Raw genomic sequence first — 57,671 nt, 5'->3', positions numbered from 1 at the left:
ATCTCAGGCAGTCCGTCAAAAAATAGTAAGCCTGGCTGAAGATAAATTTCTGTTTAAAGTAAATGAATGTCAGAGCCCGGTTGATCTTATTGTTGAGAATGGAAAATTGACCGGACTAAAAATGCAGAAGAATAAAATAGTTGATAATCGAGCTATGCCAATCGAAGGAGAAATATCGGAGGTTGAAACACACCTTGCAATATCCTCAATTGGCAGCATCCCGGAATTGATACCCGGGATAAATTCTGATGGTGAAAAATTTGAGCTGGAGGATGCATCAACAGGAAAGTTAAAAGGATTTGAAAATGTGTTTGCTTTGGGGAATGCGATAACCGGGAAAGGAAATATTAAAGAATCTCAAAAACACGGACGTAATGTTTCGGAATCAATAATCCGTGATTATCTTGGAGTTACAGGAGGGGATGACCACCGCTCGGAATATGAATTCAAAACGGGTATTTTGGATCAATTAAAGCCTGTATCTTCTTATATTGACCAATCCAACCCCTTAAGTGACGAGGAGTTATCCGAAATAAAGAATCGCGTTTCTGAACTGCAACAGAAAGTCAGCTATAATAATTTCGAAGATTGGATAAAAAGAAATCTGCCTGCACGGTTGGAAAACATGGGTGAGTAGTATGAAAAATAGAAAAAACAGTCAGCTAGTATTTTCTACTCACGAAGATGTCAAAAACACTCAAGAAGAAGGATCGGTTCAAAACAATACAGGAAATACGGCATACATTGAACGTGATCGAAAAAAAAGAAGAGGCAAGGTTGTAACTGTAATTTCCCGTTTACAAGGTAACTTAAAAGAATTACAAAAAGAGCTGCAAAAAGATTGTGGCGCTGGTGGCAGCGTTAAAAATGGCAATATTGAAATCCAGGGAGACCACAGGGATAAGATTGCTGCCATTCTTAAGCAAAAAGGTTTTAAAATAAAATTTGTTGGCGGATAGAGCTAAGATCCGAAAGTATCGAGTCCTGAAAATTTTTCATTGTAGTCTTCACAACTTTTTTTAATAACCAGGTATGCTTCTTTTCTGTCGTATATATGGGATATTTCACAAACATGTTTCTTTTCGCCGGGAATATCTTTATAGGTTAGAAAATAATGCTTTAAACGCTCGATTAGCATTTCGGGTACGTCATTAATATCCTGCCATTCACTATAAACGAGATCATTTTTTAAATAAGCAATGATTTTGTCATCGGCTTCATTATTGTCAATCATTCTAAAACCACCTATAACAACAGCCGGAACAATAATATTACTTTGTGTGATCGGTCGTTCGGTTAATACACAAATATCCAATGGATCCTTATCTCCAACTATATCGGTTCGATTTGTTTTTTCGTTGCAGAATTTGGCAATTCTTTTACCACAATATGTTCTTGGTAAAAGCCCGTAAAGCATTGGAGGCATTGAAGAAAACTTTTGTGGGCGATCTACTTTAAGCAATCCGGATGCTTTGTCTAATTCATATTTTACGGTATCTGTTGGAACCATTTCGATATATGAATTTACTACTTCCGGGGAATCCTGACCAATTTCAATTCCATGCCAAGGATGGGCGTTATAGAGTAGTGTCATTAGGTTAAAAATTTGGTCGCTTAGGGATTTCATCTTTACTCCTGAAACTGATTTAAGTGCAATTTATCTTTTAGATAAGTGTCTAATTTAATTATATAAAGATTGTTTTTTTAAAAAAACATTATTAAAGGAATAATTTGCAAACATTTTTTATTATACTATATTATAGCAAACGCTTAATCAAATAGATTTATTATTCTATGCTTTAAAGATAGTATCTTTATTTCTGAAGAAAACTTTAATTAATACTACCATTAATTCACAATGAGGGGGAACTCAAGTGAGCAATGCGAAGAAATATCCGGGTATTAGCCGGATCGACTCAAAACATACCCATGGATGGTATGTACGTGTCTACGCGAATGGAGGCGTATTCACGTCCAAGTTATTTAGTGACAGGTTGTATGGCGGGAAACAAATTGCACTTAACAATGCAATAAAATTCCGGGACCACAACAAAATGGTAGCAGAGCTACATAAGCGTGAGGGCCGTAATCCTAATCGGCGCCCATTTTATAACAAAGCACCAAAGAATAACCAAAGTGGGGTTGTTGGCGTTAACGAAGTAAAAACAACAATTCGGGGAAGAGAAGTTCATTATTTTCAGGCAACCTGGAGTTCTGAAGGGAAAGCAAATTCACGTAAGTTTTATGTTTCAAAAAAGCGAGGCCGTGAAGAAGCTGAAAAGCAGGCAATCGCATTGAGGCATGAAAAAGTAAAAATGCTTCAGAAACAATGGAAAGTAATGCTTAAAGATGATTTGAAATGGCAAAAAGAGCTAAAAAAGAAATTAGCCAAAGAAAAAAAGTCGTAACAAATCTAATCAAAATACCCCGATTTTATCGGGGTATTTTGTTTAAAGTAAATTATTATTAAATTGATCCTATTATTAGTATTTTGCTAATGTCTTAAATTCGAAAGCATCCTCCTTTTTTTTCGAGTTTTTACCACATCACACATATTTGTTTAAAGGAAAAATATGAAACACGGTTTAGAAAAGGCTGTGAAAACGGCTTTTCTTGATTGTCTGAATCTTCAAAAGAATGAATCAGTTTTAGTTGTAACCGATGATAAAACTTTTGAGGTAGGGCATGCATTTTATGAAACTGGCCAAAAACTTTGTTCATCAATTAACCTTATCTTAATGCCAGTAGCTAAGGTGAATGGAGAAGAACCCCCACTCCCAGTTGCACAAATGATGCAAAAATTTGATATTGTTGTTTGCCCCACTGCCAAATCCTTAACGCATACAGATGCAAAAAGAAATGCCTGTGAAAAAGGAGCTCGTGTTGCAACTTTGCCGGGAATAACCACAGATGTTTTTATACGAACATTACAGGCAGATTATACTAAAATTGCCAAAAGAACTGAGCAAATCAGTGCACTGTTGAGCAAAACTAAAAATGTGAGGATTACTACAGACCTGGGTACAGATCTGTTTTTACCAATTGAGGGAATGCCGCCAATTTCATCGACAGGACTTGTACGTGAAAAGGGAAAAGGCGGAAATATTCCTAGCGGAGAATCATTTTTAGCACCGGTTGAAGGTAAAAGTAACGGGACGCTGGTAATTGATGCTTCAATAGCCGGTATCGGAAAAGTTGAAGGCCCCCCTGTAACCATTAAAATTGAAGATGGCTTTGCAAATTCATTTAGTGGTGGTGAGCAAGCTCGTCAGTTTGAGAAAAATTTGAGGGCATTCGATAAACCTGGGCTAAATGTTGCCGAATTGGGTATTGGGACCAATGACTCGGCAATAATTACCGGAAAAATTTTAGAAGACGAAAAAGTGTTTGGAACAATTCATATAGCCTTTGGAAATAATATAACAATGGGCGGAACGTGTGATGTAGGTATTCATGTTGACTGCGTTGTTACAAAACCGGATGTTTGGTTTGATGATAAAAAAATTATGGAAAAAGGAAATTTACTTATTGAGGATGCTGGTGCATGATTGCGGTTGAAGGTTATTTAGAGAAGTTTCAAAAAGGGTTTGGATTTTTAAGGCAAATTGAAAATAATTTTGATGCGCTGACTGGTGATACTTACGTCTCTCCTCAGTTGTTGAAAAAACACCGCATTGAAGAAGGTTCCTTTTTAAAAGGACAGGCAGAACCCGCAGAAGGAAAAAATAAAAATCCGGTTTTAAACAAACTTGAAAGTGTCAATAATTTTCCCATCGATAAATTGCATAAAATAGTCTCATTTAAAGACTCGGTAACAATAAATCCCGAAGATCAGTTTGACCTTAGCCTGAAAGACACCGATGTTATTGGCAGGTGTTTAAATTTACTATCACCGGTTGGAAGGGGACAAAGAGGATTAATTGTATCACCACCCAAAGCAGGCAAAACAACAATCTTACAACATTATGCACAAGCGATTACTAAAAACCACTCAGGAACCGATATCTACGTTTTATTGGTTGATGAACGTCCTGAAGAAGTAACAGATTTTAAAAGATCTGTTCCATCGGCATTTGTTTTATCTTCCTCATCCGATGAGAGCGTTGAAAGTCATTTGAGAATAACCAGGTTGGTTATGAATTCTGCTATAAAAAGCATGGAAGCAGGAAATGATGTTGTTGTTTTAATTGATTCATTAACCCGGATGGGACGTGCCTATAATAAAAAAACAAATTCCAACGGGCGAACTTTGAGTGGTGGATTATCTGCAAATGCTTTGGAATTACCACGGCGGTTTTTTGGTGCAGCACGAAATCTTGAAAACAGCGGATCTTTAACAATTTTAGCTACAATACTTGTAGATACAGGCAGCCGAATGGATGAAATTATTTTCCAGGAATTTAAAGGCACTGGCAATATGGATTTGATTTTGTCTCGAAAATGCGCGGAACAGCGCGTCTGGCCAGCCATTAATATTAATGAATCAGGTACACGAAAAGAACATCTGTTAATGACCAAAAGTGAACTTCAAAAATCGATGAAAATACGGCAGGTTATTGGCAGTATGAATGAAGTTGAAGCAATGCGTTATTTTATGCAGATGATTCGCGCAAAAAAAATATAAACTAGTGGATTGGATCCTTCTTCTTGCAATTGTTTTTATTTTAGCAGCCTATTTTGTAAAAGGTTTTTCAGGTTTTGGCCCTGCTTTAATTATTGTCCCTTCTTTTACCATCTTATACGATCCTTTAACAGCAATTTCCTTATCAAGCCTATTTGATGCCATTGGCGGAACCCTTCTTTTACTTACGGTTTTAAAAAATGTTAACTGGCGTTTTGTTTTCCCCACCGCTTTTTTCCTGGCTATTGGATCTTACTTGGGTGTTTCTATTTTAGGTTTTGTTCCGGTTAATCTTTTAAAAATATTAATTGCTGCAGTCGTTTGTATTTTTATCTATGTCTTAATCTCAAACAGGAAATTTGAGTTTACATTTATCAGGAAAAGTGGTAATCCATTTTTGTTTGCTTTGGCTACTTTAACGGGTATGTTGGCAGGCCTAACAGGTACCGGTGGACCAATTCTAATTATTTTTCTAAAACTAAAAAACAGAAAAAAAGAGTTCAGAAGCCAGGCAATTGCTATTTTTACAATTGGGGCGATTTGGCGGTTGTTTTTATATGAATACAATAATTTTTTACCTGAATTGAATTTGACAATATTTGTTATGATTTTGTTTATGGTAATCGGGCTTGCATTTGGTCATTTTTTGCAAAGAAATGTAAATGAACAGCTTTTTAACAGATATGTTGCCCTAATCCTGATTATCCCGGTAATGACATTATTTTTTGAGGCATTTATCAAATGATTTCCAGATTTTTGAAATTATTAACTCTTGTGATTGTAATTAGTTGTGCGGATGATGTTGATTTAAAACCTGTTGATAATTTAATCCGACAAAAGAATTTTTCTGAAGCTCTTGAACTTATTAATTCGTTCGAAGGCTTCTCAATAGATGATAGCTTGACGCAAAAGAGAATTAATCACAGAAAAGTATTAGCGGAAAAGGGGCAATTGTTTTTAGAATTAGATTCCGTTTTTCTTGAAGGTGATACAGTAAAGCTGAAAATAAATTTAATTAGAATTAAGAATATTATAAAATCGAAAGATACATTAGCAGCAAGATGGTATTATTTTGACTTCTTTAAAAGTAAAGCCAGGTATAAATTATTAAAATCTGATACATCGGGATGGTTATTTAATATTGATAAAGCTGTCAGTTTTCCATCATCTGAAGTAAATGCAAAAAGTGATTTATTTATTGATGTGGCTTTTTATTATGCACAGAAAAATAAATTTGTAGAAGCACGAGCCTGGTTGGATAATGCCATTAGAAGTTTCCATATCAACGAGAAAGACACTATATTTCGAGATATATTTTCACATTACATGAATGGTAAGTTTAATAAGGCTGATTCAATATTAACTGAAGTTGTAGATTTTACTGAAGAACCACAGTGGCAAAAGGTTCAAAGTTTTTTAAATCTATACTCAGATTCCTTAACTATGGAAAACAGATTCAGATTATGGTAAAGTGACAGGAAAAGGCTTGATTTAAGCTATTTTGTTTTGAAAATTATATCCAATTCAAAAATAATAAATCATTTACAAATCGGGATAATATGCAATCAGGAAAAGTTAAATCTTGGGATGCCCAAAGAGGGTTTGGTTTTATTGTGAGTGATGATGATGATGATTTGTTTGTTAATGTTAGTGATATTCATCCTTCAGTTAAGCCAAAAATTTTACGCGAAGGTCAAAACGTAAAATTTGACGTAAAATCAGATATGAAGGGCGATCGAGCTGTCAATGTTCGCGTTGCAAAATAATTATGTTTTTTAATTGACATCAGATTATATCGACTGTAAATTAAAAACTCTTTTTTAATGCGCCCGTAGCTCAATTGGATAGAGCGTCTGACTACGGATCAGAAGGTTAGGAGTTCGACTCTTCTCGGGCGTACATCACAAAGCCCTGTTAAATGGGCTTTTTTGTTTTCACAAGACATAGATGAACAGCACATGCCCATTTCGCTAACAAATAAAAATGATGATCAGGTTTTTATGCAGGAAGCGATTAAAGAGGCAAGAAAAGCATTTGATAGCGGAGATGTTCCTGTTGGTGCGGTTGTTGTTCTCGATAACAGAATTATTGGCCGTGGGCATAACCAGGTTGAGTTATTAAGTGACCCTACAGCTCATGCAGAAATGATTGCAATTACAGCAGCTACGGCGACTATCCAGGAAAAATTTTTAAGGGAGGCTCAGCTGTTTGTTACTGTGGAGCCTTGCTCAATGTGTGCTGGTGCTTCTGTTTTGGCAAGGATAAAAAAACTGGTTTATGGTGTTCAGGATATAAAAACCGGTGCTCATTCAAGCCTTTTCAATTTGCTGAATGACCCAAGGCTGAATCACCAAATTGAAGTTATACCGGGAGTACTTAAAAAAGAATGCTCACAATTAATGGGTGAGTTCTTTTTGCAGTTACGCGAAAAAAAGACAAAAAAAATATAGATTTATTTCAAAGAGTTTTTCGGAGAGGTGGCAGAGTGGTCGAATGCGCACGCTTGGAAAGCGTGTGTACCGCAAGGTACCGTGGGTTCGAATCCCACCCTCTCCGCAATGTTTTTGTCTTCTTACTTCCCCATACTTATCGAACCCAAACTACTATTCAAGTTTCTGAACGGCATTTCCACTTCTCATTTTGATCAAAATCTGCTGCATAAACATTTGAGTGAAAACCAACTTCAATCTGACGCACTTGTAATGCCTACCTATTGGAATTATTTAATGTAACAGTTGTTTTTTTCCGGTTTAGTTGTTCATCAACTTTGGCTGAGTACAACTGAAAAAACTGAATCGCTTGTTCATAATCGCCTTTTTCAATCCAGTTAAAACGCTCGGGGTGTTTTAAATAATTGCTGGCTATAAATGCCTTAAGCCTGATTGTCTTTTTAGGGCTTTCCAGTGAAAGACTATCCAACTTTTTTGTTATTTGGCTAAAATCTTTCTCAGGATGATATGTTTTCAATATCATTGTATTAATAATAGCGCTTTCAACAACACCGTTGTTTGAATGTTTTAATCCTATTAAATAATTTCTTTCTGCATTTTGTAATGCACTGCCATTATGTTGAGCAACCGCTAATCCTGCAAGTAATGTTAAAAGTGTAAAAGCTGATGTAAATTTTCTCATGATTTTCTCCTTAGTGACTGGTTTGATCTTTTTGTTTGATTGGATTATACGCCGATCAAAAGTCATTGATGTCATAAGCAATTAATCAGATGTCATTAAATGTCATGAAGGTTGAATGGTGTGCTTTAAATAAGGATATTTGTCTCGAATTAAATATGAAAATCACATGCTTCAGGAAACAAAATGAACAAGGCCAACAACCGTTTAAGAAATATCACCCTGGTAATAATAATTATTGTGTTATTTCCTGCTTTGTTTTTTACGGCTTATGAAATTAATTCACTCAATGAAAATGAAGAGATTGTAGAAGGGATTTACAAACAGCAAATGGAAACATTGTTATTTGCGATCAATCAATATGTCTTTAGTTATTTTGAAAGCTCAATCCAAAAAATCGATGAAATATTAATCCGTACAAAAAAAGAAAACCTGGTTAATGAGTTTGAAAAATATTTTTCCAAAAGTAATCCCGTAACAATGATTTCAATTTATAATCTTGACATGCAAAAACAGTTGTCTTTTTCAGAGAGTGATATAAATGCCAAGCCTATCTTGTTTAATAATAAGCTGCCTGAACATCTGTTGCAGGATAAAGCAAAAATCCAAAACATGATAAAACTAAAAAGGCAAGGGTATCGCAAGATTGAAAACTTCCCTGAGTCACTTTTTCCGGAAATAGAAAACGATTTTTTTGTTTTACTCTATGTTTATATAAATGGAGATGATCAGTTTTTGATTGCTTTACTTGTAAATAATGCGCGCACCTTCGAAAATGTTATTGAACCGAAAATGAAAGAAATTGCCACTGATAAGTTTGATATTGGTATTTTTTCCAAAAGTGGAAAATATGCCCGCTTTTCTTCAGGGGAAATTCCAACAGGTGTTTTGGGTGTAAATAAAAAGGTATGGATTTTCCCTGAGTATGTGTTTGGAATACGTTTTAAAGGGGAAAGTATTTCACAAATTACAGAGAGTAGATTTAATCAAAGCCTGATGTTGATTCTTTTTCTCGATCTGTTCTTACTTGCCGGTGGCTGGTTTATCTTTTATAACATGCGCAAAGAGATGCACCTGGCGCAGCTAAAATCAGATTTTGTATCCAATGTATCGCATGAGCTAAGAACGCCTTTATCACTTATAAGAATGTATGCCGAAACACTGGAAATGGACCGCGTAAAAGATGAAAAAAAACGCCACGATTATTATAAAAACATAAGCCAGGAAAGCGAAAGGCTTACGCATCTTATCAATAATATTTTAAACTTCTCACGAATGGAGTCAGGTAAAAAGGAATACCAATTCGAAAAAATTGAATTAAATGAATTGGTAAAAGAAGTGACCGATATCTACAAAGATCATGCGTTAGAAAATGGTTTTGATTTTTCTACAGAATATTTTGAGGAAAATTTAAATATTACAGCAGATAAAACTGCTTTGAGTGAAGCATTGATAAATTTGATTGATAATGCCATAAAATATAGTCCTGAAGAAAAGAAAATCTCTATAAAAAGTGGCCAGCAAAATGGATTTGCTTTTATTGAAATACGGGATAATGGATCCGGTATTGAACCGGCGAATCATGAAAAAGTATTTGATAAGTTTTTCCGTGAAACAACAGGGCATGTGCATAATACAAAAGGCAGTGGTCTTGGTTTAAGCCTTGTTAAACACATTGTTGATGCGCATGAGGGAAAAATAAATCTAAAAAGCATACCAGGGAAAGGCAGCACATTTATACTAAATTTCCCAATTAACGAGAGCTAAAATGGCACATTTGTTAGTAGTTGATGATGAAGAAAAAATGACTTCTATCCTGAAGGATAACCTGGAGTTTGAAGGTTATCAGGTTTCGACAGCAAAGGATGGAAGAGAAGGTTTGCAAAAAATACGTGAAGGATCTTATGACATGATTTTACTGGACGTAATGATGCCTCATATCTCAGGGTTCGATGTTTGTAAACAAATCCGGGCAGATGGAATTGCAACACCTGTTATTATATTAACCGCCAAAGGTGAAGAAATTGATAAAGTATTGGGATTGGAGCTGGGGGCAGATGATTATATTACAAAGCCTTTTAGTTTGCGTGAACTGCTTGCCAGGATTAAAGCAATTTTAAGAAGGACTCAGGATTTAATATCCGGAACTGATGAGCATAAAGTAGGGAAATTAACAGTACACTTTTCATCTTACGATGCATTTGAAAATGGAACACAAATAGCAATGACACACCGAGAGTTTGATGTGTTAAAATATCTCTGGCAGCATAAAAACAGGACTGTAAGCCGTGATGATTTGCTGTCTTCCATTTGGCAAATGGATGATGGGATTACTGCACGTACCGTGGATAATTTTATTCTGCATTTAAGACAGAAAGTAGAATTCAACCCATCACATCCACGACACATTTTAACTGTTCATGGCATTGGCTACAAATTTATAGATTAGTTTGAATGCACTTAGAATGCATTTTTACAAGGAGCTTCAATTATGATAAATAGGATGTTTTCAATTTTCCTGGTAACACTGTTCTGTTCAACACTTTTTGCTGCAGAAATTAAAGAAGAGTGGCAAAAAATAGTTGATTTAAGAGGTTCCTGGAAATTTTCAATTGGTGATAATTATGAATGGGCAAATCCAGGTTTTAATGATTCTGAATGGGATAATATTTTTGCACCGGCACAGTGGGAAGAAGAAGGATATCCCGGTTATGATGGTTATGCCTGGTATCGAAAATCGTTTACAGTTAAAGAGGTACAGGATGACTTATACCTGCATCTTGGGCATATTGATGATGTTGACGAGGTCTTCGTAAATGGAAAAATGATTGGGCTTTCTGGTAGTTTTCCACCTGACTATAACACTGCATACAATGTTGATCGGCGATACCACATTCCGGCCACATACTTAAATAAGGATAAAGAAAATATCATTGCTGTCCGTGTGTTTGATGCAGAACTTAGCGGTGGCCTGGTTTATGGCAAGCTTGGCGTGTATCAAAATAACAGCAGCCCAAGCTATATAAAATCTTTAGAGGGAGTTTGGAAATTTACTACAGGTGATTCTAAAAAATGGATAAGCCCTGATTTTGATGAAAGCCACTGGGAAAACATTTTGGTGCCAATGACATGGGAAGTTCAGGGATACAAACATTATAATGGTTATGCCTGGTACCGAATTCGGTTTAAAATGGATCCAAGATACCAAAATGAACGTCTGGTTTTAATGTTGGGTAGAATTGATGATTTTGATGAAGTATATCTCAATGGTAAATATGTTGGGGGCACAGGTGATATTGAGGGCGATCCCTGGATAAATGAATATACCGATGAATGGCTGGTATACCGTGATTATGAATTGGAAGATAACCTGCTCAATTTTGCAGGAGAGAATGTTTTAGCTGTTAGAGTGTATGATGGACTTGAGTATGGCGGGATTTATGAGGGACCGATTGGAATCATAAGTTACGATGAATATCTTGATTGGAGAAGGGGAAATAAAATTAGGAAAAAAATAAATATATTTGACTTTTTTAAATGGTTCAATAATGATAATTGATAATGATACATGAAAAAGCTAGACAATTTGAACAGAGTTGATTTCCTCAAGTTTTGTAAAAAAATGATCAAAAACTACAGGCTTGTTTAAAAGTCCATCGGCCATATTTACAATACTTTTTACATCATCTGTTATCTCATAACCGGTAAGAAAAATAAAAGTAGAAGTGTTGCCCATTGCTTTTACTTTTTCAAAAAATTCTGGTCCTGACATACCGGGCATATTCACATCAGAAATAATCATATCAAAATCATGTTTTTTAACAAGTTCTAAAGCCTCTTCACCATTTGAAACACCGCTGCATTCAAAACCTCGTATCTCAAACATTTCTAATAATGTGTCAAGAATGATCTGTTCATCATCAAGGATTAAAACTCTATTTGGATGATCAAGTTTGTTTTCTTTTTTTAGATTGTTAATATCAAGTATCTGCGTATCAACATATTCCTTTTTCGATAACTGGGTAATGTTTCTTAAATTTTCAGTTAGCTCGGCAATCCTGCCAACCATATCTTCAGATTTTGTAATATACTTTTCAGTATCTGTTCCATTTCTTAGCAGGGAAACATAATTACTAAGGGCTTGTAAAGGTTGGGCAAACTCATGGGCCACGGCTCCTGCGAGCTCTCGAACACTTTTAAGGTTTTCCATCTCTATCAGCTTCTTTTGGTTATCTTTTATTTCCATGATAGCCATAGTTAGCTCATCCTGGACTTCTAAAAGTTGACCCTCATATTTTTTACGCTCGATTGCATGTCGGATGGTGCGTTCTAATGTTACACCATCGATTCGATTTTTTGAAATATAATCTGAAGCCCCGGCTTTCATGGCCTCAACATCAAGATTCCTGTCACCTTGTCCTGTTAAAAAGATTATTGGTGTTGGTTGTAAAAATGCATTAACTGTATTTAAAAAATCGAGTCCGGTACTGTTTCCCAAACGATAATCTAATAAACACACATCATGTTCATTTTTAGCAAGCCTTGCCATTCCCTTCTCACATGTCTGAGCCTGCTCAATTTCAAAATCAAGCCCATCAATGTCATTCAGGCTTTCTTTGATTATGAAAAAATCCTCAATATCATCTTCTATATATAGAATTTTTAATTTCTTCTCTTCCATATTTACTAATTTCCCACCGTATTTTTATTTAGGTAATTTTACAATTTGAAACCAATACTTGCCTAAAGCTTTAACAACTTCTACCAGCCCATCAAACGAAACCGGTTTAGTGATAAATGAATTGACTCCTAAATCGTAGGTTTTTATGATATCCTCCTCCGCCTCAGAAGTTGTTAACACTACGACAGGAATCTTTCTAAGCTCCTGGTTTTCCTTTATCTCTTTTAATGCCTCTTTACCGTTTTTGCGTGGCATATTTAAATCTAACAATATTAAATCAGGCTTTGGATGTTTTGCTTTATCTTCATAATTACCACGATTAAGAAGATAATCCATTAATTCTTCACCATCATTTACGTATTGCAAGTCATTTGAAATCCGGCTTTCTTCAAAAGCTTCTTTAATTAGAAAGCAATCATCCTCATCATCATCGGCCAGTAAAATAATTATTGGCTCTAAATTGCTCATTTCCTACCATCCTTTTTTCTTTGTTTTACCGGAAGACATACGATGAAAACGGAACCTTTTCCCGGTGTGCTTTTAGCTGTTAAAAAACCTCTGTGTCTGGTAACAATTTTGCTGCAAATGGCCAGTCCCATTCCTGTGCCTTCATATTCATGCCGGCCATGTAATCTTTGGAAAGGGGCGAACACCTTATCAATGTACTTTTCATCAAATCCAATACCATTGTCTTCCACATAAATGTGGCAATATGGTTCAAATACCTGGTCACCATTGTTCTGTCCATTACGATCTGCAATTTTACAATGAACTTTTATTTCAGGATTTATGTCAGGTTTTCGGTATTTTAATGAATTACTTATGATATTTTGAAATAATCTGTATACTTGAGATTGATCCGCCTCAATATCATGGAGTTTTTCTACATTAATTATTGCGTTTTCTTTTTCAATTTTTACTTCAAGATTGGTTATAACATCTTTCACAGTTTGGCTAAGATCCAGTTGCTCAAATTCTTTTGCTTTGGATGTAACCCTGGAGAAATTCAGCAAATCATTAATCAAAACCCGCATTCGTGATGCGGCGTCATTCATCCTGTTTAAATAGTCTCTCGCATTTTGTGGAAGTTCATCCGAATATTTTTCTTTTAACCGGTCACCAAATGTTGTTACTTTACGCAAAGGTTCCTGCAAATCATGAGAAGCGATATAGGCAAATTCTTCCAGTTCTTTGTTGCTTTTTTCAAGGTCATGGGCGTATTCTCTAAGGCTTTGCTCTGCTTTTTTACGCTCAGTTATATCCTCAAAATTTCCCAACACACCAAATATATTTCCATCCTGATCCAGCAATGGCTGTTTACTTGTACGTATCCATTGTTGAATACCATCTTCACTAAAAACGGGTTCTTCAAAATTGATTTTTATTTCACCGCCTTCAAGAATTGTCTTATCATCTTCTCTATGTTTATGGGCAATTTCCTTCCACGGCATTTCAAAATCATCGCGCCCGATTAATTCTCCACCGGATGAAAATCCCGCATCAGATGCAAAAAGTTTATTAGCACCCAGGTATTTATACTCTTTGTCTTTCCAAAAAATTCGTTGTGGAATCTGATCCAGGATCATTCTTATCAGGTTCTCAGAGTGCCATAGTTTATCTTGCAGTTCTTTTTGTCGTGATATATCTGTTTTAATGGCCACAAAATGGGTTGTAGCTCCATCAACGTTTTTTAACGGGCTGACAATGGCCGCTTCCCAATACATCTCTCCACTTTTTCTTTTATTATAAAACTCACCCTCCCAGGTTTTATTGGCATTTAAAGTTTCCCAGAGGTTTTTTATATCTGTTTTATTTTTTCCTGAATTCAAAATTCTCGGATTTTCGCCTAATACCTCATCTGCTGTGTATCCTGTTGCTTTGGTGAAGGCGGGGTTCACATATTCTATTTTACCCATCGTGTCTGTAATTACAATAATTGTGGGGCTTTGCTCAACAACCTGGGACAACCTGTGTAACTGTGCTTCAGAACGGCGAATTTTGGTTACATCCTGAAACACAATCATTGAGCCAATAATTTTTTCACCCTGTTTTAACGGTGAAACAGAATATTGTACAAAAACGGGTAATCCATTTTTATGCCAGAAAACCGCATTATCTTCAGAGAAAGCTATTTTTTCTTTCATGGAAATATGGATTGGACATTCACTAACCGGAAAATTAGTTTTATTTTCTTTACTATGGTGCCACATGGAATGACTGTCATTGCCAATCATTTCATCTTCAGAATACCCTAATATTTGTTGAGCAGCCGGGTTTACAAATGTGTGCCGACCTTCGATATCCAAACCTATAATCCCTTCAATGGCACTATAAAGTATTAATTCGTTTCTTTTCCTGTATTTGGCCATATTTTTTTCAGCCAGTTCACGTTCTTTTATTTCAGTAAGGATTTGAATCTTCTGTTTTTCAGAATTGCGGAATAAATAATAAAAACTAGTCAATAGGCCAATATGTACAAAGAGATAACTAACTTTTTTTATTATATGGGCTGCGTCAAACTGTATATCAAACATAGCGGAGGAAAATGGCATAAACAGAGCCTGGCCTAAAAACCCGATGATTAGTGATAATACAATCCAGAATTCAAAGGAAGATGTTTTCCATTCTCCTTTTTTGTAGTAACCATGAAGTGCTAATAAAAAGAAAAATGCCGAAACATATTCTTCCGGGCGTCCAAAAACAAATTCCTTGTAATATGCGCGCGGTAGTGGAAAAAATAAAATTAGCAGAAAACTGAAAACTATAAACAAAAAGCAATAAACTAAAACACTATATTGTTTTGCCCTCCAATTAATGTTATAACGGTTCTCAACTTTCCATACGAGGTAACTCCCATACATAGTTATCGACAAGAATACCCTTGATACGTTCCAACTCCATGGTATTAACCGATCCAAAGATGTAGAGCGCATTTGTTCAAAATAATTAGAGGTTATCAGTGCGTGAAAACCATCTAAAAAGGCCGTCCCAATAAAAGCCGCCCCTATCAAAAGATATGCATTACTTTTTTTTGTGTAAAAACGCACTAATGCTAAAAGACCAGCACCAAATGCCAAAATAGTTGCAATAATTTCTAATGTGGTGTGAAACTCTTTGTTGCCTTGCCACCGAACATCTTTTACCAGGTAATAAATTGCAATTAGAATTAGAAATGTTACAATAAAAAATAATCGATTGTTTTTGAGTGTTTTGTTTTCAGAGTAATTGGTCATAATACTTGCTTTTTTTTAAGGCATTGAGAATACCTCGAATTTGTGAGTATTCGGTATCTAATATTTAAACTTTATCAAATGGCTGTATTGGTATTAAAACCATACATTATGCAAAAATTAAATAAATGTTAACATCTTGTAGATTGGATCAGGCAGGGGATAGAATTATGACTTATAAGTTGTGAGAAACTTTGCTTCCGATTCAACTGTGCCAATGAGAATAATATCCGATTCGCTTAAAAGTTCTAAAGATGACGGGGGATTAACTTCCATTTGGCCGTTACTGGAAACACCGATTATGCTGCAACCACATTCCTGCCGAATAGTAGTTTCTGATATTTTTTTACCACTAAGCAATCTTGGTAATTTTACTTTAAATACATCCACACCTTCGGTTACCATTAAGATATTTCCACTTTGTAAATAGTTAAAAATGCTTGTAGCTCCAATAGATGCGTACGACATCACAAAATCACATTCCGCTTTATGTAAAAGCTGGATTGTGCGCTCTTTGGTAGCCCTGGCAATTATTTGAATATCCGGATTTAGATGGCGGCACAATGTTGTTAAATATAGATTTGTATGATCATCGTGTGTTGTTATTGCAACGGCTGGGGCTTCTTTAATTCCCGCGGATACAAGGACATCTGTATTCATAGCATTGCCATGGATATAATTCTCTTTACGGGGGATTCTGACCAGTGACTTTTCAATTATTTTAAAATCAACATCACGCTTTGCGAGAGCTTTGCCCATTGTAACCCCAACATTACCACCACCAAGTATGAGTACCGGTTTTGAAACTGCATTATAAATACAAAACATTTCATTGTATAGTTCAATTTGTTCTTTTGATCCTGCTATTACCAATGCGGTGTGTTGGGTAATTACTGTAGTCGGGCGTGCATTTTCAAAATGTCCTTTCTGCCATACGCCTACAACCGTAGCGCCAACCATATCCGGCAAACGGATTTCACTTAGTGCTTTTCCAATTATTGGTGTTCCCATTGCGGTTGCTTCTGCAATAAAAATATTATCAATCTGGCCAATAATATGTGCCATTGCATCACCACCGATAACGCGCCTAGCAAGGGAGTTCCCCAAAATATCGTCAAGTGCCAAAACCTGGTTGCAACCGGCTATTTTTAATATATTTGCCGCACCTTTGTTTTGTGCTGTCGATATTATCGGAACACTATCCGAAATGGATCGGGCTGCATAAGTGATGCTTGTATTTATGGCATCGGACGATGTTGCTGCGATAAGAGCCGCGTGACCGGCATTCACTTTTTTAAAGGTGGCAGGATCATCAAGTTCGCCTAAAACAACTTTGTAGCCATGATCAAGATAGTCCAATGCTTTTGTTAAATCTGGTTCAATGAGCACATATGGAAGATTATAATTTTGTAGTTTGCGGAGCAAAATTGAAGTGATTGTGCCCATATGTGTTATAATAATATGGTCTTTTGTACCTTTAGCCAGTTCTTTTGGAGCACGTGCAGATGATTGGAAAAGCTGCACAAAAGAAAAGGGAAGCATAACCAGCAAAAAAGTAATACCCGTAAATAATACTATAAGGCTAAATATTTTTCCAAGATCGCTTGCAAATACAATATCACCAAAACCAAGTAATGTCATTGTGGAAAGGGTCCAGTATAGTCCTGAAATATAACTGTATTCCTGTCCTTCCCATACCATTACAAATTGGAAAAGTGCAGTAAAGACAACAACAATAAAGGTCATTCCCAATAACAGGCTTAAAAGAAGTTGCGCATTGCGCCGGCTCGTCCTTCTTTGTAATAATTGTACAGGCCGTTCCGGCAAGAAAGAAAATGGTTTAAGGTGAAGTTTCATATTTATAAAATTGGTTTATCCTAGTATAACTGAAATATTTTTTATGAATTTTTAATAAATCATTGAAGTAAATATAGGTTTTTAATTTTAGAAATCGTGTTTAAGTATTATTGATAAGATGTTATTTGAATCTTTAGCTGCAAGTAATTCATTAATCAGGTTTTCATCAGAAGCCAGTTTTGCAATATCTGCCAAAAGTGTGAGATGTAAACCGGGGTTTTCTGCCGGATTAAGCAATATAAAAAATAACCTTGCCGGCTCCTGTGTTTCAGAGTTTAAAATCAAAGGATCGATCAATCTTACAATTAGGCAAACTTCTTTTTTCAGGTTTTTAAAAAAGGCATGAGGGACTGCCACGCTATTCCCAAGAACAAAAACCGGGTTTGCAGCTGAATTATTAAAATGATCTACAACAATTTCTGCATTTAATACAGGATGGTCTTTAAGTGCGGAAGGCAAAACCTGTTGCAATAACCCATCTAAAGTATTTGCATTTATATCAACAAATATATGCGCCGGTTGTATTGCTGCCTGTAAATGATATGTTATTGGTTTATAAAAAAGAACTTCACCTTTAATCTCATCGTTTTCGTGGTTTAAATTAAATTCCTCATTGTTGAAACTAATCAGTGGAAACATTCCTTCAGAAATTACTTTTGGTTTTTTAAGCGACAATAAAATTTCTTTACTATGTAAATCATAAGCCACTTGTGAAGGCTTGTTTAGTTTAGTCCAAATTGCTTTTCCGCTTTGTCTTTTAGAACCACCTGATTCAGAATGTTGAGGTGACCAGCGAAAGAGGTTTCCGGACTTTACAAATCCAGACCATTTTTCACAAACCAGCTGGTTTAAATCTCGATTATCAGTTAAAGCAAGCACATTACCAATGCGATTTGTAATTTCATCAGGAACAGATTCCGGTGTTGTGGCATTTTTTAATAGAACCGTAAAGCCATTTTTCTGAGCATTTTCTACCGCATCCTTGTTTAAATCCAGTAGAACAATTATATCCGATGTGTATTTTTCAATAAAACGGGCAATACGTTGAGCAAAAGAGTGACAGCCTACAATCAGCCAACCTTTTTTTGGTGGTGCTTTAACATTCAGTATTCGAGCCACAGGGCTGGATAAAGATCCTTGAACTAAAATGCTGGCACCAATTATACTAAATGTAAAGGCCTCGAGAAAGAAGGCATCTTTATTACCATTTGTTGCTAATTCCAATGTAAATAGAGACGCCATAGAACCGGCAACAACACCTCGCGGCGATAGCCAGGATAAAAAGCCCCGCTCTCTCCAGTTTAAATTACTTCCATATGCACTGAAAAAGATTCCTGCCGGACGAATAATAAAAAGTACAATTAAAATAAGGATTGCACCTTTACCGCCTAAACTCACAAATGAGTCTAACTTTAAATTTGCCGCAAGTAGAATAAATAATACTCCAATGGCAAGTTCGGTTAATTCTGACTTAAATTGTTTAATATTTTTAAGCGCTTCCGGTTTTTTCCATCCCAAAACAAGGCCGGAAATTACAACAGTTAAAATGCCGGCTTCGTGAGCCAAAGAATCTGAAACAACATAAAGAAACAGTGCAGAAGCAAAAACGAAAATGTTTACCTGGTCTTCTTCGATCCAATTTCGTTTTAAGAACGCAAAAATTGCAAATCCACCAAGCGTACCAATCCCCAAACCAATTAATAATCGAAAACTAAATTGTACTATGTGGGTTGTCATGGTTCCTTCAATGCTAATCCACTCAAAACACAAAATGGCTATAAAGACACCAATCGGATCTATTAAAACGCCTTCCCAGTGCAATATTTTATGTAAATTTTCCTTTACTTTTATTCGTTGTAACAATGGTCCGATAACGGTGGGACCTGTAACAATAATAAGGCTGCCGGCTAAAATTGAAAATGGTATGGAAAAATCGAATATAAAATAAATTGCTGTTGCAGAGCCAAGCCATGTTATTAAAACTCCAACGGACAAAAGGCGGGTAACTACGCTACCAACTTTTTTAAAATCGCTTGGATTTAAAGTTAAGCCTCCTTCAAAAAGGATTGTTGCAATGCTGAGGGAAATAATTATACGTAAGCCCTGACCCAGTGAGGCACTATCGACCAGTCCACTTACTTCCGGTCCGAGAATAATACCACCTATCAATAAAGGTGCTATAGCCGGAAAGTGCATCCGTCTGGCAATAACCGATAACGTTACACCAAAAAACACAGCAAAAACAATTGTTGATAAGCGAGTGAAAAGAATATCCATTAACGGTCCGGGCTAAAATTGAAAATTTCAATATGGGAAAAAACAAAAAGGGTTACAAAATATACGGCTTAATCTTTGAATTATTTATTTTTTAGAAGACCATTTTCAGTCCATTGCGAAAATATGATTAACTTTGGTGTTAGTTATTTTCTTCCATCCAGGTCAGTGCTTCAAAAACTTTGGCATGATTACCGCAAAATATCAGAGTATCATAGTTTTCAATAACCAAATCTTTTAATGAATCTGTTAGAATTTTTGTATTGCGAATAATGCCAATTATTTCAACATCTTCATAATTTGATGGTTCAAGATCAATGATCTTCTTAGAAATATGTTTTGAGTGCGGGCTAATAAAAAACATTTCGTTGTCTTGCTCAATATAATCGAGCATAGCCACTTTCCAGGATTCCTGCGATTCCTGTTTAAAGAAAAAGCGGTAATGTTCCTTTCTTAAAAGATTGGTCTGAATGCGGGCCACATGATCGGGCATATTATAAAATTTTAAGATGTGATTGATAAAAATTAAAGAGGTTTCCATATCCTGCGACAGAACAAGGTCTGCGCCAAGATTATATAAAAGCTCCACTTGTGGCAAATAATTTACCCGGACAATTATCTTGAGTGAGGGGTTTATTTTACGGGCCATAGCTACTGTGCGCATGGCAGCGTCCATATCATTAATGGCAATTACCAGCAGGGACGCCTGCGAAATCCCAATCAATTTCATATTTTCCCGGCGGTCTATATTGGCAAAATATATTGGTTCACCAAGAGATTTATATTTTTTTACTGTTGCTGGATTCATTTCAACGATAAGATAGGGAATATCCAATAACTTTAAAATGCGCGAAATATTTTGGCCGTTAACTCCAAATCCTGCAATGATTGTATGTTTAGAATAATTAACATTTTTATCCGGAACTGGCATATTTGTTTTGAATTTTTCATACCCGGATATTTTTTTACCCACCTGTAAAGCAAGCGGAATTGAAAACATACTTACTATTGCAGACGACAAAAGTATTTGATGAATTTCCGGACCAAGCAAAGTAAAATCCTTAGCAATGTTAAGAAGGATAAAAGAGAACTCCCCAACGTGCGCCAATCCAAAAGCAGTCATAAATCCAATGTTGATGGGGTTTTTAGCGATTGTAAATAATAATAGAATTATTAGAATTTTTACTGTAACAATTACTAATGTAAACAGAAAAATCTCACTAATATGAATCTGAACAAATGAAAAATCTACAAACATACCAATGGAGATAAAGAAGATTGAATTAAAAATATGGCGCGATGGCAGAATTTCTGTGTTTATTTGATGTGCAAAATCTGATCCTGAAATTGCCATTCCAACAACAAAGGCACTCATAGCCAGCGATACTCCTAATTGATGTCCTAATAAGGCCACACCAAAAAGGAAAACAAATACGGCGATCATCAATAAATCGGTAACACCAATTTTTAAAATAAAACTAAATAATTTGGGCAAAATCAATTTGCTGATGAAGTAAATTACTACAACACTTCCAAAAGCGATTATAATTTTTAAAGCCAAAGTTAAAGGCGGCACTTCTGACAGCTGGTTTATAAAAGGAATAAAAATCATAGCAGGGATAAGAATCGCATCCTGAAATAACAAGATACTTGTCATTTTTAAACCGGCCGGGGAGTTTAAGTCATCTTTATCCTGCAAAAGTTTTAAAACGATTGCTGTACTGCTAAGCGAAATTATAAATCCGGCAAGTAACGCTGCTTGCAATACAAGTCCATACAAATAAAATAAATATGAAAACACGGCCCAACTAAATAAAACCTGAAGACCGCCAAAGAAAGAAAAATCTTTGAACATGCGTTTGATTTTGTCCAGTGAAAATTCTAAGCCGATAGTAAACATTAAAAGAATAATGCCAATTTCAGCGAGTATTTCAATTTCCGAAATGGACTCTACCAGGCGTAAAGCGGTGGGACCAATAATAACGCCGGTAATTAAAAAACCTATTACAGGCGGGATACGCAATTTTGAGAGCAGCAAAATAATGACTATTGCAAAAAAGAGAATTAGAATTATGTCTTTTAGAAGTATCATGGCCCAACTTAAAAAAAGCTGGGATTTTTTAAAAAAAATATTATGTTTTAGATATTAATTAAAACTTCCAGAAGCTATTGATATTAAAAATGTGTGTTTGTCTGACACTATAAAAATCAGGTCTTATAGAAATTAAAACGGTTAATAATGGCAATCTTAAGTAAAAAACACCAACTTAAAAAAAGTCTTTCTCTTTTTAATATCTTTACCATTGCAACCGGTGCAACCATTGCTTCCGGCTTTTTTTTACTTCCCGGGTTGGCCTTTGCAGAGGCTGGGCCGGCAATGGTTTTAAGTTATATTATTGCAGCCATCCCTGTTATTCCCGCTTTATATAGTAAATCGGAACTTGCTACAGCAATGCCGCGTGCCGGTGGTGTTTACTTTTTTCTTGATAGAAGTATGGGGCCTATGTTGGGTACAATTGGCGGAATTGGCACCTGGATCGCACTTATTTTAAAAACATCATTTGCTTTGGTTGGGATTGGAGCTTACTTAAGTTTGTTTTTTCCTGATATTACAATGCTTCCCATTTCCATTGCTTTCGCTATTATTTTTGGAATTATAAATCTATTAGGAGCAAAAAAATCAGGTTCTTTTCAAAGCATTTTAGTTGTTGGTTTACTTCTACTCTTGGGCTGGTTCTCTGTAACAGGGTCCTTTCACTTAAATGTAAATAACTTTTCGGGTTTTTGGGATGGTAATTTTAGTTCTATCTTTTCTACAGCAGGTTTAGTTTATGTAAGTTATGTGGGCTTATCTAAAATTGCCAGCCTTTCCGAGGAAGTTAAAAATCCGGAAAAGAACATTCCTAAGGCGATGTTCCTGGCATTTGCAACAGCACTTGTTATTTATGTGGTGGGCACAATTATCCTTATAGGTGTTCTTTCAGCTAATGAATTACAGAATAATCTTTCTCCAATCGCCTCAGCAGCAGAAATAATGGCTGGTAAAAGCGGAGCAGTATTAATGACAATCGCTGCAGTTTTCGCTTTTTTCTCTGTAGCAAATGCAGGAATTCTAAGTTCTTCACGGTATCCGCTTGCAATGAGCCGTGATCATATTTTCCCTGCATTTTTCCGTTCTTTTACAAAAGGTAAAGTTCCGATAAATGCTATTTTGTTTACAGTTGTTTTAGTCATTTCTGTTTTATTACTATTCAATCCGATAAAAATTGCCAAGCTTGCAGGAGCCTTTCAACTATTACTTTTTGCTCTAATTTCGCTTGCAGTAATTGTTATGCGCGAAAGCAAAATAGAATCTTATGATCCAGGATTTAAATCACCGCTTTATCCATGGATGCAAATTTTTGGAATTATAACACCATTCTGGTTGATTATTGAAATGGGCTGGCTTCCAACGCTTTTTACGATTGGATTGATCGTTGTCAGTATTGGTTGGTATTTCTACTATGCCCGGGACAAAGTTTTAAGAAATGGAGCAATTTATCACCTTTTTGCAAGATTAGGTTCACGGCGTTTTGAAGGACTTGATAGCGATCTGAGACGTTTTCTCAAAGCAAAAGGCGTGCGTGATGAAGACTATTTTAATCATTTGGTTGCAGAAGCAAGGTTTATTGATCTGCACCAAAAAACATCATTTGAGGAAATTACAAATCGAGTTTCTAAGGAATTTTCAGATATTACAAAATATGACAGCGAAATATTAGAAAAATTGTTTTTGGATGGAACACTGATTGGCGCCACGCCTGTTTCAAATGGCGCTGCTCTTCCGCACGTGAGATTAGGAGATATTGATCGATCTTATTTGATTGTAATACGTTCTGGCACTGGTGTAAAGTTTGAAGTAGATCATTTTTTAGGCAACAGGTATGTGACGCAAGAACCCATTTTTGCCTTTTTTTTCCTTTTAAGCCCGGAAGGTAATCCGGGGAAACACCTTCGTATTTTGGCTCAGATAGCCAGCCATGTTGATAGTGAAATGTTTTTACAAAAATGGAAAAAGGCTAAGAATGAACAGGAAATCAAAGAGCTTCTTTTAAGGGATGACCGTTACCTGGCATTGGAGCTTAAAAAAGATAAAAAAACAGAAGGCCTTATTAACTGCGAAATAAAAAGTATAGATTTACCGGAAAGCACTCTCATTGCCATTATTCACCGTGATAACGAATTGGTAGTGCCACGAGGACGCACTGTCCTTGAAGAAAATGACAGGATAACCATAATAAGCAATCCAAGAGGAATTGAAGAACTTTACCAAAGATATATAGAGGATTTTTAGTAAGGTTATTTGTGCAATTAATACCAACTTGCTCTGGAGAATGATACAAATTGAAAAAGACCTAAGTTTAATCTTAAAAATTGAACCCAGGTCTTTTTTTGTTTCTAAAATTTAGTAAAACTAAAAAAATAACTAGTTTTTAGGTAAATAACTTCTGTATGTCTCACGGTGTTTACTGTCATAATCTGCAAGCGCTTCAAGCTCCTCAAATTTTCCGGAAAAGAGCATAGCAAGCTGCTTATAATGTGCTTCAAAAAATATGCGCAGGTACCTGTTGTTTGGCTGTGTTGTGTATACCTTTTTGATTGCAGTAAATACATTCTGGGCATATTTATAAGCCTGATTGTATTTGCCTTCTTCGTACAGATAAAGGGCTTCAAAAAAATCAGGTTTGGCTTCTCGCAATGGTCTTGTCCTGATATGTGTAATCTTTTGCAATTCATCATTACGGTTGCTCCAGCCACGAGAGTAGTCGCTTAATACACCCTGACTGGCAATATCCAAAGCTTTATCGTAAAGTGGAGAGCCGAGCAGTAAACCATAAGTATCAAGTTCACCGGCAAGGATCATATAAGCATAAAAATCAAGGAAGTGTGTAACGGGGTCGAACAAACCTTTACTATGGCTAAATGGAAAACTGTCTTCGTAGGGGAATTCCCATATCTTATCATAAAAATTTTCACCTGATTCGCTCGAAATAAGAAATTGGGTTTTATAGATTTTTTCAAAAGTTTTCTTCTGAACCGTTTCTACCAAGACTTTTATGTTGCAGACAACATCAGTCTCATATTCATCGTCTACCCAATCATAGCTATTATAATATTGCTCTATTTTTTCAGCAAGGTTTGTAAGCATTTCCTGTTCATCGTCCGGAAGGTGATCGTACTCAACAGAAACTGTAACGCTTAGCACTTGAGAAAATAAATATCCTGAGCTAAGAAATATCATTAAAAGAGTTTTCATAAATTCTCCGTTTACTTTCATGGGTTTTTCATGTTTAAATGAATCCTTGCAACCCGGCTTGAAGGCCAGCAGGTTACCTCGTACGGTATTGTATTTAGTTGTTTAGAAATATCTGAAATTGAAATGTGATTGTTGCCCTGTTTTCCAAAAAGAACAGCTTCGTCACCAATCTTTACTTTTGATGCATGCCCTAAATGTACTAAAATTTGATCCATACAAACAGTACCAATTACAGGATACTTTTCTCCATTGATTATAACCTTGCCAATGTTGGTCAGTTTTCGGTTGTATCCATCAGCATAACCAACCGGTATAACCGCCACTTTTGTTTTTTCCGGTGTATAGAAACGCCGGTTATAACTTACAGGTTCATTTTTTTCAACATCTTTGATTAAAGCTACTTCTGAACGAAATCGCATCACTTCCTGTAAATCCCAATCTGTTTTAAAACCTGGGGATGGCGGATTGCCATAAAGCATTACTCCCGGGCGAACCATATCAAAATGTGCGCTGGGAAAATTCATAATAGCGGCAGAGTTTGCCAGGTGAAATAAAATCTTAGTTGAATATTTTTCCTGAATATAGTTTTTTATTTCAGTAAAACGGTCAATCTGCATTTCGGTGTATGCTGGATCGCTTTCGTCAGCGCTTGATAAATGTGAATACACACCAACAATGACAATCCACTTTGAGTTAGCAGCCTTTTCAAAAGCCTGTTTAAAACTATCAGGATAAAACCCGACGCGGTTCATACCTGTATCAATTTTTAAATGTATTTTTGCCTTTTTCTTTTTGGCCTGGCATATTTTTTCTAATGCTGATAACTGCTCAATCTGGGTAATGGTAAGATCAAGATTATAGTCCAAAAATTGATCAAAATATTTTATTAGCTGAGCCCCAAAAACCAAAATGGGAGTTTCAATTCCCGCCTGGCGCAGAGAAATCGCTTCTTCATGAAACGCGACGCCAAGGTAGTCCACATTATTTTGCACCAGTGTTTGGGATATTTCTATGTTGCCATGACCATAAGCATTGGCCTTTACTACAGCCATAACCATTGCCGGCTTAACAGCATCGCGGATTAAGCTATAATTATGCAGTAAGTGTGAGTGATTTATTTGAACAAATGTCGGGCCCATTTTTACCAGTTATAATTATTTGCAATATCATTTACAGTAGTGCCTTTAAATATACATTGCACTTTATCACCGTCAACCAGGTATTCCGGAATTGTAGGACGAAGGTTGTAATTAGATGAAAGTACCTGTCCGTAAGCCCCGGTACTAGCCACGGCAATCATTTCGCCGGATGGAATATCTTCAATATAAATTTCTTTGGCAAGAAAATCTCCACTTTCGCAAACCGGGCCAACAATATCAGCAACAATTGTTTCATAATTTTCTTTTTTTAACGGTGCGATCTGATGACTGGCTTCATACAAACTGGGCCGCATTAAGTTGTTCATGGCCGCATCCACAATAATAAAGTTCTTTAATGGGGTTTTTTTACGAATTAAAACTTTACTTACCAGGATTCCGGCACTGCCGATAATGGAACGCCCTAATTCTACAAACAGTTTTAATTTAAATCCTTTAAAGGCTGAAAGGTATTTTGGCAGGATTTCATTTATGTATGTTCGCGGTTCGCCGGGTTCACTCAATGTGTTTTCATAATTGATGCCAATTCCACCTCCAAGATCGATATATTTAATTGAAATGTTTTTAGAGGCTAATTTGCTTATAAAGGATTTTAGTTTTTCAGCAGTAGCTTTGTAGGGACCGTCTTTATCTATTTGGGAGCCGATATGAACATGAATACCTTCAGCATTCAGGCTTTTATATTTTTGGGCTTCCTGATACATAGAAAGGGCTTGTTCGGTAGAGACTCCAAATTTGTTTGTATGTAATCCAGTTGAAATATAAGCATGTGTTTTGGCATCAATGTCCGGGTTTATGCGGATGGCAATTCTCTGAATTTTTTTTTCTTCTGTGGCCAGCCTGGCAACCAGGTGTAATTCTTCTTCTGATTCAATATTTATTGAATGAACGTTTTTTTGTAATGCTTCACGTATTTCTGTTTCAGTTTTGCCAACTCCCGCAAAAACTGTTTTTTCGATGGGAAAACCAGCTTTTTGTGCAAAATAAAGTTCACCCCCGGAAACAATATCTGCTCCAAAACCATTGGCCTGAACCAGTTTTAATATTGCCGGATTATAGTTTGCTTTTAACGCATAACAGGGCAGCAGGTCAATTCCTTCAACAATATTTGCAGCATCCCAAACGGATTGGCAATTATATCCGATTTCACTTTTGCTGTAAAGATAAAAAGGTGTTGGCACAGTTTGAGCAAATGTTTCTATATCTAAATTTTCGCAAAACAGACGATTGGTTTTATAATAAAAAGGAGGTTTCATAGATAGTTTTTCATATTTATTAATTTGAGAATTTGAACAAATGGGTTTGTTATGTTTCCGAACGAATTTAAACAGGAAGGGGATTTATATCAATTGTTAGAAAGGTGAAATATTTGAGGTTGGGGACTTAAACCTCAATTTCATAAACGCGCATTTTTTCGCGTAAGGTGGTGCGGGATATATCCAAAATTTCCGCAGCTTTGGATTTGTTGCCATTTGTACGAACTAAAACGTGGTGGATATGGATTCGTTCTAATTCTTTTAATGAACAATTTCCTAAAAACTCACTGTTGTGGCGGTTGTTGGAATCATTTTGCAAGTTGGCAGGTAAATCCTCTGCAATAATCTGATTTGATGTGCTGATAATTACAGCCCGTTCAATAATATTTTTTACTTCTTTAATATTCCCCGGCCAGTTATACTCATTCATCATTTGCATGGCAACAGGAGAAATTTCACCAAGTTCTTTGGCCAGCTGATTATTATAATACTGCAGATAGTAGTTAGATAAATGCTCAATATCTTCACGGCGATCACGTAAAGGAGGTAAAAATATTTCAAAGGCTTTTAATCTGTAGAACAATCCGGAGTTAAAATTTTGATGACGAACAAACCATTCCAGATTGTGTTGAGTAGTACCAATAATCCGTACATTACTTTCAACAATTCGGGTTGCACCCAGTACATTAAAAACCCGCCCTTCAAGAAAAAGCAGCATTTTGTTTTGAACATCGATTGGCAGTTTTTCAATATTTTTTAGAACTACAGTTCCGTCCACATATTTTTCAAATAAGCCGATACGCTTTGGACCATAAATGTCCGTTTCACCTTCAACGCCAAATAAATCACCTAATAGCTCATTGGTGGTTGTTCCTTCACAATTTTTAATAATAAATTGCTTTAATGGCAGCTCGTTTTTTTGATGTATAAGCTGGGCACATAAACTTTTTCCTGTCCCCAGTTCACCACGGATAAGGCAGGATGCAGATTTAGTTTTGCTTACAATTTCTATAAACTTATTTATGCCTTTAATACTGCTGTGTGTCCCAACCAGGTTAGACAATCCGTTACTGGTTTGTTGTCCTTGCTTTAAATGTGTGAAGCGGTGGTTGGCGGAGTATACCTGAAATTCTTGAACAAGATCGGTAATATTTTCTTTTGCCGTGGCCCTGTCTATTACTTTAAAAACACGTACATTCAGCACATCATCCATTTCTTTGGAAAGAGGGCCATCGCTTATAAAAATAAACTGGAAAAAATAATGATGCTGAACCTGTTCAAAAACCCAGTGCGGGATAGCCAGCCAATCTTGCTTTAAATCAATAACAAATAAATCGTAATAGTTTTGAAAAACGTGCCGCCGGTTTGCTTCGGCATGACCCATCATATCAATATTATAACCGATTCCATCTGTCTTTAAAAATTTGCTGAACTCATTAAGATGATCAGAAATAAAAATTATTTTTGTTTGCATATATTTTGTAAGACGCTTGGCGTTTGGGAAAGGCCTGCGCTATTTTAATAAATCCTTCAACCTTTATTGTTGTTTTCGGCCTTGGTTAAAAAACATTAACCATTTGTGGCATGAATTTTAAATGCACTTGTCATATTTCGGCTTCATTAACAAGCACTCAAGTGTTGAATAGTCTTTTTTTCTATTCAGGATTTATTTTCAACAGCTGAAATTTTTATTTGATTAATTTGGTGGATCATTGTCATTTATGATTCTTTTTTCAACTCAATGGTACTTTATAGCATTTTTCTTCGTTAAAAACTAAAGTTTCAAAAATTTTACATACATAATTATCCCCATCAGTAAATTTTATAGCCATTTATTGCCATCTTGTTGGCCAGTTTTATTTTCTTTTAAATAAATATTTCATTTCGCTATTTCTCCTGTCCGATTTAAAAAATAAACCTACAGGAGGTCTAAAATGAGAAAACTGATACTTGTTTGTTCGCTTGTATTACTTGGTTCCACTTCAGTTTTGGCAACCACATATTTAAAGCTATGGGTAAATGGGAATGCTGCAGATTCATTGCAACAAGGTGATTTTTTTGCCTGGGAATATGACATTTCTCAACAAGGTGGTGAGTCCACTTTTCAGATATATCTGGATTTAAACTCAAACCAGGAGTTGGATGAGAGTGATGTTCTGGTTGAACAATTTACGCAACAGGATGGTGATGTGGGGTCAGAAGGGCCAGGCGATTCCAGTGCGGTTTTAGATGGATTAGTTTATACAGACTTAGGACCCTTTGGTTTGGCACCAGGAGATTATATTTTAAAGGTAATAGATATTGCTAATGAATCTGATGCTTATGCCGCAATGCATATCAGCGCAATGCTAAATCCTTCTGCAAAAATTACAGGCAACTTATTTATTGAAGGAATTACTGCACCTGATGAGAGATTAGCAGGAATTCAAATTGGCGCAGAGGCAATCCAAAGTTTTCAGGGTTTTTGGTCTGGAAGTACAGATCAAAATGGTTACTATGAAATTAATTTGCCTGATAGTGCTATTGGTTCCGAATGGGAAGTTTCTTTTTTCTTTGAGTTACAAACTTCAGCTTACATAGAATCTGAAGATATTTTTCTCGTGGTTGATGCAGGTATTAATCCGGATGTTGATTTTTATCTAAGTTTACCAACAGCTTTTGTTTATGGCTATGTTGTTGATGATTCGGGACAAGCATTGGATATTAATGGCTATGGTTCCCTGGTGCGTTTTAATGAATGGGACGGGAATGACTTTAATATAATTAATGGCCATTTTTCGGCTTCGGCATTTATACCACAAGAGATTGATGGAGATTGGTTTTATCTTGCAATAAGTGAAGAAGGTTTGAATCCTGATTATTTACGTCCTTCAAATGATAATGAAAACCCAGATACAGTTTATGTTGCCCATGGTGACAGCATAAAAAAAGATATAATGGTTTATAAGGCCGATAGTTCTATCGTTATTTTAATTACTAAAGAAAATAAATCACCCGGTGAAAGTTTCATGTTTCATGCTTATAGTGACTCATTTGGATCGAACCAGACAATGAGTGATACCTCCGGATTTGCAAAAATAAAAGTGAAATCCGGTGCAGGATACAGCATAGGTTTGCTTGATAATCCGGAATATGGAACACCTTTGCCCGATGGTTATATTATTGAAGATTCTCCATGGCAATGGGTGAATGCAGGGGATACAGCATATTTTAATTTAATACCTGCCGGAGCAGTTTTAGCCGGGAAATTAAGTTTTGATCCCGATGATCCATTAATGCCGTATAACAGTCATGATTTCCAAGTTGAAATTTATGATAGCAACTGGACCCAATTTTACCAGGCATCAGTTAATGAAGGTCTGGAGTATTGGCAGCCGGTAAAAGATGGGGTTTTTGAAGTTCGTTTTGATGATTGGTCAAATGACTTCTTAGCAAAACCGGCCTGGTATGCACATGTTTATGTTGATAGTGACACAACTGACACATTGGATTTTGAATTAAATTATCGAAATGCAGAAATATATGTCCGTTTAAAACATGCTCCGGACGAAGCTTTTTGGGAAGGGTTTTATATTCATACATTGGGCGAGTTCCCAAACGTGTATCAGGTGGAAGGCTGGCCAGAAGACGATTCTACCTTTGTATTTAATGTTTGTGATGGGGATTGGTACATAGAGGCTCCAAATTTTTCTAAAGATGAATTGGATACGGTTCTAACAGTTTCAAACTTGGACTCCACACATTTTATTGAATTTGACTATGATCCTGTTTTAGCTATTGAGGATGACAACGCAAAGATTCCGAAAGAATTTTTTGTAAAGCAGAATTATCCCAATCCATTTAATCCGCAAACAACCATAGAATTTGGGTTGCCTTTTAGAAATCACGTTAAAGTTGAAATTTTTGATATTACCGGTAAACTGGTAGAATCCCTGTTTAATGGAGAATTAAATGCCGGCGTTCATTATTATACCTGGAATGCAGAGAACTTTGCCTCCGGTTTATACTTTTACAGAATCAATACAGGCAAGCAAGAGATAATGAATAAACTTATTTTATTGAAATAATCCTCTTATTCCTTCCGGGTTATTTTTTACCCGGAAGGTTTATTCCAACCATTTTAAACTTAATTGAATATAAGCGAACTGCTTTTTAATTTGTCCCAATCTTTTTAAGTAAAACTAATTAATTCAAGATTCCATGACCAGCAGCTATGATAATCAACTTTGGACCGATGGGGTGCAATATTTAACCGGAATAGATGAAGTTGGACGTGGACCTTTAGCAGGGCCTGTGGTTGCCGCCGCTGTTATTTTGGATCCCCAAAAAAAAATATATAAAATCGATGACTCGAAGAAATTAACTGAAAAGAAGCGTTTATTACTTGAACCCAGAATAAAAGAAAAAGCCCTGGCCTGGGCAGTTGCTGAAGCATCTGTTGAGGAAATTAATTCCCTGAATATTATAAATGCCACTTTTTTGGCAATGAAGCGCGCGATAGATCTTTTGGAAATAAAACCACAATTTGTACTTGTGGATGGCAGAGATTTCCCAACCTTTTTATACAGGGAGCAGGGAACAATTTTGCAGGGAAGACCGCTTGTAAAAGGGGATAGTATTTCTGTTTCAGTCGCAAGTGCTTCAATCCTGGCTAAAGTATACCGCGATAATTTGATGATTGAAATGTCTGAAAAATACCCGGCATACGGTTTTGAAAAACACAAAGGGTACGCAGCAAAAGAACATATGGACGCAATTAGAAAATCCGGTCCATGCGAACTGCACCGCAAAAAATTTATCCGCAATATAATGCACCAAAAATCAGAACAACTGAGTTTAGTTTAATGAATAAAAATCTCGTTTTTTTAAATGGCTTTATGGGAGCCGGTAAAAGTAAAATAGGTCCAATTGTCGCGGATAAATTAAACTGTCCTTTTTTTGATTCGGACAAAATAATTGAGGAAGCAACCGGAAAAACAATTAGCGACATTTTTACCGATCAGGGTGAAGAAACTTTTAGAAAAATGGAACAAGCTATTCTTTTCCAGCTTATAGGAAACAATAATAAAGCGGTTATTGCCCTTGGTGGCGGTGCTTTAATGAACCCTGATAACAAAAAAATGGCCGATAAAAAAGGAACGGTTGTTTATATAAAAAGTAGTCCAGAGGAAATTTTTAAACGGGTTAAGAAAACATCTAAAAGACCGCTTTTAAATATACCCCGTGATGAAAATTTTGAAACAAACCTTCTTATAAGAATTGAAGAGCTATTAAAAGATCGTAAAGATGTTTATGAGTCTGCCGCGGTAATAATCGAGCGTGATGGTTTTGATCCGCCACAAGTGGCAGAGATGATTTTGACGGAGTTGGAACAGTTTGGAAAGAAAACGTAATACTTAACATGTTCATGATTCCAAAAGAAGTGTTTTATTAATGATTAAGAATTTGACTAGTTTGATATGAGTGATATGAAGAAAATAAATGTAAATATAACGGATAACAGTTATCCAATTTATGTAGGGCAAAATATTCTGGATGACTTCGCAGAAGTTTTTAACGGACATATAAAGTCCAAACAAATTGCAATTATCTCCAGTGCAAATATTTTTGCCTTGTACGGAAAAGAGTTAAAACAAAGATTACCGTCGCAGTGTCAGATTATTGAACATATTGTACCGGACGGGGAACAGACAAAATCAATTCAGTTTTTGCAAGAGTTATGGACCGCACTCCTTGAAAATCATTTTGAGCGCAGCGGTACAATTATTGCTCTGGGTGGCGGAGTTATTGGAGATTTGGCCGGTTTTGTTGCAGCAACTTATTTACGTGGAATAAATTTTGTACAGGTTCCGACAACGCTATTAGCACAGGTAGATAGCAGCATTGGTGGAAAAACAGGCATAAACCATCCTTTAGGAAAAAACCTGATTGGCGCTTTTAAACAACCTGTATTCGTTTTTTCTGATGTGGCTTTTTTAAGAAGTTTGCCGGAAGAAGAAATTCGTTGCGGTATGGGCGAGGTAATTAAGTACGCTTTTTTTGGCGACAAGGATTTGTTTTCATATTTGGAAAACAATATTGAGAAAGCATTATCTGGCGATATTGACGTTTTATTGCACCTTGTAGATGTTTCTGCAAGACAAAAAGCAGATGTTGTGGCACAGGATGAAAAAGAGGCTGGTTTGCGAATGATCCTAAATTTTGGCCATACATTTGGCCACGCCCTGGAAGCTGAATTTGGCTATAGCAATTTAAAACATGGCGAAGCAGTAATCCTCGGAATGAAGTGTGCGTTGGAATATTCGAAAAACACCGGGCTAATGGATATTGAAGAGTATACCCGTGGAATAAATTTGTTGGAACGGGTTCCAGTAAAATATGATAAAAATAACATCAAAATTGATGCCCTTGTTGAACGAATGTTTTTAGACAAAAAAGTAGTCGATAAAAATATCCGTTTAATTTTGGTTGATCAGATAGGTTCATATGTAATTAAAGATGAATCTGAATTAAACCAAATAAGAACGGCGTTTGAGGTATTAATCTAAAAGGACAGGTATAAAATGAAAATACTTATTATAAACGGACCAAATTTAAATCTGCTTGGAAAACGGAACCCAACTGTTTATGGCCAGAATTCATTAAACGAAGTAAATGATTTTGTCAAAGGTTATTTCAAAAAAGTTGAGATTGATTTTTATCAAAGTAATCATGAAGGTGAGATTATCGACAAAATTCAAAAAGCCGATGGGCATTATGCAGGTGTTGTCTTAAATGCCGGAGCATTTACACATTATTCCTACGCTATCCGCGATGCGATTGAGTCAGTTTCTGTCCCGGTTGTGGAAGTACATATCAGCAATATTGCCGGACGTGAAGAGTTCCGCCATAAATCCGTTATCTCCGATGTTGTTAGCGGATCTATTGTCGGTCTTGGAATCTATGGTTATGTCCTGGGCGTTCAGGCACTTGCACACCAACACAAAAGAAAATAGGTTTTTGTGTCAATCAAATCGCATTTAAAAAATCTTACACGTCATTCATTAGTTTATACAATCAGCACCTTTATCCAACGAACATTGGGTTTAGTGATGATGCCAATCTATACAAGTGAAAAGTTTTTGGCATCTAAAGCTGACTATGGCGATTTATCTCTATTTTATGCATTTACTGCTTTTATGGTTGTTCTGTACCTGTATGGAATGGATAGTGCATTTATGCGCTATTACTTTTTGGGCAAACATAAACGACATGATATTTATAAAACAGCTTTTCTTGGTGTAAGTGCCAATGCATTGGTTCTATCTGCGATTATCTTTTTTTCTGCACCTTATTTTGCAGAAATTATCTTTAGTTCGGCCGATTATAGCTTCCCGATTCAAATATCTGCAGCTATTTTGTTTTTGGATACTTTTAGTAACCTGCCATATTTAATTCTTCGTGTCGAAGAAAAATCAACTCATTTTTCAGTTATAAAGATTGTCCGTTTTTTAATTGAACTTGGTTTAAATATTCTCTTTGTGGTTTATTACAAAATGGGCTTTATTGGAGTTTTGTATGCAAATATTATAGCAGCATTTATTAATGTGATTATTTTACTGCCATACCAGGTTTCATATCTAAAAGGCAGTTGGAACAGTGGCGCATTTAAACAGCTTGCTTATTTTGGCATTCCATTAATCCCCAATGGCATTGCTTACTTAATTGTTGAAGTAAGTGATAAGCTGCTTATGAACCATCTTCTGGGAAAAGAATTGCTTGGGCTTTATTCTGCAAATTATAAGTTCGGGACAATACTTGTTATGTTGGTTATGGCTTTTAGGACAGCCTGGCAGCCATTCTTTTTAAAGATTGCAGAGAAGAAAGAAGCCAAAGAAGTTTATTCCAGAGTACTGACTTATTTCACACTGGTTGGTGTCATTATTGTAATTCTTGTTTCATATCTAATTGAATACCTGGTGCAAATTCCCTTACCGGGCGGGATAACGCTTTTAGGCAAAGAATATTGGCCGGGCACATCTATTATTCCAATAATTCTTACATCATACTTGTTTTACGGGCTTTATGTAAATTTTACGGTGGGTATTTATATCAAGAAAAAATCTCATTTAATGATTATTTTTACCGGGTTGGCAGCACTGGTTAATGTTGGCAGCAATTTATATCTTATGCCCGCGTATGGAATTATGGGTGCAGCTTTTGCAACATTTTTAAGTTATTTTGTAATGGCCGTAACAATTTTTATCGCCAATAACAAAATCTATCCCATAAAATATGACTATTCCCGTATTCTATTTCTTTTGGGCTTTCTGGCAGTAATGTTGGTGATCTTCTATTATTTTCAGCCTCAAATCTGGAGCCGGATTATTTTACTTGGTTCAACTCCTATTATATTTTGGGCAACAGGGTTTTTCAAGCGCTCTGAAATTGATACAGTTAAATCACTAATAAAAATGCGATGACAATTTAGCATGATAGTTCTGAGATTAATTCTATTTCCAATTTCCCTTATTTATGGTTTGATTATCCAGATAAGAAACCTGCTTTACGATATAGGTATATTTAAAACACACCATTTTGACAAACCCATAATTTCAATCGGCAATATTACAGCGGGTGGAACGGGCAAGACCCCATTTACAATTTATCTTGCTGAAAAGTTTGTTGATAAAAATAAGAAGGTTGCAATTGTTAGTCGGGGTTATGGGCGCAAATCAAAAGGATTTCATTTTATTAGCAATGGCAAAACACGGTTTGCAAAAGTAATTATCCATGGTGATGAACCGGTGCTTATATCAAAAAAACTTCCAGGGCAAATAATTGCTGTTTGTGAAAAAAGAAAAATTGCCATCGATTATATATTAAAAAACTATGATGTTGATGTAATATTGTTAGATGATGGTTTTCAGCATCGTTCTGTTGCAAGGGATTTGGATATTGTCCTGGTTAAGGATGAAAAAAGAATTAAAAACAAATTGGTTTTGCCAGGTGGCCTACTCCGGGAATTTAAATTCAATTTAAAACGTGCTAATATGATTGTCTCTGCTGATGATCCTGCTGCCATAGATGATAAAAACAGATATTTCAGCATTTCACAAATAGATGATGTCCTGGATATTGACTTTAAAACCAAAGGCTCAATAAAAGAATTGGCAGGAAACACGTGTGTGGCTTTTGCAGGAATTGCTCATCCTGAAAATTTTCATAATAGCTTGAAAGAAGAAAGCATCGTTGTTTCTCAATTTATGCCTTTTAAGGATCATCATTCTTTTACTGAAAGTGATTTGGAATTTTTAGCAGGACTTTGTAATAAAAATAAATGCAATTTATTGCTTTGCACAGAAAAAGACATGGTCAAAATTTCTGACCTTTCCACCGCAAAAAAAATACTCAATGATGCAGATATTTCTTTATTAACACCTCGTCTTAATGTCAAAGTAAAAAATGAAAAAGATTTTCTTAATAATATTAAATACTTAGCTTGACAGCTTTGTAAAAAGGTGGTATATTAAAAACTCTGATCGCGGGGTGGAGCAGTTTGGTAGCTCGTTGGGCTCATAACCCAAAGGTCGCAGGTTCAAATCCTGCCCCCGCTACAAATAGGTAGTCAATTTTGGCTGCCTTGTTTTTTATTAAAGCTTTTGGCGGCGTAGCTCAGCTGGTTAGAGCATCGGAATCATAATCCGAGTGTCCGGGGTTCGAATCCCTGCGCCGCTACACTTTTCATACTGCGTTCGTTTATGGTGCTTACAAAAAAAGTAACCGCATTTATTCAGTCAAATCATTTAATTTCTCCCAAAAATCATATTATTATTGCCCTTTCCGGTGGCCGTGATTCAGTCAGTTTGCTTTACTTGTTAAATTCTTTAAAAACGGAATTGAATATTAGTATAAGTGCTGTTCATATTAATCACGGAATTAGAGGGAGTGAATCGGATGATGATGAAGCATTTGTTAAAAAAATATGCAGCGATTTAGGCGTTAAATGTTCTGTTTATAAACTATCCGGGTTTGGAAAAAACGCAGGAGAAAATGCTTTACGAAAAGCACGATATAAAAAATATGAACAGGAAATAAGAAAGTTTGATAATTGCAAGTTGGCAACAGCGCATCATTTGGATGATCAGCTGGAAACATACTTTATGCGTGTGTTTAAAGGAAGCGGTCCTAAAGGGCTGTTAGGTATTCCAGCAGTTCGGGAAAAATATATTCGCCCGTTTTTAAGTTGCTCCAGATATGAGATTGACAATTATTGTACAGAAAATAAAATACCATTTCGGGATGACTCAAGTAATTTTGAACAGGATAAGCTTCGTAACAAAATGAGGCAACGATTTACACCGGCTTTGAAGGAAGTTTTTGGAAATGATTATCTCGGGGAATTTTTTAAAACTCATCAAAAGTATGAACAATTTTATAGAGAAAGTTTTGATTTAAATTGTGTTCATTTTGAAAACAAAATTGTAAAGAAAAAAAATCAGATAATAATTAATAAAGATGATTATTTGTTATTTGAAAAAAATCAAAAATCTCAATTTCTTGAGTATTGTTTTTCTTACATTTATGGGTTAAGTTTCACGCTTGCATCTGATCAAATCAATGAGTTTGAAAAGTTTGTAAAATCTGCAAACACAGGCTCATGTTTTGAGTTTTCAGAAAATCAAAAAATATTGATAGATCGCTCTCAGTTAGTCTTTTTTGTGCCGCAGGAAAATCAAACAAAGTTTTGGGAACTTTATGAAAGTCAAAACGTCAATTGTGATCTTTATAAGTTTTCAATTAGCAGAATTGATGTTGATAAGGTAAAAATAAATAAAAATCCAAAAGTGGAGTATATCTGCGGAGATAATCTTGAATTCCCATTGAAAATTAGATATTGGCAGGAAGGTGACTTTTTTTATCCATTGGGAAGCAAAGGTAAACAGAAACTGAGTGACTTTTTTGTAAACCAGAAAACAAACATTTTGGAAAAGAGAAATATACCTCTACTCTTGTTAAAGGATAAAATTATCTGGGTAGCCGGCTATCGAATTAGTAACTTATTTAAGGTAACCGAGGAATCGAAAAGAGTATACAAAATTGAAATTGAAACGTTATGAATAATCATAGTCAAAAAAGTATTATCCCTGATAATTATTCTGTTTTAATCAGCGAGGCAGAAATAGAACAACGGTTGGAAACGTTGGGGAAAGAGATAGCGCAAGATTTTAAAGGGACAACCCCAATCCTGATTGGCGTTCTTAATGGAGGTTTCATTTTCCTGGCCGATTTAATCCGCCATATAAATATTGATTTAGAAATTGATTTTATCAGGATTTCAAGTTATGGCAATCAGCGTGAATCGACAGGACACGTTAAAGTACTAAAGCCATTGAGTGCAGATATTGCCGGAAGACACGTTATTGTAGTTGAAGATATTGTTGATTCGGGACTGTCGGTTAAATTTTTAAATAATATGATGTCAGCATTTAATCCGGCGCGGTTAAAGTTTGCCTCGCTTTTGCATAAGCCTTCAAAAACGGTTGCTGATATAAAACTGGACTATGTAGGTTTTGAGATTGAAGATAAGTATGTAGTTGGCTACGGGTTGGATGACCAGCAAATAAAACGTAACCTGCGCGATATATTTGTCATCCAAGTTTAATTAAGCCATTAAAAAGGAATATTAATGAGTGACGATTTTAAAAAAGATAACGATTCTGATAATAAAAATAAAAAAGATGATGAATTCCAGTGGAAAAAATTATCTAAGAACGGGCTTGTTTGGGTAGCTGTTCTATTCTTCGCTTTATTTTTTACCCGGTTGTGGCCGGATAACAGTGCCATGGAATATGAAGTTTCATATTCAAAGTACATGGAGTTTCTAAATGCGGACAAAATTGCAAGTGGAGAAATATCCTTAAAAGAGGGTGAAAAAATATTCTCTGGTGTTTTAAAACGAAAAGAATTTTTTGGAACCGACCCTGCCAACGGAATTGAAACTGAGTTTTTTAAGACAATCCTTCCTTATGTTGACGAATCTGTAATTAAAACATGGGAAGAAAAAAATATCCAGTTTAAATTTGTTGAGCCTGAAAAAGAATGGGGTATTTTATTCTATAATGTAGTTTTCCCATTGTTGTTTATTGCAATTTTATGGGTTTTTATTGCCCGGCGTATGCAAGGTGGCGGTACAGGCGGCGGCCGTGGTTTGTTTAGTTTTGGTAAAAGCAAAGCACGTATGTTAACCCCTGATAAAGCGAAAATAACTTTTAGTGATGTTGCCGGAGCCGATGAAGCAAAAATGGAACTCCAGGAAATAATTGAGTTCCTTAAATTCCCACAAAAATTTCAAAAACTTGGCGGTAAAATCCCTAAAGGGGCATTGCTGTTAGGCCCTCCGGGAACAGGAAAAACATTGCTTGCAAAAGCAGTTGCCGGTGAAGCAGGCGTTCCTTTTTTTAGTATGAGTGGTGCAGATTTTGTTGAAATGTTTGTTGGTGTCGGTGCCAGCCGTGTTCGTGATCTTTTTGAGATGGGTAGGAAGAATGCACCTTGTATAATTTTTATTGATGAAATGGATGCTGTAGGACGGCATCGTGGCGCAGGCCTTGGTGGCGGGCATGATGAACGCGAACAAACCTTGAACCAGCTTCTGGTTGAGATGGATGGGTTTGACACAAAAGAAGGCGTAATTCTTATAGCAGCAACTAATCGCCCGGATGTTTTAGATGCCGCATTGTTAAGGCCGGGAAGATTTGACAGACAGATTGTGGTGGATCGGCCAGATGTCCGCGGAAGAAGCGGGATCTTAAAGGTGCATACAAAAGAAGTACCATTAGATGATTCAGTAAATATTGAAACTCTTGCAAAAGGAACACCTGGTTTATCCGGAGCTGATATCGCGAATCTTGTTAATGAAGCAGCTTTATTGGCAGCCCGCAGGGATAAAGAAACTGTTGGCATGGATGATTTTGAAGAAGCTAAAGATAAAATCATGATGGGTATGGAACGTAAATCTATGATTTTGTCGGATGAAGAAAAGAAAACCACGGCATACCATGAAGCAGGCCATGCATTAGTCGGAAAGTTAGTACCAGAATCAGATCCGGTTCACAAAGTTACTATCATTCCACGTGGTCGGGCGTTGGGTCTTACCTGGCATTTACCGGATGATGATAAGCATACGCATTCAAAAACATATTGTGAGAGTAGACTTGCCGTTTTGTTTGGCGGACGTGTTGCTGAAAAACTTATTTTTAATGAATTTACAACAGGTGCTTCAAATGATTTGGAGAGAGCAACTTCCCTGGCGCGTAAAATGGTATGTGAATGGGGAATGAGTGAAAAGTTGGGTGCTGTTACTTACGGGCAAAAAGAACAGGAAATTTTTCTTGGCCGGGAGATATCTCAGCATCGTGATTTTAGCGACAAAATTGCTTATGAAATTGATGTTGAAGTAAATAGAATTATTTCTGAAACGGAAGAAAAAACAGAAAAACTACTAAAAGACAATTTAGACAAACTTCATGATTTGACTAATGCGCTTTTAGAACACGAGTTGTTAGATGGGGAACAGATCGATATGATTCTGAGGGGCGAGAAAATTGATGCAGCAGCTTTTACTTCCCCCGCCAATGGAAATAAAGAAAATGGTAAGGACGCCACAAAATCTGACGGGACAGAAGAGGAAAAGGGAGAGTCAGAAAACCCTGAAACAAAATAGGTCCGGTAATTCTTCTTCATAGTCCAAATTATTTAGGTATTAAATAGAGTGGCTGAATTCGTTAAGTTTCTTTCAGGTGGGATAGCTGGCGGAACTGTTCTTTTATTAGCAGCATTGATTTTCGCTAACCTGACATTTTCATTTTTACGAAAATCGAAACTGATTTCCCGGGAAAAAGTTTTTTCGAAAACAGTTACGATAAATCTAATTGTAATCGTATCATATAGCTTGCTTTGGGCAGCAAAAAAACCTCCTCAGCCCGCAGACCGACTTGTAATCTTACCGACATTATCTGCAAATAATACTTTTGAATTAAACGGGAATTCTCTACTTCTTGCTGACTTGCTGAAAAGAAATACGTATAAATTAAAAGGACGTTATCTCGTTCATAAATGGGAATGGTTTTACAAAACCCTTGGTGAAGAAAAGGTAGCTGAATACCAAAACTGGAAAGAGCTCGCAATTAATTTGAATCCCCATGTATTGATCGAAAGTTCATTTAATAAGGATGGCGATTATTGGCTGAATGCATATTTTGATGGTGACACCCTGGAAACTGTAATAAAAATGGATTCCATCGAAAAAGAATTTAAAAAGTTTTTGGCAGATCTGAATCTATATTTTAAGACAGATATAAAACTTCTGCTCAGCAAAAAAGAACATTTATTGGCAGAGGTTTCTGTATTGAAGAACGATTTTGAATCTACTGAGACAATTCTTAATGCTGATAGCTCTAATGCGGCTCAACTTGTTTTGGCCAAGTTATTTGTAAAAAGAGGATTACAATTTCAATATGATTTTAACAAATTAAAATATGTCGATATAGTCAACCCGGATTTTGAAAAAGCAAAGAAGATTCTTTACACATTAAAAAACCAAAAAGAAGATTTACCCGAAGTAGCATTTCTATTAGGAAGAATGGCAATTCGTGAAAGAGAATATGAGAAGGCAGAGCTGTTTTTGAAAAAAGCATTCATTGATGAGCCAAGGGATGCAAGGGTTTACTATTTGTTAAGTCATCTTTTACCATCGCGATTAGAAGAGTTGGAGTTTAAGAATAGAAAATCGGTTTTATTAAAAACCATTGAATTGGATCCTGGTTTTGCAGATGCTGTTTTTGACTTGGCAAATTTGTTTTATTTGAGTGGCAATGGTTATGAAAAAGGAATGGGAACGACAGGTGCACTAAAAACTCTGGAAAACTATCTGTCTTTAAATAATCAGGATTCTAAAATATTAGGTTTGTTAGCAACATTATATATAAAGACTTCCAAATTTGAAAAGGCAAAAGACATATATCAAAATTTAGCTGCTCGTTTTCCGAAGGATTCTAACGTTATTTACAATCTTGGAATCGTTTCTTATTCTCAGGCAGATTATGAAGGCGCTTTGGATTTGTTTAAAGAAGCAATTGAATTAGATAATAATCTTGATGCCTATCTTTATGCGGGTATTGCTTCTGAAATGCTTGGCAGCAAAGAACAGGCGCTAAAATATTATCAAGATCGTGTAAGATTAAAAACATCCGATGACGATCAGTTTGCAAAAGAAGCTATGTTGGGAATAAGAAAGCTACGAGAAGAAATGGATCGAAACGAGCCGAGTATTCAGAATTGATGGATTCGCGTTTACTATTTGTGTCTACAAGGCAAAGAGCAAGTTCAATAAAACAAGCTTATCATATCGAAGATAATCTTATCAAAGAAGGGAACTATCTTTTTTTATTAAGCAAACTCACTGTACAGCAAATTGATGATCTTAATAAGGCTGTTAATTTATTTGAACCTTTTCTTCAATCTGTATACCAGAATAAAGAAAAAGTTATTTTAAAAGTTTTACCTGAGCAAAATTTACTTAATACTGTGCAAAAAACAGTTTTCAATGATGATCAGGTAAATAATTTTTTTCAAAAATTGGTCAATTATTACACATCTGTAAAAAAGAAGTGTTGGAAAATTGGTCAGTTCATGCTGGATTTTAATCAATCTCCTATAATAATGGGCATATTAAATGTTACTCCGGATTCATTTTCAGATGGTGGAAAATTTTTTGATAAACAAAGGGCAATCGACCATGCACTACAAATGGTTGAAGCGGGTGCAGATATAATTGATATCGGAGGAGAGTCAACCAGGCCGGGCGCTGAGGAAGTTTGTTTGTCTGAAGAATTAGGTCGTGTGCTCCCTGTAATTGAGGGGATTAGGGCAGATTCAAATGCCCTTATTTCAATTGATACATATAAAAGTAGAGTAGCAAAAGAGTCAATTGAAGCGGGAGCCAATATCATTAATGATATAAGTGGTACAGTTTTTGATCAGAAAATGAAAGAAGTTATTGAGGAAAAAAAATGCCCTGTTATTTTAATGCATATAAAAGGAACACCGAAGAATATGCAAGAGAATCCTCAATATGATGATTTACATGAAACTGTTTACCGGTTTTTAGAAGAAAGAAGTGTGGAGTTAGAATCTCTAAATGGAGGAAAAACTATTATTGATCCTGGGATTGGTTTTGGAAAGTCTGTTTCTGACAATTTAAAGTTGTTAAGAGACGTAAAAGATTTTACATTCCTCGATAAACCCATATTAATAGGTACATCGAGAAAATCTTTTATTGGAAAAATAATAGAAAGAGATGTAGAAGAACGAATTTTTGGAAGCCTTACAACTGAAATTTATTCATTGTTAAACGGCGCTGATATACTACGTGTACATGATATTGAAAAAACACTTCAGGTGAAAAAAATCATCGGCAAAATTTTAGCAGCGTAACTTTTTGAAAAAGTAGGGTTTTACAGTAAAAAATTGTGGCGAAGTATTTCTTATGTTTATAATAATGTCAATTATGTAAATCAAAAAGAGATTTTATTTAAAGAAATATAAATTTATATCGAATGTAGCAATACTTTTATGATATTTAAAGTTGGCTTTTTACCTGTAACAATCTTTGATGTAGTTGATATTTTGATAGTTAGTGCTATCATTTTTAAGCTTTACCAGTTTTTAAAAGGTGGTGTCGCAATAAGGATGTTTATCGGTTTGCTTCTCATAGTTGTTTTTTCAGTAGTTGGAGATTTACTGAATATGAGTGCACTTTCATGGATGATGTCCAGTTTGAAAACTGTTTGGGTTTTAGCTTTTGTTATTGTATTTCAACCAGAATTGAGACGACTTTTGATCTACTTAGGACAAAATAGAATTATCAGGCAAATTGTACGTGTTGACGAATTGCGTTTTATAGATCAGATTGTTAATGCAACTTTGGATCTTTCGAAAAAGAATTATGGAGCATTGATAGTTTTACTAAAAGATATGAACATTAAAAGTATCCTGGAAAGTGGGATTGCAATGCAGGCAAAGCTTTCGGAGCAACTGCTTATTTCTGTTTTTAATCCACGGTCGCCATTACATGATGGTGCAGTTGTTGTTCAAAATGATATTGTTTTGGCAGCAAAATGTTTATTGCCTTTATCACAAAACCCGGATATTGATCCTTCATTGGGGACAAGGCATAGAGCTGCGTTGGGATTATCGGAGCAGACAGATGCTTTTGTTGTTATTGTTTCTGAAGAAACCGGTATGGTGTCTTACGCTGAAAACGGAAAAATTGTAAGAGGTTTAACTGAAAATTTACTTAGAAAAAAATTAGATGAACTTTTTTCTCCACGTGCTGAAGATAAGGCGGGCTGGAGATTTGGTATTTTAGCAAATAATTAAAATTTAAAATAGAAACTACTCGTAATATTTAAGAGGAGCATCAAAATGGCCTTTGGTACTTTTACTTCAACAAATAGTAAGCGGATACAACGAGTTACTATCTTCTTAATGCTTATTATGTCAACAGCAGTTTTTGCTGGGACAAAAACATCTGCCGGGACTGGAAATTGGAATACAGCCGGTACTTGGACACCTTCTGGAGTTCCAGGTGCAGGGGATGAGGTTGTTATTGCTAATACGCATACTGTAACTTTAGATTTAGCTAGCACAACGGTTGACTCTCTTACAATAAACAGTGGTGGTACATTAGATTTGAACGCCAACACTCTGACTGTTGGTACTCATGTTACAATAAATGGGGATGTTACCGATGGGTCAGGTGGTGCCACTTTAAATGTTGGTGGAAATTTTACGATCAATTCAGGTGCAAAGTTTAATGATAACGCGAACGGAATTTCCGTTGACTTTAATGGGTCAGGCACGCAAACTCTTAGCGGTACTTTTGGAAACCCATCTCTTGAATTTTTTAATTTTACTGTTAGCGGAACAAGTACTGTTGATAATAATCTGTCCACAAACATTATTTTAAGCGGTCAGTTTTTTCAATCATCTGGTACATTCCAAGCAGGTAGCTCAACAATTACACTTGGATATTCTGCATTGAATGGTTACACATTTGATAAGTCGGGTGGAACTTTTACTGCCGAAACTGCAACTTTAAGTATTAAGGCCTCTGTAAATATTAGAATGCGCATAGAAGCGGCAACATCTTTTTATGCAATAGAACATGCGCCACCAACTGGGGCAAGAACTTTGTCCTTTGATGAAACTCAGCTAGCTATAGGGGCTGTAAATTATACAATTACCAATGGACTTTTTTTACAGCCAAATTCAAATGGTGTCACCTTTTTAAATGAAGCTGCTTTAGCATATTCAGGAACTACAACTCTTTCATATACAACAAATAATAGTTTGACTTTAGGAAATGAATGGCCGACTGCAAGTCCTCCAACAAATGTTACAGTTAATTCTTCAGGAACTATGACATTAGGTTCTACCAGAACTGTAGGTGGTACTTTTACTCAAACAGGTGATGGTACATTTGATGTAACTGGCGGGACTTTTACGGTTAATGGTACATTCTCAAAGGGTGCTGGTACATTTAGCGAAAATGGTGGTACTTTAGCATATGGCGGATCCGCAACACTTCAATATACATCTGGGGAAACCTCTGGAGATGAATGGCCTGCAACCGTTCCAAATGTAACAATTAGTAGTGGTACAGTGACAATATCTGGGGTTGCAGGACGTACAGTTAGTAATGTTTTAACGGTCTCAAGCACTTTGGCTGCAGGAGGCAATACTTTGACGGTTGGTGACGGTACCGGGACAGATCTTTCAGTAACCGGGTCAATAACCAGTACTGCAAGTATTAGCACAACAAGTGATGCTTCAATTAGTTCTGCAGGATCTGTAAATACAGGAGGGGCAACCTTCAATTGTGCAGGGTTAACACTGGATGGAACATTGACCACTGGCGCAGGTGCTTCTACAATGACTGGCGCTGTTGATATGGGGCATAATTCAACTATAAGTACAACAAGCACTGCTACTGTAGAGGGAAGTTTGTCTATGTCTGCAGGTACAGCTACTGTCGGTACTTCAAGCGCTGGTGAATTAATTATGGGTGGAAGCGGGGCTTCTGCAGTTAGTTTATCAAGTGGAAATATTGAGGTGTTTAATTTTACTGTTAATAAAACAAATGGAAGTGAAGTTACTGTGACAGGTAATGCTGGCTCCCAAATTCGTTTTAATGATAATGGTACTCTTAGAGTTCAGGATGGAACACTTGCTTTTTCTGAAGTAGGTCAAATACGTGATGTTGCAGGAACTACTACTTACTCTGATAACACATTGAGTTTACAAATAGATGCAGCTGGGACCCTTCAAACTGGCGGAACAGATATTACTCAGTTTAATACCTACACGACAAGCTCAGGGGCAATTGTATTTAATGGGTCAGCTCAAGAAACATTGCCAACGGATATAACGATCGGGACAGTTGAAGTCAATAATGCAAGTGGAGTGATTACATCTACTGGTACTTTGACAGTCGGAACTCAGCTAACACTTACTGATGGAATCATTACAACTACTTCAACAAAAAGCCTTAGGTTAGCAAGTGCTGCCACAGTATCAGGAACTCCTGATGCAACACAAATGGTTGACGGTCCACTGCAGAAGGCTTTTGCCAGTGGTGGTGTAACTTTTGAATTTCCAATTGGTTATAATCCATATCTTCCCGCTACTTTTGAATATTTAACTAATAATGTTGGTACGAGTATTCTTGAAATCGAAGCTGTTCAAGGTGATCCAGGTGGTACAGCGCCAACAAATATAAATGCTATCGCTACTTCTCATCATTATGTTGTTTCAGAAGTAGGGACTGGTGGCTCTTTCACTTATAATTTTACCGGAACTTTTACTGGTACAGGATTCTCCCCAACTTCCAGAAACAGACTTATTGTCCAAAATGGATCTGGTCCGGCATATTCTTATCCAAATACTATTGCACAAACGGTTGGTGGTACTACAGTCAAAATTAATGATGCTTTAAGTGCTTTACCTACAAATGATGGCATAATTGCTTTTGGATCAGCAGGCGCGACAATTACATGGGATGCAGGTGGCGGAAATGATAATTGGTCTACTGCAACAAACTGGGATGGTGATGCTGTTCCTCAAACTGGCGATGCGGTTGTCATAGGCGGAACGAACACTGCTATTTATGATGCAGGTGTCACGGCTTCTTCATATCAAAGTATTACACTTTCCGGAGCAGGCGCTACTTTGACACTTACTGGTGGAACCTTAAATTTGGGAACTACAGCAATTACAATTGGAAGTGGAGACCAACTCACATTTAATGGAACAACAATTTCCGGGCCATTTGATAATGCAAATACTACATACTCGTCTGGGTCAACAGTACAATATAACACTGGTACTATCCAGACAGATACATATCATCATTTAACAATTAATAATTCAACAACTCTTTCATCATCTGGTACTGTTACAGTTGGTGGTGACTTTACTAAGAATGGTTCCGGTGAATACCAGTCAAATGGACTATTAGATGTTGCCGGTACTACTACATTGAATGCCGGAACAGTTACTCCGGGCGGTGGCGCAAATCTTGCCGGAAATATTTCAGGGGCTGGTGGACTATTTAGTGGTTCAACAGGAACTGTTACATTAGATGGTTCATCTCAGCAAACCATAAGCGGTGGAACTGATGTAACGTTTAACAATCTGACTCTTAGTAATACAAGCGGACTTTCAGTTCAACAATCTCCTGTTGTTGAAGGAACATTCACTTTTGGTGTAGATGGTTTGGTTACAACAACTGGTTCCAATAATTTTATAATAGGCCAAAGCGGGTCTGTAAGTGGAGCTTCATCTGCAAGATACGTAAGTGGTCGTTTGGCAAAAGAATATGGCGGTGGAGCACAATCATTTACTTATGCAACAGGAAAAGGTGGTGAGTATCTGCCACTTACACTTGATTTTGCTTCATTGACTGCCGGTTATGTGAGAATGGTTGAGCAAATAAATTCCAGTGCTAGTGGATTTGATCCTGATTTAGATGCTGGACTTGCCTTGGTTTCTTCTGTTCGTTACTGGGAAGTATCACGTGTTGGAGCAACTGGTGGAATTAGCGGAAGTATTCAAATGACTCTTAGCTATAACGCGAATGATGGCGTTGATAATAGCGCAACAGAACTTGATGTTGCCCAACTACAAAGTGGTGTTTGGACGAGTATTGGCGGAGATGGGAGCGGAACAGGAACTGGGACAATACAATCAACTGCTTTTATTACTGCTGGAGACTATTATACTCTTGGCGATGCTGCTGGTGGAACTGATAACTCTTTACCGGTTGAACTTTCTACTTTTGAAGCAGAACCTGAGTTAGACAAAGTTACTCTTCTGTGGGTTACTAAATCTGAAACTGAAAATTATGGTTTCAATGTTTATAAAAGGCTAAGCGAAGAAGATGAATGGTCTAAGATGAACGATGAAATTATAGCAGGTCAGGGAAATACAAGCTCTGAAACAAGGTATGAATTTGTGGACTACTCCGTTCAATCAGGAGATGTATATTCTTACCAGCTTGAATCTGTAAGCTTTAGCGGTGTGGTTAAAGTTGAAGAGGTTGTAGAAATTGAAGTTCCGATTCCTGACAAATTTGTTTTATTCAATAATTATCCAAATCCATTTAATCCTGTTACAAATTTAAAATTTCAACTACCTCAACAAAGTAAAGTTAGTCTGACAGTATATGATATAACAGGTAAAGTGGTTAAAACAATTCTAAATAGTTCTGTTTATGATGTCGGCCAACATGTTGTAAGTTGGGATGGAACTAACCTGAATGGAACTAAAGTTTCCAGTGGAATGTACGTTTATCGTTTTAGTGCAGGAAAATATTCGAAAATTGGACGAATGATTCTTGTAAAATAAATCTGAATATGGTAAACAGGTTATTCGTCACAGTGCTTACTGTTTTTCTGCAACTATATTTGATAGAAAATATGATATTTAATTAGGTGTTTGGAGTTTATGCCCAGTAATAACTTTTGCAAAGTCTTCTTTAGGAAGGCTTTGCTTTTTTTTAATCGTAGCGCCATCATCGCGTTATTTGCAATACCCATCATCAGCAGCGCCTCAAATTTTTCCTCAACCATTCTTTCGCAGAATTCTGAAACGATCAGAATTAAGTTCTTATTTGAGGAACCAGTTTTAATAGATGGAGAGTTGGGGCAATATGCATTTTATAAAAGTGCCAGTTTAGCGACTAAAAGCGATGGTACATTAGTTCCTGTTATAAACAAGCTTTTTAGCCTTGTTGGAACCAACCCCAAAATTAGGATTGTTTCTCAGAAGCAACAATCATTTACCATTGATAATTACTCTGTCGATAAATCAAATCATCTTGATGAGCTAAAGAAAGCAAATGTTGCATTCGTTGGGAAATACAGAGATTTAAATGTTTTTTCAATCAACATAGTACCCGTTGAATACACGGTTAATTTAAATAAACTCACCTGGACTGAAGAAATAGTTGTTGAAGTATCGACCACAATTAATTCAACACAAAAGAATATTCCATACAAAAAAATCAAATCCGAAGAAAAGTTTTTGAGCCGTCTTTTCTTAAATGGTGACAAACCTCTTTATTCTTCAAAAAATGAAAGTAGCTTAAACAAAATATCATCACAGTCTCAGTTTTCTTTTAATGAATTTCCAGTAGTATTTAAAATTACAATTGATGAAACCGGACTGTACAAAGTAGATTATGAAGAGCTCTCTGATGCAGGTTTTCCTGTTACTTCTGTAAATCCACAAAATCTATCACTTTATAACCAAGGCAGTGAAGTACCCATTTATTTTAGAGGAGCGGAAGATGGTGCTTTTGGTTCAAGTGATTATTTTGAATTTTGGGGTAAAAGAAATGAGAAAGCATTTCTCGATGAATACCAAGATGTCTATATGGATCCATTTTCAAATGAAAATGTCTATTGGCTTATTGAGAAAACTACCCGCGGTCTAAGGCTTATAGAAGAAAGTGGAAGTATTGTCGAAACTGATCCAAGAGAATATGATATTCCATTTAAGTATGAAGAGTCACTTCATTTTGAGAAAAACTCACATCGCGAAATTCAAGGTAATATAAAACCTAGCGGTAATGAACCTGAATATATAAATCATCCTTCTTATATGTTTGACCATTGGTACTGGGGTGGACCGATTACCGCAGTTGGAGGGAAGAATTTTGAATTCCATTTACCTTATCCTTACGATAAGGGTAATTCAGTATATGTCAAAGCAATGTTTAGAGGGTCATCATTAAAAGCTCCAATTACAAATTGGTATGATGGACACCAGGTCGCCGTCTGGCTTGATGTACCTGGCTCAGATCAGGCAAAACGACAAAAAGTTGGAGAAATAGTACCTATACCTGGTGCACCAGAAGGAGTAAACTGGGTCGGTCAAAAACTGGCAAGTATTTCTAACACATCCCCTTTGTCACAGGGAAAACTTCAGCATGGTACAAATATTTTCAGTGTCGTTATGGATCAGGAAGGGTTTCTTGATGCAGTCCTTTTTAATTGGTTTGATATAACCTACCAACGTGAATACATCGCAGATAACAATTTTATAAAGTTTAAACTTCAGGATGGTTTTTTTAATCAGGAGAGAGTAACTCAATTTCAGGTAAAAGGATTTTCTACTCCGGATATTGATATTTATAAAATTGGGCTTAGCAAAATTGTTAATGGTAAAATCGACATACCGGATATAAAAGAGTCAGACCCTTATCGTGTAATTATTCAGGATTTGGTGTATGATCCAAATGTTGAATATGTCGCAGTAACTGAAGATGCCAAGAAAAAAGCGCTGTCAATTGAGGAGTACCAAACCTGGAAAGCGGAAGATACATTTGCCAACTTACTTGATAAAAACAATTCGGCAGATTTAATTATTATAACCAATCAACTTTTTTCCGAAGATGTGAAACGATTGGCATCTCTTAAAGAGCAAGCAGGTTATACCGTAGAGACTGTAAATGTAAGTCAAATTTATGATATTTTTAATTCCGGAATAAAATCGCCCCTGGCAATAAAAGACTTTTTAAAGTATGCTTATAATAATTGGGATGAATCAAAAAAACTACGATTTGTGATTTTCGCAGGGGATGCATCATTTGATCCGAATAAATATATTTCAAAGGAAAATGATTTAGTTCCCGTATTAATGTTTACAACAAGCTCCTATGGGGCAGCACCTGCAGATTTACAATATTCCCTTATCTCGGGTGATGACTTAATCCCTGATATAAGTGTTGGCAGAATTCCCGCTACAACAACTGAAGAATTAAATAATTATATAGATAAGATTGAGGAATATCAATCAAATCCAATCGCCTCACAATGGCGGAACAAGGCTCTTTTTATCAGTGGGGCAGATTCAACAAGTTTTGAAAATTTTTCCAGAAGGCCTGCGTTTAGGGCACAAAGTACGAGATTAATAAGAGTTAAACTTCCACAAAATATTATGGCTTACAAATTAAACACCAAAAGAAATTGGGATATTGTCGGAATTGATCCTGAGTTTGGCCATAACCGTGAGTTAATTGAATATATTGATGATGGCGTAACGTTTATCAATTTCTTTGGACATGGTGGTGGTGGTGTTTGGTCTGATAATGGTATATTTGATTTATCCCATGTGGAAGATTTGAATAACAAGGGACAATATCCATTTATAGCCAGCATGACATGTTTTACCGGAGCTTTTGAAAACCCTGGGAAAGAAGGCCTGGCAGAAAAAATATTGGTTGCACAAGAAAAGGGTGCGATTGCAGTTTTGGCTAGTTCTAGTGTAGGCTGGACCCATAACGATTTTGCTGTAAAATGGGCTTTACATGATTTTCTGTGGCAAAGTGAATTGACCTTTGGTGAGTCAGTTGACCTGATGAAGATTAATTATCTTGCAAATCCTGTTTATTATACTGAAACCAGTTTAAATACCACGCCAGAATATTCAAAACTGAAGAGTTCAATGGTAAACCAATATAATTTATTGGGCGATCCGACCCTGATTTTACAAAAACCGGCAAATGATTTATCTGTTTCTCTTTCAACTTCAACACCAACATCCGGACAGCAAATTCAAATTAAAGTAAACTCTCCAAATAGTTCAGGTCTTGGGGTATTGGAAATATCGGATGAAGAAAATGTAAAATACCTTGAACAAAATTTTTCATTAAATAATAGTGTAGCTACTATTGATTATAATATACCGGATTCATCATCCGGCCTGCTGTTAAAAGTAAAAGTTTATACAACCGATGGGAATACTGATGCTTCGGGCAATGCTCTTTTAAATGTTGAGCATTCTATTATTAAAAATTTAAGTTTCTTACCCGAAATGCCACAGGTAAATGAAGAAATAAACTTTCAAATAGTTGCTAAAAGCCATTCTGCAATTGAGCATATGGAGCTTAGAAAGTTTCGTTCCGAAGAATCAACTGCCACTAACAATGTTACTTTAGTAATGAATGGTATTAATGATAGCCTTTTCCAATCGGCATCAAATTATCCGGGTTTCAACAAAGGCGGATTAAAATATTTTGAAGTATTTATTCGTGATGTTGAAGGCAATGAAACAATATATGAACTGCAAAAAGTTCAGATTAGTGATGACAGGCCAGATCTGGAACTAGATCAAGAGTCGATTAAATACAGTGGTAACGATCAACTACAGCTTTCTTTTAATGTTTTTAATAATTCTGACATTGAGCTTCAAAATATTGTTGTTAACTGCTATGATGAGCAAGGTATTTCCAGTTCAAGTCCTTTTTATACAGACACTTTGTTATTTATCGCAAATGAAACAAAAACAATCTACGCACCCTATTCATCTCATTTTAATGATGAATCACGTTTATTTCGGGTTGAAGTCGACCCAGCAAACGCAATTCAGGAAAAAGATGAAAACAATAATGGTATAGGCATTGATAAAAGGCTTACAACAGACCATCTTTGGATCGATTATAGAATAGGCTCTTCACTTAATGGCGGTGAAAACGATACTGTTAGTTTATTTAATGATTGGGGTTTTCATGTTCCGGCAAATGGATTGAATGCCTCAACAGTTGTTAGTTTTGAATCTAAAGATATTCAAGAAGATTTATTAAATAGTGATCAAAAAGATTTAAAATATATTCGATTAAAAGGAAGTATTGACACGTCTGCTTTGATTATCAATATCAAAAACTCAATTTCACAATTTAATAATCCTGCAACAATATCAGCTTTTGTCGACACGGCATTGTATTCACAAGATGTATTGCAAAATGTCTCTTTTCTAAAGTTTAATGAATATCTTGGGCTTTGGGTCAAGATCGAGACGGACTTATCAAATGTCTCCAAAGGTGGGCTAATAACCACCCAAATAAACAGCAGTGGTCAATATGGCGTTTTTGTTTTTGATGATCAAAAAAATCCGTTTATTGAAATCACTGCAAATGGCAGATCTTTGAGAAATGATGTCTTGTTAAGTGCAAACCCATCGATTGCTATTCTACTTCAGGATGAAAATGGAATAGATTTGGAAAACACCTTTTCTGTACTTCTAAATGATAATGAAATTTCAAAGAATGATTTAACAATACCCGATAGTATTGAATCTGCGAATTCTATTGCTGTATTAGCTACACCAGAGTTGGAAAAAGGCAGCCATACTTTAGAGGTGAAAGTTGCAGATATTAACGGCAATCTTCAAAGTATTCAAAGAACTTTCAGCGTTTCCAGTGCAAATGATTTAGTTATTCACGGGAATTATCCAAATCCATTTACTAATGAAACAATTATTTCATATACGGCAAGCATTTCTGTGGGGAGAATGGACAAACTGTCTATAAAGATTTATTCAGTTTCAGGACATTTGGTTCGTTCAGAACCATTAACCTCACCGGATAATTTTGAAAATATTGAAGCAGGTGATCATCTAAGACCGGACTATCACGAGCTTTTATGGGATGGTACAGATGATAATGGAAATGATGTTGCAAATGGTGTTTATTTTGTTGTTTTAAAAGCAACATTTAAAGACAATTCAAATAATACATTCCGGGTAAATAAGAAATTAAAAGTGGCAAGACTTAAATGAGAAAACTCTATTTACTTTACATAATATTACTATCCGCTTCTTTTAGTTTTGCGGGGAAATATGCAGCTTCATTTTTAGAACTGGGAATCGGCGCCAGGGCTCTTGGAATGGGTAATGCTCATGTTGCTTTAAGTGATGATGCCTATGGATTTTATTGGAATCCCAGCGGGATGGCTTTTTTAAATAATTTCCAGGCTGCATCAATGCGGGCAGATTTATTTAATTCTTTAGAGCAGCAAAATTTTGTGAGTGCTGCTATGCCTGTATTTGGAGGTGTTACAGTTGCTTTGTCATGGGTTCGTTTAAGCGTTGATGATATTCCACGGTACCAAAGTGAAGGATTATTATTAGATGCTTCCCAAAGATACGCTGGTAATAAGCCTTTGATCGATGAATCAAAAGATAGTTTTTCAGCAAGTAATGATGCTTTCGTTTTAAGTTTTGCAAAATACCAAAGAGTAATGGTGGATTTAGGCTGGCAGTATTTTGAGTTTCCAATTGATTTTGGATATGGTGTTAACTTTAAAATGATTAATGAATCTCTTGATCAAAATAATGGAAGCGGTGTTGGGATCGATCTTGGTGTTCTGCTGAAAATGGGACTTAGTAATGTTTTTAATGATGAAAATTATGGGGATTTAATGTTTGGGCTAAATGCTCAAGATATTGCCGAAACAAAAATTACCTGGGACACAGCTTCAAAACGCAAAGATACAATAGAAAGAAATTTTAAATTTGGTTTTGCATATATGCAACCACTAAACTTTATGAATTCTCAACTTACAATGGCTTTTGATCTTGATTCTCGATATAGCGGGGCAAGCCATTTAGGTAGTGAATTATTATATGATTCTTTTCTGGCAATCCGAATGGGCTCCAATGAAAGTAAACTAACCATTGGTGCCGGAGTATATTTGTGGAAATTCAGAGCTGATTATGCATTACAGGGACACGATTTAGGTGATTCTCACCGGGTTTCAATTTTATTTAATCTTTAACTATGAAATATGTAATTTTAATATCACTTTTATGTTGGGTTTGCACATCATGTAGTCCAAACAATTCCGCAGATCCAGATCCACTCGAAAAACCAACCATGGTTACGAGAAGTCTGGAAACTGCAGAAATCGAAAAGGGCATTGACGCATTACCGTCACCATCAAATGATATTGTGGTAATGTGGCATAAACATCCACAGTCAATTAACCTTGAAAAGTATATTCTTTATCGAGGTGAGGAAATAAGTAATCAGATTATATTCACAAATATTTTTGATATAGAAGCTAATTTCAACTTGGATACATTGCATGAAGATAAAGGTCTAAGTGTTGGGACAATGTATTATTATTATATTGTTGCTGTTGATGAAAACAATAATAGGAGTATTCCTTCTGATACTGTAAAATATCAGCTATTAGAAAAACCACAATTAGAAGATTTATCGATTTCAAATAATACATATCTTGTAAATGGAGTTTTAACCAATCCATCTCAATTAATATTCAGGACATTACAATTTACAGCAGGAGCTTCTGCTGGTTCTATTTTACGAATTGAAAAGTTAGGTAGCAGGGAGCTTGTTTATTTCGAATATATCCGTCAATTTCAAAATGCCGATGGTTTTGCAGTCCATGAAATAGTTGGCGAAACATTATTGCAAAGTTTATTCAAAAATAGAGATGATGGAAATTTTTATGAATGGCGGATAGATCTAGCTGACAATTTTAGCCTTAATCGTGGTTCAGAATCCGAATGGAATGAACTTTCAATAAAATGGGGAAATTAATGACAAAAGTTGTTACTGTTTTTATAATAATTTTACTCACATCCACAGCTTATTCACAAAGTTTTGATAACTTATCCGGTGGAAATAGTGCCCAAACACAATTTTCTGATAAACCGGCTCAATATATTCTCGGAAGTGGCGATATACTTTTAGTCAATGTAAATTTATGGGGTCATGTTCAAAGACCAGGTATTTACAGTGTACCAAGTTCATATTCATTGATTGATTTAATATCATCTGCTGGCGGCCCTTTAAGTACCGCACGATTAAACGATGTTAGGGTTGTACGAAAAGATCAGGAAGTATTGAAAATTGATATTGAAAAGTTCTTAAAAACTGGTGATAATACATTACTTCCAATCTTACAGCCAGGAGATACAATTATTGTTGCTGGTAGTATACAAGATATTTTTACTCAAATAGTTGGTTTAGCCAGAGATTTAGCAATTATTTTCAATGTTTTTGTTCTTTCCCAGCGGTTAAAATAATTATTTCATTTGTATACTGAATTAACTAAATTTGCATCGCTATTACATATAGATTATTGTCAACACATTGAGTTTAGGAGTTCTTTAATGAAAAAGTTTATTATCTTTTCGACAGCATTGGTATTACTTGGTGTACAAAATCTATTTGCCCAGTTGCCAAATGGTGAGAAGACATTACTTCACACTCAAACAGGTAAAGTGTATCCTAAAGGTAAATTGGGTATTTACAGCAATACAAATTTTTACTCAAAAATTGGTGATTTTTTGGGTGATATTAAACCTGATAACTTTGAGTCTATTAATTATTGGCTTGTACAAGGTAATTTTGTTTTTACATATGGAATAATGGAACATTTTGATGCATCGGTTGGAGTAAGGTTATACCAGGATACTCATGCTGAAAATGAATTTAATCTACCTGATGATATTTTTGTAACATTAAAAACAGGTTCTTTTACATTTGCCAGAAATCATTTTTCGCAAGCAGTAATGGCAAGTTTTCGTATCCCAACTGGTGAAGTTCACAACTACCCCTTTACTGAATACACAACTGAATCAGTTCAGTATGGTCTAATGTACGCCATTTCTTATTTTGCTGATCCATATCTGCCAGACCGTTCTTTTAATGCTCACTTTAATGCTGGATTTTGGAATTATAATGAACACGGTACCTTCCTTTATGAAACATTTAATGGTGAAAAACTTAACTCCACTGTTAATTCAAGTGATTTTCG

Annotated in this window: 44 protein-coding genes and 4 tRNA genes (2 of these 48 cut by a window edge); 36 read left to right on the top strand and 12 right to left on the bottom strand. The window is 35.9% G+C overall.

Going from position 1 to position 57,671, the window contains the following annotated elements; all coding sequences use genetic code 11:
- A protein-coding gene (locus tag HND50_19650; protein ID NOG47463.1) for a hypothetical protein crosses the window boundary here: on the top strand, positions 1-637 show its end. It extends 716 nt beyond the left edge of the window; 637 of the gene's 1,353 nt are visible here — the last part of the coding sequence; the start codon falls outside the window, past its left edge; its stop codon occupies positions 635-637.
- Between the two features lies 1 nt (position 638).
- Positions 639-959: a translation initiation factor gene (locus HND50_19645; GenBank protein ID NOG47462.1), complete on the top strand. Its 321-nt coding sequence runs from the start codon at positions 639-641 to the stop codon at positions 957-959.
- 2 nt (positions 960-961) lie between these two features.
- Here HND50_19645 and HND50_19640 read toward each other — a convergent pair whose 3' ends face one another.
- A complete protein-coding gene (locus HND50_19640; protein NOG47461.1) occupies positions 962-1,627 on the bottom strand; it encodes an inorganic pyrophosphatase in 666 nt (221 codons plus the stop codon).
- Positions 1,628-1,874: 247 nt separating this feature from the next.
- Between HND50_19640 and HND50_19635 the strand changes: the two genes are divergently transcribed.
- The 9 genes from HND50_19635 to HND50_19595 all read left to right on the top strand — a co-directional run bounded on the left by HND50_19635 (position 1,875) and on the right by HND50_19595 (position 7,177).
- Positions 1,875-2,408 carry a hypothetical protein gene (locus HND50_19635; GenBank protein ID NOG47460.1) on the top strand — a complete coding sequence of 178 codons (534 nt, stop codon included), beginning with the start codon at positions 1,875-1,877 and terminating at the stop codon, positions 2,406-2,408.
- Between the two features lie 165 nt (positions 2,409-2,573).
- Complete coding sequence (locus tag HND50_19630) at positions 2,574-3,548, top strand: aminopeptidase (protein ID NOG47459.1); 975 nt, start codon at positions 2,574-2,576, stop codon at positions 3,546-3,548.
- Positions 3,545-4,624 (top strand): transcription termination factor Rho, encoded by a 1,080-nt coding sequence (gene rho / locus HND50_19625; protein ID NOG47458.1) that lies wholly within the window; start codon positions 3,545-3,547, stop codon positions 4,622-4,624. Before HND50_19630 ends, rho begins: the two co-directional genes overlap by 4 nt.
- A gap of 4 nt (positions 4,625-4,628) precedes the next feature.
- The gene (locus HND50_19620; GenBank protein NOG47457.1) at positions 4,629-5,366 is read left to right on the top strand and encodes a sulfite exporter TauE/SafE family protein; all 738 of its coding nucleotides are present in this window, start codon (positions 4,629-4,631) and stop codon (positions 5,364-5,366) included.
- Positions 5,363-6,091: a hypothetical protein gene (locus HND50_19615; GenBank protein NOG47456.1), complete on the top strand. Its 729-nt coding sequence runs from the start codon at positions 5,363-5,365 to the stop codon at positions 6,089-6,091. Before HND50_19620 ends, HND50_19615 begins: the two co-directional genes overlap by 4 nt.
- A gap of 89 nt (positions 6,092-6,180) precedes the next feature.
- A complete protein-coding gene (locus HND50_19610; protein ID NOG47455.1) occupies positions 6,181-6,387 on the top strand; it encodes a cold shock domain-containing protein in 207 nt (68 codons plus the stop codon).
- Positions 6,388-6,446: 59 nt separating this feature from the next.
- Positions 6,447-6,520 (top strand) — tRNA-Arg (locus HND50_19605).
- A 59-nt stretch (positions 6,521-6,579) separates the two neighbouring features.
- A complete protein-coding gene (locus tag HND50_19600; protein ID NOG47454.1) occupies positions 6,580-7,071 on the top strand; it encodes a nucleoside deaminase in 492 nt (163 codons plus the stop codon).
- A 21-nt stretch (positions 7,072-7,092) separates the two neighbouring features.
- Positions 7,093-7,177: transfer RNA gene (locus HND50_19595), tRNA-Ser, on the top strand.
- Between the two features lie 150 nt (positions 7,178-7,327).
- Here the strand turns inward: HND50_19595 and HND50_19590 are convergent.
- Entirely contained in the window at positions 7,328-7,753 is a 426-nt protein-coding gene (locus HND50_19590) for a hypothetical protein (protein ID NOG47453.1), read from the bottom strand.
- 183 nt (positions 7,754-7,936) lie between these two features.
- Here HND50_19590 and HND50_19585 point away from each other — a divergent pair, with 183 nt between their 5' ends.
- From HND50_19585 to HND50_19575, 3 genes are read left to right on the top strand one after another with little or no spacing between them, the layout of a single operon-like run.
- Positions 7,937-9,517, top strand: a complete 1,581-nt coding sequence (locus HND50_19585) for a HAMP domain-containing histidine kinase (protein NOG47452.1) — start codon at positions 7,937-7,939, stop codon at positions 9,515-9,517.
- Between the two features lies 1 nt (position 9,518).
- Positions 9,519-10,199: a response regulator transcription factor gene (locus HND50_19580; GenBank protein ID NOG47451.1), complete on the top strand. Its 681-nt coding sequence runs from the start codon at positions 9,519-9,521 to the stop codon at positions 10,197-10,199.
- A 42-nt stretch (positions 10,200-10,241) separates the two neighbouring features.
- Positions 10,242-11,309, top strand: a complete 1,068-nt coding sequence (locus tag HND50_19575) for a glycoside hydrolase (protein ID NOG47450.1) — start codon at positions 10,242-10,244, stop codon at positions 11,307-11,309.
- Positions 11,310-11,327: 18 nt separating this feature from the next.
- Here HND50_19575 and HND50_19570 read toward each other — a convergent pair whose 3' ends face one another.
- From HND50_19570 to HND50_19545, 6 genes are all read right to left on the bottom strand, one after another.
- Positions 11,328-12,431, bottom strand: a complete 1,104-nt coding sequence (locus tag HND50_19570) for a response regulator (protein NOG47449.1) — start codon at positions 12,429-12,431, stop codon at positions 11,328-11,330.
- A gap of 24 nt (positions 12,432-12,455) precedes the next feature.
- A complete protein-coding gene (locus HND50_19565; GenBank protein ID NOG47448.1) occupies positions 12,456-12,899 on the bottom strand; it encodes a response regulator in 444 nt (147 codons plus the stop codon).
- Positions 12,896-15,664 (bottom strand): PAS domain S-box protein, encoded by a 2,769-nt coding sequence (locus HND50_19560; protein ID NOG47447.1) that lies wholly within the window; start codon positions 15,662-15,664, stop codon positions 12,896-12,898. Before HND50_19560 ends, HND50_19565 begins: the two co-directional genes overlap by 4 nt.
- Before the next feature lie 165 nt (positions 15,665-15,829).
- Positions 15,830-17,518: a potassium channel protein gene (locus HND50_19555; GenBank protein NOG47446.1), complete on the bottom strand. Its 1,689-nt coding sequence runs from the start codon at positions 17,516-17,518 to the stop codon at positions 15,830-15,832.
- 87 nt (positions 17,519-17,605) lie between these two features.
- Positions 17,606-19,795 carry a PTS transporter subunit EIIA gene (locus tag HND50_19550; protein ID NOG47445.1) on the bottom strand — a complete coding sequence of 730 codons (2,190 nt, stop codon included), beginning with the start codon at positions 19,793-19,795 and terminating at the stop codon, positions 17,606-17,608.
- A gap of 139 nt (positions 19,796-19,934) precedes the next feature.
- Positions 19,935-21,884 carry a hypothetical protein gene (locus HND50_19545; GenBank protein NOG47444.1) on the bottom strand — a complete coding sequence of 650 codons (1,950 nt, stop codon included), beginning with the start codon at positions 21,882-21,884 and terminating at the stop codon, positions 19,935-19,937.
- 147 nt (positions 21,885-22,031) lie between these two features.
- Between HND50_19545 and HND50_19540 the strand changes: the two genes are divergently transcribed.
- Positions 22,032-24,125 carry an amino acid permease gene (locus tag HND50_19540; GenBank protein NOG47443.1) on the top strand — a complete coding sequence of 698 codons (2,094 nt, stop codon included), beginning with the start codon at positions 22,032-22,034 and terminating at the stop codon, positions 24,123-24,125.
- A 132-nt stretch (positions 24,126-24,257) separates the two neighbouring features.
- Here HND50_19540 and HND50_19535 read toward each other — a convergent pair whose 3' ends face one another.
- The 4 genes from HND50_19535 to HND50_19520 all read right to left on the bottom strand — a co-directional run bounded on the left by HND50_19535 (position 24,258) and on the right by HND50_19520 (position 28,975).
- A complete protein-coding gene (locus HND50_19535) occupies positions 24,258-25,088 on the bottom strand; it encodes a DUF4835 family protein (GenBank protein ID NOG47442.1) in 831 nt (276 codons plus the stop codon).
- Positions 25,089-25,105: 17 nt separating this feature from the next.
- On the bottom strand, positions 25,106-26,227 hold the full coding sequence (gene alr, locus HND50_19530) for an alanine racemase (protein ID NOG47441.1): 1,122 nt from the start codon (positions 26,225-26,227) through the stop codon (positions 25,106-25,108).
- 2 nt (positions 26,228-26,229) lie between these two features.
- Positions 26,230-27,501 (bottom strand): diaminopimelate decarboxylase, encoded by a 1,272-nt coding sequence (lysA, locus tag HND50_19525; GenBank protein ID NOG47440.1) that lies wholly within the window; start codon positions 27,499-27,501, stop codon positions 26,230-26,232.
- Positions 27,502-27,628: 127 nt separating this feature from the next.
- On the bottom strand, positions 27,629-28,975 hold the full coding sequence (locus tag HND50_19520; GenBank protein NOG47439.1) for a sigma-54-dependent Fis family transcriptional regulator: 1,347 nt from the start codon (positions 28,973-28,975) through the stop codon (positions 27,629-27,631).
- A gap of 460 nt (positions 28,976-29,435) precedes the next feature.
- Between HND50_19520 and HND50_19515 the strand changes: the two genes are divergently transcribed.
- From HND50_19515 to HND50_19415, 21 genes are all read left to right on the top strand, one after another.
- On the top strand, positions 29,436-31,568 hold the full coding sequence (locus tag HND50_19515) for a T9SS type A sorting domain-containing protein (protein NOG47438.1): 2,133 nt from the start codon (positions 29,436-29,438) through the stop codon (positions 31,566-31,568).
- A 133-nt stretch (positions 31,569-31,701) separates the two neighbouring features.
- Positions 31,702-32,346: a ribonuclease HII gene (locus HND50_19510; protein NOG47437.1), complete on the top strand. Its 645-nt coding sequence runs from the start codon at positions 31,702-31,704 to the stop codon at positions 32,344-32,346.
- Positions 32,346-32,894 (top strand): shikimate kinase, encoded by a 549-nt coding sequence (locus tag HND50_19505; GenBank protein NOG47436.1) that lies wholly within the window; start codon positions 32,346-32,348, stop codon positions 32,892-32,894. Before HND50_19510 ends, HND50_19505 begins: the two co-directional genes overlap by 1 nt.
- Positions 32,895-32,969: 75 nt before the next feature.
- Complete coding sequence (aroB, locus tag HND50_19500; GenBank protein ID NOG47435.1) at positions 32,970-34,049, top strand: 3-dehydroquinate synthase; 1,080 nt, start codon at positions 32,970-32,972, stop codon at positions 34,047-34,049.
- A gap of 15 nt (positions 34,050-34,064) precedes the next feature.
- Positions 34,065-34,496: a type II 3-dehydroquinate dehydratase gene (aroQ, locus tag HND50_19495; GenBank protein ID NOG47434.1), complete on the top strand. Its 432-nt coding sequence runs from the start codon at positions 34,065-34,067 to the stop codon at positions 34,494-34,496.
- A gap of 6 nt (positions 34,497-34,502) precedes the next feature.
- Positions 34,503-35,963 carry an oligosaccharide flippase family protein gene (locus tag HND50_19490; protein NOG47433.1) on the top strand — a complete coding sequence of 487 codons (1,461 nt, stop codon included), beginning with the start codon at positions 34,503-34,505 and terminating at the stop codon, positions 35,961-35,963.
- Positions 35,964-35,972: 9 nt separating this feature from the next.
- Positions 35,973-36,986 (top strand): tetraacyldisaccharide 4'-kinase, encoded by a 1,014-nt coding sequence (gene lpxK / locus HND50_19485; GenBank protein ID NOG47432.1) that lies wholly within the window; start codon positions 35,973-35,975, stop codon positions 36,984-36,986.
- Positions 36,987-37,023: 37 nt separating this feature from the next.
- Positions 37,024-37,097 (top strand) — tRNA-Met (locus HND50_19480).
- A 47-nt stretch (positions 37,098-37,144) separates the two neighbouring features.
- Positions 37,145-37,218, top strand: a tRNA-Met gene (locus HND50_19475).
- A gap of 23 nt (positions 37,219-37,241) precedes the next feature.
- On the top strand, positions 37,242-38,600 hold the full coding sequence (gene tilS, locus HND50_19470; protein ID NOG47431.1) for a tRNA lysidine(34) synthetase TilS: 1,359 nt from the start codon (positions 37,242-37,244) through the stop codon (positions 38,598-38,600).
- On the top strand, positions 38,597-39,145 hold the full coding sequence (gene hpt / locus HND50_19465) for a hypoxanthine phosphoribosyltransferase (protein NOG47430.1): 549 nt from the start codon (positions 38,597-38,599) through the stop codon (positions 39,143-39,145). Before tilS ends, hpt begins: the two co-directional genes overlap by 4 nt.
- Positions 39,146-39,169: 24 nt before the next feature.
- The gene (locus HND50_19460) at positions 39,170-41,206 is read left to right on the top strand and encodes an ATP-dependent metallopeptidase FtsH/Yme1/Tma family protein (GenBank protein ID NOG47429.1); all 2,037 of its coding nucleotides are present in this window, start codon (positions 39,170-39,172) and stop codon (positions 41,204-41,206) included.
- Between the two features lie 48 nt (positions 41,207-41,254).
- On the top strand, positions 41,255-42,823 hold the full coding sequence (locus tag HND50_19455) for a tetratricopeptide repeat protein (GenBank protein ID NOG47428.1): 1,569 nt from the start codon (positions 41,255-41,257) through the stop codon (positions 42,821-42,823).
- Positions 42,824-43,173: 350 nt separating this feature from the next.
- Positions 43,174-43,977, top strand: a complete 804-nt coding sequence (gene folP / locus HND50_19450; GenBank protein NOG47427.1) for a dihydropteroate synthase — start codon at positions 43,174-43,176, stop codon at positions 43,975-43,977.
- A gap of 138 nt (positions 43,978-44,115) precedes the next feature.
- A complete protein-coding gene (locus tag HND50_19445; protein NOG47426.1) occupies positions 44,116-44,922 on the top strand; it encodes a TIGR00159 family protein in 807 nt (268 codons plus the stop codon).
- A 45-nt stretch (positions 44,923-44,967) separates the two neighbouring features.
- Entirely contained in the window at positions 44,968-49,449 is a 4,482-nt protein-coding gene (locus HND50_19440) for a T9SS type A sorting domain-containing protein (protein ID NOG47425.1), read from the top strand.
- Between the two features lie 141 nt (positions 49,450-49,590).
- Positions 49,591-54,663: a hypothetical protein gene (locus tag HND50_19435; GenBank protein ID NOG47424.1), complete on the top strand. Its 5,073-nt coding sequence runs from the start codon at positions 49,591-49,593 to the stop codon at positions 54,661-54,663.
- Positions 54,660-55,661: a hypothetical protein gene (locus HND50_19430; protein NOG47423.1), complete on the top strand. Its 1,002-nt coding sequence runs from the start codon at positions 54,660-54,662 to the stop codon at positions 55,659-55,661. The genes HND50_19435 and HND50_19430 overlap by 4 nt, the downstream gene beginning before the upstream one ends.
- 98 nt (positions 55,662-55,759) lie before the next feature.
- Positions 55,760-56,449 carry a hypothetical protein gene (locus HND50_19425; protein ID NOG47422.1) on the top strand — a complete coding sequence of 230 codons (690 nt, stop codon included), beginning with the start codon at positions 55,760-55,762 and terminating at the stop codon, positions 56,447-56,449.
- The gene (locus HND50_19420; protein NOG47421.1) at positions 56,449-56,937 is read left to right on the top strand and encodes a hypothetical protein; all 489 of its coding nucleotides are present in this window, start codon (positions 56,449-56,451) and stop codon (positions 56,935-56,937) included. Before HND50_19425 ends, HND50_19420 begins: the two co-directional genes overlap by 1 nt.
- An 87-nt stretch (positions 56,938-57,024) precedes the next feature.
- Positions 57,025-57,671: the 5' portion of a TMF family protein gene (locus HND50_19415; protein NOG47420.1), read on the top strand. It continues 502 nt past the right edge of the window; the window shows 647 of its 1,149 coding nt (coding positions 1-647); it begins with the start codon at positions 57,025-57,027; the stop codon falls past the right edge of the window.

The sequence above is a fragment of the Calditrichota bacterium genome (assembly GCA_013112635.1).
Taxonomy (GTDB): domain Bacteria; phylum Calditrichota; class Calditrichia; order Calditrichales; family J004; genus JABFGF01.
This window is presented reverse-complemented; position numbering and strand designations above follow the sequence as displayed.

Excerpts from the sequence above, each read along its gene's own strand:
- HND50_19645 (NOG47462.1), top strand. The coding sequence starts at position 639 with ATGAAAAATAGAAAAAACAGTCAGCTAGTATTTTCTACTCACGAAGAT.
- HND50_19640 (NOG47461.1), bottom strand. The coding sequence starts at position 1,627 with ATGAAATCCCTAAGCGACCAAATTTTTAACCTAATGACACTACTCTAT.
- HND50_19630 (NOG47459.1), top strand. The coding sequence starts at position 2,574 with ATGAAACACGGTTTAGAAAAGGCTGTGAAAACGGCTTTTCTTGATTGT.
- rho (NOG47458.1), top strand. The coding sequence starts at position 3,545 with ATGATTGCGGTTGAAGGTTATTTAGAGAAGTTTCAAAAAGGGTTTGGA.
- HND50_19615 (NOG47456.1), top strand. The coding sequence starts at position 5,363 with ATGATTTCCAGATTTTTGAAATTATTAACTCTTGTGATTGTAATTAGT.
- HND50_19610 (NOG47455.1), top strand. The coding sequence starts at position 6,181 with ATGCAATCAGGAAAAGTTAAATCTTGGGATGCCCAAAGAGGGTTTGGT.
- HND50_19600 (NOG47454.1), top strand. The coding sequence starts at position 6,580 with ATGCCCATTTCGCTAACAAATAAAAATGATGATCAGGTTTTTATGCAG.
- HND50_19590 (NOG47453.1), bottom strand. The coding sequence starts at position 7,753 with ATGAGAAAATTTACATCAGCTTTTACACTTTTAACATTACTTGCAGGA.
- HND50_19585 (NOG47452.1), top strand. The coding sequence starts at position 7,937 with ATGAACAAGGCCAACAACCGTTTAAGAAATATCACCCTGGTAATAATA.
- HND50_19580 (NOG47451.1), top strand. The coding sequence starts at position 9,519 with ATGGCACATTTGTTAGTAGTTGATGATGAAGAAAAAATGACTTCTATC.
- HND50_19575 (NOG47450.1), top strand. The coding sequence starts at position 10,242 with ATGATAAATAGGATGTTTTCAATTTTCCTGGTAACACTGTTCTGTTCA.
- HND50_19570 (NOG47449.1), bottom strand. The coding sequence starts at position 12,431 with ATGGAAGAGAAGAAATTAAAAATTCTATATATAGAAGATGATATTGAG.
- HND50_19565 (NOG47448.1), bottom strand. The coding sequence starts at position 12,899 with ATGAGCAATTTAGAGCCAATAATTATTTTACTGGCCGATGATGATGAG.
- HND50_19560 (NOG47447.1), bottom strand. The coding sequence starts at position 15,664 with ATGACCAATTACTCTGAAAACAAAACACTCAAAAACAATCGATTATTT.
- HND50_19555 (NOG47446.1), bottom strand. The coding sequence starts at position 17,518 with ATGAAACTTCACCTTAAACCATTTTCTTTCTTGCCGGAACGGCCTGTA.
- HND50_19550 (NOG47445.1), bottom strand. The coding sequence starts at position 19,795 with ATGGATATTCTTTTCACTCGCTTATCAACAATTGTTTTTGCTGTGTTT.
- HND50_19545 (NOG47444.1), bottom strand. The coding sequence starts at position 21,884 with ATGATACTTCTAAAAGACATAATTCTAATTCTCTTTTTTGCAATAGTC.
- HND50_19540 (NOG47443.1), top strand. The coding sequence starts at position 22,032 with ATGGCAATCTTAAGTAAAAAACACCAACTTAAAAAAAGTCTTTCTCTT.
- HND50_19535 (NOG47442.1), bottom strand. The coding sequence starts at position 25,088 with ATGAAAACTCTTTTAATGATATTTCTTAGCTCAGGATATTTATTTTCT.
- alr (NOG47441.1), bottom strand. The coding sequence starts at position 26,227 with ATGGGCCCGACATTTGTTCAAATAAATCACTCACACTTACTGCATAAT.
- lysA (NOG47440.1), bottom strand. The coding sequence starts at position 27,501 with ATGAAACCTCCTTTTTATTATAAAACCAATCGTCTGTTTTGCGAAAAT.
- HND50_19520 (NOG47439.1), bottom strand. The coding sequence starts at position 28,975 with ATGCAAACAAAAATAATTTTTATTTCTGATCATCTTAATGAGTTCAGC.
- HND50_19515 (NOG47438.1), top strand. The coding sequence starts at position 29,436 with ATGAGAAAACTGATACTTGTTTGTTCGCTTGTATTACTTGGTTCCACT.
- HND50_19510 (NOG47437.1), top strand. The coding sequence starts at position 31,702 with ATGACCAGCAGCTATGATAATCAACTTTGGACCGATGGGGTGCAATAT.
- HND50_19505 (NOG47436.1), top strand. The coding sequence starts at position 32,346 with ATGAATAAAAATCTCGTTTTTTTAAATGGCTTTATGGGAGCCGGTAAA.
- aroB (NOG47435.1), top strand. The coding sequence starts at position 32,970 with ATGAAGAAAATAAATGTAAATATAACGGATAACAGTTATCCAATTTAT.
- aroQ (NOG47434.1), top strand. The coding sequence starts at position 34,065 with ATGAAAATACTTATTATAAACGGACCAAATTTAAATCTGCTTGGAAAA.
- lpxK (NOG47432.1), top strand. The coding sequence starts at position 35,973 with ATGATAGTTCTGAGATTAATTCTATTTCCAATTTCCCTTATTTATGGT.
- tilS (NOG47431.1), top strand. The coding sequence starts at position 37,242 with ATGGTGCTTACAAAAAAAGTAACCGCATTTATTCAGTCAAATCATTTA.
- hpt (NOG47430.1), top strand. The coding sequence starts at position 38,597 with ATGAATAATCATAGTCAAAAAAGTATTATCCCTGATAATTATTCTGTT.
- HND50_19460 (NOG47429.1), top strand. The coding sequence starts at position 39,170 with ATGAGTGACGATTTTAAAAAAGATAACGATTCTGATAATAAAAATAAA.
- folP (NOG47427.1), top strand. The coding sequence starts at position 43,174 with ATGCTGGATTTTAATCAATCTCCTATAATAATGGGCATATTAAATGTT.
- HND50_19445 (NOG47426.1), top strand. The coding sequence starts at position 44,116 with ATGATATTTAAAGTTGGCTTTTTACCTGTAACAATCTTTGATGTAGTT.
- HND50_19440 (NOG47425.1), top strand. The coding sequence starts at position 44,968 with ATGGCCTTTGGTACTTTTACTTCAACAAATAGTAAGCGGATACAACGA.
- HND50_19430 (NOG47423.1), top strand. The coding sequence starts at position 54,660 with ATGAGAAAACTCTATTTACTTTACATAATATTACTATCCGCTTCTTTT.
- HND50_19425 (NOG47422.1), top strand. The coding sequence starts at position 55,760 with ATGGTTACGAGAAGTCTGGAAACTGCAGAAATCGAAAAGGGCATTGAC.
- HND50_19420 (NOG47421.1), top strand. The coding sequence starts at position 56,449 with ATGACAAAAGTTGTTACTGTTTTTATAATAATTTTACTCACATCCACA.